General features: G+C 36.3%; 57 protein-coding genes and 1 riboswitch (1 of these 58 running past the window's edge). Of the genes, 16 read left to right on the top strand and 41 right to left on the bottom strand.

Features of this window, described 5'->3' with window-relative positions:
* The 7 genes from KXJ69_RS08540 to purL form a co-directional block, all read right to left on the bottom strand.
* Positions 1–370 carry the 5' end (the start) of an acetyl-CoA C-acyltransferase gene (locus KXJ69_RS08540; RefSeq protein ID WP_219052633.1) on the bottom strand. The gene continues 821 nt to the left of window position 1, outside the view, so only the first 370 of its 1191 coding nucleotides appear in the window; the start codon lies at positions 368–370; its stop codon lies off the left edge, out of view.
* Between the two features lie 152 nt (positions 371–522).
* The gene (locus tag KXJ69_RS08535) at positions 523–768 is read right to left on the bottom strand and encodes a four helix bundle protein (RefSeq protein ID WP_255571291.1); all 246 of its coding nucleotides are present in this window, start codon (positions 766–768) and stop codon (positions 523–525) included.
* Positions 769–809: 41 nt separating this feature from the next.
* A complete protein-coding gene (locus KXJ69_RS08530; RefSeq protein WP_219052631.1) occupies positions 810–3218 on the bottom strand; it encodes a 3-hydroxyacyl-CoA dehydrogenase/enoyl-CoA hydratase family protein in 2409 nt (802 codons plus the stop codon).
* Between the two features lie 2 nt (positions 3219–3220).
* Positions 3221–3670 (bottom strand): MarR family winged helix-turn-helix transcriptional regulator, encoded by a 450-nt coding sequence (locus KXJ69_RS08525; protein WP_219052629.1) that lies wholly within the window; start codon positions 3668–3670, stop codon positions 3221–3223.
* Positions 3671–3781: 111 nt separating this feature from the next.
* Positions 3782–5563 carry an AMP-dependent synthetase/ligase gene (locus KXJ69_RS08520; RefSeq protein ID WP_219052627.1) on the bottom strand — a complete coding sequence of 594 codons (1782 nt, stop codon included), beginning with the start codon at positions 5561–5563 and terminating at the stop codon, positions 3782–3784.
* 107 nt (positions 5564–5670) lie between these two features.
* Positions 5671–6000, bottom strand: a complete 330-nt coding sequence (locus KXJ69_RS08515) for a T9SS type A sorting domain-containing protein (RefSeq protein WP_219052626.1) — start codon at positions 5998–6000, stop codon at positions 5671–5673.
* A 123-nt stretch (positions 6001–6123) separates the two neighbouring features.
* On the bottom strand, positions 6124–9798 hold the full coding sequence (gene purL, locus KXJ69_RS08510) for a phosphoribosylformylglycinamidine synthase (protein WP_219052624.1): 3675 nt from the start codon (positions 9796–9798) through the stop codon (positions 6124–6126).
* A gap of 229 nt (positions 9799–10027) precedes the next feature.
* Here purL and KXJ69_RS08505 point away from each other — a divergent pair, with 229 nt between their 5' ends.
* On the top strand, positions 10028–12955 hold the full coding sequence (locus KXJ69_RS08505) for a GEVED domain-containing protein (RefSeq protein WP_219052622.1): 2928 nt from the start codon (positions 10028–10030) through the stop codon (positions 12953–12955).
* Positions 12956–13006: 51 nt separating this feature from the next.
* Here KXJ69_RS08505 and KXJ69_RS08500 read toward each other — a convergent pair whose 3' ends face one another.
* Together KXJ69_RS08500 and KXJ69_RS08495 are read right to left on the bottom strand one after the other, a co-directional pair.
* Positions 13007–14050 carry an endonuclease gene (locus KXJ69_RS08500; RefSeq protein WP_219052620.1) on the bottom strand — a complete coding sequence of 348 codons (1044 nt, stop codon included), beginning with the start codon at positions 14048–14050 and terminating at the stop codon, positions 13007–13009.
* A gap of 14 nt (positions 14051–14064) precedes the next feature.
* Positions 14065–15276: an RsmB/NOP family class I SAM-dependent RNA methyltransferase gene (locus KXJ69_RS08495; RefSeq protein WP_219052618.1), complete on the bottom strand. Its 1212-nt coding sequence runs from the start codon at positions 15274–15276 to the stop codon at positions 14065–14067.
* 68 nt (positions 15277–15344) lie between these two features.
* Here KXJ69_RS08495 and KXJ69_RS08490 point away from each other — a divergent pair, with 68 nt between their 5' ends.
* The gene (locus KXJ69_RS08490) at positions 15345–16382 is read left to right on the top strand and encodes a WD40/YVTN/BNR-like repeat-containing protein (RefSeq protein ID WP_219052616.1); all 1038 of its coding nucleotides are present in this window, start codon (positions 15345–15347) and stop codon (positions 16380–16382) included.
* Between the two features lie 3 nt (positions 16383–16385).
* Here the strand turns inward: KXJ69_RS08490 and KXJ69_RS08485 are convergent, their stop codons facing one another.
* The 7 genes from KXJ69_RS08485 to KXJ69_RS08455 all read right to left on the bottom strand — a co-directional run bounded on the left by KXJ69_RS08485 (position 16386) and on the right by KXJ69_RS08455 (position 23439).
* A complete protein-coding gene (locus KXJ69_RS08485; protein WP_219052614.1) occupies positions 16386–16817 on the bottom strand; it encodes a sensor of ECF-type sigma factor in 432 nt (143 codons plus the stop codon).
* A gap of 1 nt (position 16818) precedes the next feature.
* Positions 16819–17313, bottom strand: a complete 495-nt coding sequence (locus tag KXJ69_RS08480) for a hypothetical protein (RefSeq protein ID WP_219052612.1) — start codon at positions 17311–17313, stop codon at positions 16819–16821.
* A 22-nt stretch (positions 17314–17335) separates the two neighbouring features.
* Positions 17336–17887, bottom strand: a complete 552-nt coding sequence (locus tag KXJ69_RS08475; protein WP_219052610.1) for an RNA polymerase sigma factor — start codon at positions 17885–17887, stop codon at positions 17336–17338.
* 479 nt (positions 17888–18366) lie between these two features.
* Positions 18367–20190 (bottom strand): ABC transporter ATP-binding protein, encoded by a 1824-nt coding sequence (locus KXJ69_RS08470; protein WP_219052608.1) that lies wholly within the window; start codon positions 20188–20190, stop codon positions 18367–18369.
* Positions 20190–21893 (bottom strand): phospho-sugar mutase, encoded by a 1704-nt coding sequence (locus KXJ69_RS08465; RefSeq protein WP_219052607.1) that lies wholly within the window; start codon positions 21891–21893, stop codon positions 20190–20192. Before KXJ69_RS08465 ends, KXJ69_RS08470 begins: the two co-directional genes overlap by 1 nt.
* Positions 21894–21942: 49 nt before the next feature.
* The gene (locus tag KXJ69_RS08460; protein ID WP_219052605.1) at positions 21943–22896 is read right to left on the bottom strand and encodes a glycosyltransferase family 2 protein; all 954 of its coding nucleotides are present in this window, start codon (positions 22894–22896) and stop codon (positions 21943–21945) included.
* A gap of 12 nt (positions 22897–22908) precedes the next feature.
* A complete protein-coding gene (locus tag KXJ69_RS08455) occupies positions 22909–23439 on the bottom strand; it encodes a DUF4199 domain-containing protein (protein WP_219052603.1) in 531 nt (176 codons plus the stop codon).
* Positions 23440–23646: 207 nt separating this feature from the next.
* Here KXJ69_RS08455 and KXJ69_RS08450 point away from each other — a divergent pair, with 207 nt between their 5' ends.
* Both KXJ69_RS08450 and KXJ69_RS08445 read left to right on the top strand, forming a co-directional pair.
* Positions 23647–23928 carry a type B 50S ribosomal protein L31 gene (locus KXJ69_RS08450; RefSeq protein ID WP_219052601.1) on the top strand — a complete coding sequence of 94 codons (282 nt, stop codon included), beginning with the start codon at positions 23647–23649 and terminating at the stop codon, positions 23926–23928.
* 102 nt (positions 23929–24030) lie between these two features.
* Positions 24031–25206: a GlmU family protein gene (locus KXJ69_RS08445; RefSeq protein WP_219052599.1), complete on the top strand. Its 1176-nt coding sequence runs from the start codon at positions 24031–24033 to the stop codon at positions 25204–25206.
* Here KXJ69_RS08445 and KXJ69_RS08440 read toward each other — a convergent pair.
* The 3 genes from KXJ69_RS08440 to KXJ69_RS08430 all read right to left on the bottom strand — a co-directional run bounded on the left by KXJ69_RS08440 (position 25203) and on the right by KXJ69_RS08430 (position 27859).
* Positions 25203–25709: an ankyrin repeat domain-containing protein gene (locus tag KXJ69_RS08440; protein WP_219052598.1), complete on the bottom strand. Its 507-nt coding sequence runs from the start codon at positions 25707–25709 to the stop codon at positions 25203–25205. The genes KXJ69_RS08445 and KXJ69_RS08440 overlap by 4 nt on opposite strands.
* Positions 25710–25808: 99 nt before the next feature.
* Entirely contained in the window at positions 25809–26114 is a 306-nt protein-coding gene (locus KXJ69_RS08435) for a hypothetical protein (RefSeq protein ID WP_219052596.1), read from the bottom strand.
* Between the two features lie 125 nt (positions 26115–26239).
* Positions 26240–27859, bottom strand: coding sequence for an ABC transporter substrate-binding protein (locus KXJ69_RS08430; protein ID WP_219052594.1), 1620 nt, complete (start codon positions 27857–27859; stop codon positions 26240–26242).
* Positions 27860–27919: 60 nt separating this feature from the next.
* Between KXJ69_RS08430 and mtaB the strand changes: the two genes are divergently transcribed.
* The gene (mtaB, locus tag KXJ69_RS08425) at positions 27920–29260 is read left to right on the top strand and encodes a tRNA (N(6)-L-threonylcarbamoyladenosine(37)-C(2))-methylthiotransferase MtaB (RefSeq protein WP_219052592.1); all 1341 of its coding nucleotides are present in this window, start codon (positions 27920–27922) and stop codon (positions 29258–29260) included.
* Here mtaB and KXJ69_RS08420 read toward each other — a convergent pair.
* Positions 29257–29556: a GNAT family N-acetyltransferase gene (locus KXJ69_RS08420; RefSeq protein ID WP_219052590.1), complete on the bottom strand. Its 300-nt coding sequence runs from the start codon at positions 29554–29556 to the stop codon at positions 29257–29259. The two genes, mtaB and KXJ69_RS08420, sit on opposite strands and share 4 nt — an antisense overlap.
* A gap of 15 nt (positions 29557–29571) precedes the next feature.
* Positions 29572–30288 (bottom strand): pirin family protein, encoded by a 717-nt coding sequence (locus KXJ69_RS08415; RefSeq protein WP_219052588.1) that lies wholly within the window; start codon positions 30286–30288, stop codon positions 29572–29574.
* Positions 30289–30376: 88 nt separating this feature from the next.
* Here KXJ69_RS08415 and KXJ69_RS08410 point away from each other — a divergent pair, with 88 nt between their 5' ends.
* Genes KXJ69_RS08410 through KXJ69_RS08400 form a run of 3 tightly spaced genes read left to right on the top strand, consistent with a single transcriptional unit; the run spans position 30377 to position 32394 of the window.
* Positions 30377–31036, top strand: coding sequence for an alpha/beta hydrolase (locus KXJ69_RS08410; RefSeq protein ID WP_219052587.1), 660 nt, complete (start codon positions 30377–30379; stop codon positions 31034–31036).
* 43 nt (positions 31037–31079) lie between these two features.
* Positions 31080–32021: a lytic transglycosylase domain-containing protein gene (locus tag KXJ69_RS08405; protein ID WP_219052585.1), complete on the top strand. Its 942-nt coding sequence runs from the start codon at positions 31080–31082 to the stop codon at positions 32019–32021.
* 1 nt (position 32022) lies between these two features.
* Positions 32023–32394: a sulfite exporter TauE/SafE family protein gene (locus KXJ69_RS08400; protein WP_219052584.1), complete on the top strand. Its 372-nt coding sequence runs from the start codon at positions 32023–32025 to the stop codon at positions 32392–32394.
* Positions 32395–32400: 6 nt separating this feature from the next.
* On the opposite strand, the gene KXJ69_RS08395 is transcribed toward KXJ69_RS08400, so the two are convergent.
* Both KXJ69_RS08395 and KXJ69_RS08390 read right to left on the bottom strand, forming a co-directional pair.
* Complete coding sequence (locus KXJ69_RS08395) at positions 32401–33066, bottom strand: TlpA family protein disulfide reductase (RefSeq protein WP_219052582.1); 666 nt, start codon at positions 33064–33066, stop codon at positions 32401–32403.
* A 114-nt stretch (positions 33067–33180) separates the two neighbouring features.
* Entirely contained in the window at positions 33181–33747 is a 567-nt protein-coding gene (locus tag KXJ69_RS08390) for a DUF2892 domain-containing protein (RefSeq protein ID WP_219052580.1), read from the bottom strand.
* A gap of 158 nt (positions 33748–33905) precedes the next feature.
* On the opposite strand from KXJ69_RS08390, the gene rpmH reads away from it, so the two are divergent.
* Together rpmH and carB are read left to right on the top strand one after the other, a co-directional pair.
* A complete protein-coding gene (gene rpmH / locus KXJ69_RS08385; RefSeq protein ID WP_008615344.1) occupies positions 33906–34067 on the top strand; it encodes a 50S ribosomal protein L34 in 162 nt (53 codons plus the stop codon).
* A gap of 100 nt (positions 34068–34167) precedes the next feature.
* Positions 34168–37020 carry a carbamoyl-phosphate synthase large subunit gene (gene carB, locus KXJ69_RS08380; protein ID WP_219052578.1) on the top strand — a complete coding sequence of 951 codons (2853 nt, stop codon included), beginning with the start codon at positions 34168–34170 and terminating at the stop codon, positions 37018–37020.
* Between the two features lie 8 nt (positions 37021–37028).
* Here the strand turns inward: carB and KXJ69_RS08375 are convergent, their stop codons facing one another.
* Together KXJ69_RS08375 and KXJ69_RS08370 are read right to left on the bottom strand one after the other, a co-directional pair.
* Positions 37029–37625: a hypothetical protein gene (locus KXJ69_RS08375; RefSeq protein WP_219052577.1), complete on the bottom strand. Its 597-nt coding sequence runs from the start codon at positions 37623–37625 to the stop codon at positions 37029–37031.
* A gap of 224 nt (positions 37626–37849) precedes the next feature.
* On the bottom strand, positions 37850–38443 hold the full coding sequence (locus tag KXJ69_RS08370) for a hypothetical protein (protein ID WP_219052575.1): 594 nt from the start codon (positions 38441–38443) through the stop codon (positions 37850–37852).
* Between the two features lie 315 nt (positions 38444–38758).
* Between KXJ69_RS08370 and KXJ69_RS08365 the strand changes: the two genes are divergently transcribed.
* The 5 genes from KXJ69_RS08365 to KXJ69_RS08345 all read left to right on the top strand — a co-directional run bounded on the left by KXJ69_RS08365 (position 38759) and on the right by KXJ69_RS08345 (position 41596).
* Positions 38759–39124: a hypothetical protein gene (locus KXJ69_RS08365; protein ID WP_219052574.1), complete on the top strand. Its 366-nt coding sequence runs from the start codon at positions 38759–38761 to the stop codon at positions 39122–39124.
* A 10-nt stretch (positions 39125–39134) separates the two neighbouring features.
* Complete coding sequence (locus tag KXJ69_RS08360) at positions 39135–39677, top strand: YceI family protein (RefSeq protein WP_255571289.1); 543 nt, start codon at positions 39135–39137, stop codon at positions 39675–39677.
* Positions 39678–39682: 5 nt separating this feature from the next.
* The gene (locus tag KXJ69_RS08355) at positions 39683–40066 is read left to right on the top strand and encodes an OB-fold protein (RefSeq protein WP_219052571.1); all 384 of its coding nucleotides are present in this window, start codon (positions 39683–39685) and stop codon (positions 40064–40066) included.
* Entirely contained in the window at positions 40063–40947 is an 885-nt protein-coding gene (locus KXJ69_RS08350; protein ID WP_219052570.1) for a DUF5777 family beta-barrel protein, read from the top strand. Before KXJ69_RS08355 ends, KXJ69_RS08350 begins: the two co-directional genes overlap by 4 nt.
* A gap of 73 nt (positions 40948–41020) precedes the next feature.
* Positions 41021–41596, top strand: coding sequence for a T9SS type A sorting domain-containing protein (locus KXJ69_RS08345; RefSeq protein WP_219052568.1), 576 nt, complete (start codon positions 41021–41023; stop codon positions 41594–41596).
* 56 nt (positions 41597–41652) lie between these two features.
* Here KXJ69_RS08345 and KXJ69_RS08340 read toward each other — a convergent pair whose 3' ends face one another.
* The 4 genes from KXJ69_RS08340 to KXJ69_RS08325 are packed head-to-tail and all read right to left on the bottom strand — an operon-like array spanning position 41653 to position 45965.
* Entirely contained in the window at positions 41653–42978 is a 1326-nt protein-coding gene (locus KXJ69_RS08340) for a DNA recombination protein RmuC (protein ID WP_219052567.1), read from the bottom strand.
* A 28-nt stretch (positions 42979–43006) separates the two neighbouring features.
* Complete coding sequence (locus tag KXJ69_RS08335) at positions 43007–43801, bottom strand: ABC transporter ATP-binding protein (protein WP_219052566.1); 795 nt, start codon at positions 43799–43801, stop codon at positions 43007–43009.
* Positions 43801–44832 (bottom strand): FecCD family ABC transporter permease, encoded by a 1032-nt coding sequence (locus KXJ69_RS08330; protein ID WP_219052564.1) that lies wholly within the window; start codon positions 44830–44832, stop codon positions 43801–43803. Before KXJ69_RS08330 ends, KXJ69_RS08335 begins: the two co-directional genes overlap by 1 nt.
* Positions 44832–45965 (bottom strand): ABC transporter substrate-binding protein, encoded by a 1134-nt coding sequence (locus KXJ69_RS08325; protein WP_219052562.1) that lies wholly within the window; start codon positions 45963–45965, stop codon positions 44832–44834. The genes KXJ69_RS08330 and KXJ69_RS08325 overlap by 1 nt, the downstream gene beginning before the upstream one ends.
* A 48-nt stretch (positions 45966–46013) precedes the next feature.
* A riboswitch (cobalamin riboswitch) is annotated at positions 46014–46219 on the top strand.
* 108 nt (positions 46220–46327) lie between these two features.
* On the opposite strand from KXJ69_RS08325, the gene KXJ69_RS08320 reads away from it, so the two are divergent.
* Positions 46328–48265 carry a TonB-dependent receptor plug domain-containing protein gene (locus tag KXJ69_RS08320; protein ID WP_219052561.1) on the top strand — a complete coding sequence of 646 codons (1938 nt, stop codon included), beginning with the start codon at positions 46328–46330 and terminating at the stop codon, positions 48263–48265.
* A 111-nt stretch (positions 48266–48376) separates the two neighbouring features.
* On the opposite strand, the gene KXJ69_RS08315 is transcribed toward KXJ69_RS08320, so the two are convergent.
* The 12 genes from KXJ69_RS08315 to KXJ69_RS08260 form a co-directional block, all read right to left on the bottom strand.
* Positions 48377–49171: a coiled-coil domain-containing protein gene (locus KXJ69_RS08315; protein ID WP_219052559.1), complete on the bottom strand. Its 795-nt coding sequence runs from the start codon at positions 49169–49171 to the stop codon at positions 48377–48379.
* Positions 49172–49241: 70 nt separating this feature from the next.
* Positions 49242–49589 carry a nucleotide pyrophosphohydrolase gene (locus KXJ69_RS08310; protein WP_219052557.1) on the bottom strand — a complete coding sequence of 116 codons (348 nt, stop codon included), beginning with the start codon at positions 49587–49589 and terminating at the stop codon, positions 49242–49244.
* Positions 49582–50484, bottom strand: coding sequence for an HNH endonuclease (locus tag KXJ69_RS08305; protein WP_219052555.1), 903 nt, complete (start codon positions 50482–50484; stop codon positions 49582–49584). The genes KXJ69_RS08310 and KXJ69_RS08305 overlap by 8 nt, the downstream gene beginning before the upstream one ends.
* A gap of 127 nt (positions 50485–50611) precedes the next feature.
* Complete coding sequence (locus tag KXJ69_RS08300) at positions 50612–50971, bottom strand: hypothetical protein (protein WP_219052554.1); 360 nt, start codon at positions 50969–50971, stop codon at positions 50612–50614.
* Positions 50972–51584: 613 nt separating this feature from the next.
* The gene (locus tag KXJ69_RS08295) at positions 51585–52592 is read right to left on the bottom strand and encodes an amidohydrolase family protein (RefSeq protein WP_219052552.1); all 1008 of its coding nucleotides are present in this window, start codon (positions 52590–52592) and stop codon (positions 51585–51587) included.
* A 353-nt stretch (positions 52593–52945) separates the two neighbouring features.
* Positions 52946–53209: a hypothetical protein gene (locus KXJ69_RS08290; protein ID WP_219052550.1), complete on the bottom strand. Its 264-nt coding sequence runs from the start codon at positions 53207–53209 to the stop codon at positions 52946–52948.
* A gap of 64 nt (positions 53210–53273) precedes the next feature.
* Positions 53274–53669, bottom strand: coding sequence for a VOC family protein (locus KXJ69_RS08285; RefSeq protein ID WP_219052548.1), 396 nt, complete (start codon positions 53667–53669; stop codon positions 53274–53276).
* A gap of 166 nt (positions 53670–53835) precedes the next feature.
* Entirely contained in the window at positions 53836–54408 is a 573-nt protein-coding gene (locus KXJ69_RS08280) for a VanZ family protein (RefSeq protein ID WP_219052547.1), read from the bottom strand.
* A gap of 219 nt (positions 54409–54627) precedes the next feature.
* Positions 54628–55395, bottom strand: a complete 768-nt coding sequence (locus KXJ69_RS08275; RefSeq protein WP_219052546.1) for a DUF6090 family protein — start codon at positions 55393–55395, stop codon at positions 54628–54630.
* Positions 55396–55546: 151 nt separating this feature from the next.
* A complete protein-coding gene (locus KXJ69_RS08270; protein ID WP_219052545.1) occupies positions 55547–55951 on the bottom strand; it encodes an OsmC family protein in 405 nt (134 codons plus the stop codon).
* 14 nt (positions 55952–55965) lie between these two features.
* Entirely contained in the window at positions 55966–57033 is a 1068-nt protein-coding gene (gene arsB / locus KXJ69_RS08265) for an ACR3 family arsenite efflux transporter (RefSeq protein ID WP_219052543.1), read from the bottom strand.
* Positions 57033–57665, bottom strand: coding sequence for a low molecular weight phosphatase family protein (locus KXJ69_RS08260; RefSeq protein WP_219052542.1), 633 nt, complete (start codon positions 57663–57665; stop codon positions 57033–57035). The genes arsB and KXJ69_RS08260 overlap by 1 nt, the downstream gene beginning before the upstream one ends.
* Positions 57666–57671 lie beyond the last annotated feature (6 nt).

The following is a 57671-nucleotide window of genomic DNA, read 5'->3' as shown; positions in this document are numbered from 1 at the left end:
CCGCGCTCATACTTTCGGCACCTCCTGCAATAATACAATTGGCCATTCCCGACTGAATTTTAGCAGTCGCCATGGCAATGGTTTCTACACCCGAGGCACAAAAACGGTTGACAGTAACACCAGGTACATCCACAGAATCTAGTCCGATTAAGGAGATAAATCGTGCCATATTTAAACCTTGCGAACCTTCTGGCATGGCATTTCCTACGATTACGTCGTCAATACGTGTTTTATCTAGGTTGGGCAGTTCCTTCATCATATACTGAATGGTTTCTGCGGCCATTTCATCGGTTCTTTTAAATCGGAATACCCCTTTAGGTGCTTTCCCTACGGCGGTTCTGTATGCTTTAACTATATATGCTGTTTTCATATTGTATGACTTATGATTGTATGACTTACGACATAGGACTACTTTAAATTGTCTATGAATTTGGCAATCATACTTTGTAGTTTATGTATTTGTTTTTCTAATTCTTTAAATTGCTCTTTTGAAATATATTCTATTTCTAAAGCTATTATTAACTAACTTTCAATTTCGTAAGCTGAACCTAATGCTGCTTCCAAAAATTGAATAAAATGTTTGTCTGTTCCCCGTGCAGTTCCTTCTGAAATATTAGAAGGAATTGAAACAACAGCTCTTTGTAATTGATTTGTTAGACCATAGGTTTCAGATTTTGGAAATGTGGCTGTAATGGTATAAATATCTTTAGATAATGAAATTCCCAACTTCCAAATTCCCAATTTTCTAAAATTATGTCTAGATGCCATTTTCTTATGTCCTAAGTCTTTTAGTCTTATGTCAAATAACTTTAGTTTCTTAACGGTTTCCCTTTTTGAATCATATGCTGTAATCTCTCTAAGGTCTTGCGTTCTCCGCAAAGACTTAAGAAAGCTTCTCGTTCTAAATCCAATAAATATTGCTCGGTGACAAGGGTAGGTTCACTTAAATCTCCTCCCGCCATCACATAGGCAAGTTTGTTGGCTATCTTTTGATCGTGTTCGCTAATGTATTTACTAGCTTCCATAGAATCTGTTCCTACTAAGAACATTCCAAGAGCCTGTTTTCCGAGGACTTTTACATCTTTTCGCTTCACAGGCTTCGTATAGCCTTGATCTGCCATTTGTCGTGCCACAGCCTTTGCCGTAGCGATTTGTCGGTCTTTGTTTACGACCACGATATCTTTTCCTTTCTTCAGAATGTCCAAATCATAGGCTTCATAGGCTGAAGTAGATACTTTTGCCATTCCAATGGTTAAGAAATATTCCTGAAGACGGTTTAGCTCTACATCATCTTTCATAAAACTGTCGGATGCTCGTAACGCCATTTCCTTGCTTCCTCCACCACCTGGGATAACACCTACACCAAATTCCACCAAACCGATATAGCTTTCGGCTGCCGCTACTACGCGATCTGCGTGAAGCGTCATTTCGCAACCACCTCCTAAGGTCATTCCGTGTGGAGCAACCACCGTTGGAATGGAAGAGTAGCGCAATCGCATCACCGTATCTTGGAAGAATTTAATCGCAGCGTTTAACTCATCATATTCCTGCTCTACGGCCATCATAAAAATCATTCCAATGTTAGCACCCACTGAGAAATTTGCTCCTTGGTTTCCAACTACCAATCCGTCGAAATCTTTTTCGGCAAGATCGATGGCTTTATTTAAACCAGCAAGCACATCGCCGCCAATACTGTTCATTTTACTTTGGAATTCGCAGTTTAGGATTCCATCGCCTAAATCTTCTACCACAACGCCCGAATTTTTAAAGACTTCGTTGCTTTTTCGGATGTTATCTAAAATGATAAAGGCATCTTGACCAGGAACTTTTAGGTGTTTTTTCTGCGGAATGTCATAATAATAGGTAGCTCCGTCTTTTACTGTGTAAAATGACGTTGCACCAGCATCTTTCATTTCTTGAATCCAAGCGGCCGGATTTTTACCCGCAGCTTCCATAAGCTCTAAGCCTTTATCCAATCCAATAGCATCCCAAATTTCGAAGGGACCGTGTTCCCAACCGAATCCGGCTTTCATCGCATCATCGATTTTATACAATTCGTCTGATATTTCAGGAATACGATTTGTCACATAGGCAAACATGCCTGCAAAATTTTGTCTGTAAAAATCACCTGCTTTGTCCTTTCCATTGATAAGGATAGGAAACCGATCGATGACTTTATCCACACTTTTGGTGAGTTCCAGCGTTGCAAAAGAGGCTCTTTTGGAAGAACGATACTCCATGGTGTCTAAATCCAAGGTAAGGATTTCGCTACTGCCATCGTCTTTGCGTACTTTTTTATAAAAGCCTTGTCCACTTTTGCTTCCCAACCATTTGTTGTCCACTAAGGTTTGAACAAAATTGGGTAGTTTAAAAAGGTCATGGGCTTCATCTTTCGGGCAATTTTCATAGATTCCATTCGCGACATGAACCAACGTGTCTAACCCAACCACATCTACTGTACGGAAGGTAGCCGATTTTGGTCGCCCAATCACAGGCCCTGTAAGTTTATCTACTTCTTCCACAGTAAGTCCCATATCTTTTACCAAGTGGAATAGACTTTGAATTCCAAAGATTCCAATACGGTTCCCAATAAAAGCAGGGGTATCTTTAGCTACCACAGTTGTTTTACCGAGGAATTTTTCTCCGTACCCATTTAGAAACTCAAGAATTTCAGGATCGGTTTTTGGCCCCGGAATGATTTCGAATAATTTTAGATAACGCGGAGGGTTAAAGAAGTGCGTTCCGCAGAAATGCTTCTGAAAGTCTTCACCACGACCTTCACTCATAAACTTGATAGGAATTCCGGAAGTATTCGTAGTAATAATAGTTCCGGGAGTTCTATGCTTTTCAAGATTTTCAAAAACTTGCTTTTTAATATCCAATCGCTCAACGACCACTTCAATAATCCAATCAACATCTTTTACCTTGGCAATATCATCTTCTAAGTTTCCAGTATTGATTCTATTGGCAAAACTTTTATGGTAAAGCGGGGCAGGATTCGATTTAATGGCTTTTTGAAGATCGCCATTAACAATTCTATTTCGCACTACTTTATCTTCTAGAGTAAGTCCTTTCGCTTTTTCGGCATCAGTTAGTTCTCTGGGCACGATATCGAGTAGGAGTACTTCCACACCTATATTGGCGAAGTGACAAGCAATCCCACTTCCCATAATTCCGGAACCAATGACGGCCACTTTATTAATTCTTCTTTTTGACATGCTTATGATATTTTATCGGTCGTAAAATTATTTTTTGTTTGCACCATTTCCATGATGGTATTGGCAACTTTTTTAAATGTTTTTAGGTCGTCCTCAGAGACGTTTTGTTTAACGGCTTCATCAAAGCGAAGCACCACACCTTTTGAAAATTCTCTCATTTCTTTTCCGAACGGGGTGAGGTGAATAAGGACACTACGTCCATCTGCAGGATTGGGCTTTCTTTCAATAAGCCCTCGTTCCTCCATATTTTTTAAAGTGCGCGATAAGCTTGTAGCTTCCATGCCCATTTTGGGTCCTAAAGAGGTTGAAGGGGTATCCTCATCTGGATCGATGCTTATTAAAGCAAACCCTGTGGCCATGGTGCTATCCATTTTACTGGCCTCTTCGTTATACATTTTTGAGACCGCCATCCAAGTGGCCCTTAGAATATAATCTATGGTTTTTTCTTTCATTTAAAAAATTGAGATACCAAAGATAATTAAAAATACTATGCACGCATAGTAAATCGATGTTAATTTTTATTGAAGTAGAGATTTTATTGAAGTGGGGGTAAGATAAACTTGTTATACTTGGTGTTCGTAAATCTTATTATAGAGGTCTAAGTACTTTTCCTTAACCACCTTACGTTTCATTTTCATAGTAGGAGTAAGGTGACCCGATTCGATACTCCAAATATCTGGCGTGAGTTCAAACTTTTTAATTTTTTCCCATTTTCCAAATCGTTCGTTATAATAATCCACTTCTTCTTGAATACGGTCTATTAATTTTTGGTTTGAAACTAGTTCTGAAGGATTATTAGGTAGATTTAAATTCTTTCTTTTATTCCAGTCGGCGATAAATTCCCAATTGGGTTGTATTAAAGCGGCAGGCATTTTTTCACCTTCTCCAATGACCATAACTTGCTCAATAAATCGAGATTGCTTTAACGCATTTTCAAGCAATTGCGGAGCAATGTATTTTCCACCACTGGTTTTAAACATTTCTTTTTTGCGGTCGGTGATTTTTAAAAACCCTTCGTCATCTACTTCACCAATATCACCTGTATGAAAATAGCCGTCTTTTAAAACTTCGGCGGTTTGATCTGGGTCCTTGTAATAGCCCATCATTACTTGAGGTCCTTTAATAAGAATTTCCCCATCTTCGGCTATTTTTACTTCTGTTTCGGCGATGGGCTTTCCTACAGTCCCAATTTTAAATCCACCATTTCTCATATCGTTTACCGATACCACAGGAGATGTTTCGGTGAGGCCGTAACCCTCCATAACTGGGACACCAGCCGCATTAAAAACCCTTGCCAAACGAGGCTGTAAAGCGGCGCTCCCAGAGGCTATTGCTTTTAAGTTCCCACCCAAGGCTTCTTGCCATTTACTAAAAATAATTTTGCGTGCTATCTTTAATTTAAACTCGTACCACCATCCGTTTTGACCATAAGGTTCATATTCAAGTCCTAAATCTACTGCCCAAAAGAAAAGATTCTTTTTAATTCCTGTTAAATCGGTTCCTTTTGCATAGATTTTATCATATACCTTTTCAAGAAGACGCGGTACAGCAGACATCACTTCTGGCTGTATTTCTTTTAAATTATCACTAATCGTTTCTAAAGATTCAGCAAAATGAATTTGTACACCACAATACTGATACATATATAATAACATGCGCTCGTAAATATGGCAAACAGGAAGGAAGCTTAAGGCTTTAGAATGCCCCAAATCTATAGGTAATCTGTCGGCACTATATATGGCATTGCTAGCAATGTTTTTATGTGTAAGCATCACCCCTTTTGGACGCCCTGTAGTTCCCGAAGTGTAAATTAAGGTAGCTAAATCATTTTCATTTACTGAATCTTTTAACTTTTCAACTTCTTCTTGATTACTTTCGTCTTCACCTAACTTAAGAACTTCCGTCCAATTTGGACAACCTTCAATTTCATCAAAAGAATAGATCGCTCTTAAAGTAGGAACGTTATCTTTTATTTTGTTTATTTTTTCCAATACTTCTTTGCACGAAACAAAGCAAACAACACTTTCACTGTGATTAAGTACGTATTGGTAGTCTTCTTCAGAAATGGTTGGGTAAATAGGTACATCCTGTGCTCCTAATTGTAAAATACCGATGTCACAAATGTTCCATTCGGTGCGATTGGTCATCGAAATAATGGCGACTTTATCATTTTTCTTAACCCCTAATTGCAATAACCCTCTACTTATAGCATTGGCTTTATTAATATATTCTTGGGTAGAAGTTGCAACCCATTCACCATTATATTTAGTTACAAGTGCTTTGTCTAAATTATATATGTTGAGCTGGTGATAGGGAAAGTCAAATAATCGTTTAATGTCGCTCATAGCCTAATTTTCTGTCTTGCAAATTAGGAAAAATTATTCAGTTTTCTTTTGAAAAAAAATGAAGCCTTTAGAAAGGCTTCATTTTAAATAAGATATGTAGTTGTATTTTATAATCGAACTATTTTAAAACTTTGTGATATATCACCAGAAGATAATTTCAAAATATACAAACCACTCACGATATTACTATAATCAAGAGTTTGAAACCCATTGTTATTTTTTTGAAATCTTACTGTTTGACCTAAAGAATTTATGATTTCAATAGAATAATCATTAAGATTTGTTTTAATACTTAAACGATCTTCAACGGGGTTAGGAAACACAGAAAAATGTGTAGTTAAGGTCTCTGTGATAGCAACAGGGCTATTCTCGCTCTTGTTTTGCGAAAATGAGTTTAATCCACTAAACACTATTAGAATTAATAATAATTTTTTCATACGTAGGTTTTTGAATTGTTTAAAAGATTTGGGGGCTATTAAACAAGATTAATACGGCTAAGATATTCTATGTTAATTAAATAAACAACATTTTATCGATTATTTATATCTTTTAGACGGATATTATTTTTTTTCCAACCATGTTCGAGCATTTACAAAGGCTTCCAGCCATGGTGAAACCTCATCTTTTCTACCGTTCGGGTAATTTGCCCAATTCCATTGAAACATGGATCGCTCAATATGTGGCATGGTAACCAAATGTCTTCCGGTTTTATCACACAACATGGCGGTGTTGTAATCGCTTCCATTTGGATTTGAAGGATAGCCTTCATATCCGTACTTGGCTACAATATTATAATCTTTTTCTTCCATAGGAAGGTTAAATTTTCCTTCCCCATGACTAATCCAAACACCTAAAGTGGCTCCTTCTAAAGAGGAAAGCATGACACTATTGTTTTTTTGAACGTTCACGCTTGTAAAGCTACTCTCGTGTTTATGAGAATCATTATGGTGCATTTTGGACAGGTTCTCATGTTCTGGGTTAATGAGGTCTAGTTCTAAAAACAATTGACATCCATTACAAATTCCCACACTCAACGTGTCTTCTCGCTCAAAGAATTTTTTTAGCGCCGTATTTGCCTTTTCATTGTATAAGAATGCCCCAGCCCAGCCTTTTGCAGAGCCTAAAACATCGCTATTAGAAAATCCTCCCACAGCACCAATAAACTGAATGTCTTCCAATGTTTCTCGACCACTAATTAAGTCGGTCATGTGTACATCTTTTACATCAAAACCAGCTAGGTACATGGCGTGCGCCATTTCGCGCTCACTATTGCTTCCTTTTTCTCTTATAATCGCAGCTTTTAACCTTCGTTCATTCTTGTTCCAAGTAGCTGAAGCAGGTAGTTTTCCGTTAAAATGACTTGGGAATTGATAGGTTAAAGGTTGTTGCTTATAATTTTCATATCGTGCTTCAGCAAGATAGTTTGCCGTTTGTTTTCGATCTAATAGGTATGATGTTTTGTACCAAGTATCTCTAGTTTCAGAAATCGTAAAACGGAAGGTGTCATTACCATTTTTAAGTTGAAGCGAATCAGCTTCAGTCACCCTTCCAATTTTATGGAAAGCAATATTTTTTTCTGATAGTAACGCTTCTAAATTATTATCATTTGAAGCTTGAAAGACAACCCCGCAATTTTCAGAAAATAAAAGCTTTACAGAATCCTTTTCAGCTAAAGAAGTTAGATCGATTTCTGCTCCTAAATTCACATCGGCAAAACACATTTCTAATAATGTGGTGATTAATCCACCTGAAGCCACATCGTGTCCTGCAACAATTTTTCCTACTTTAATTAATTGTTGAAGTGTGTTAAAAACAGTTTTAACATATGCAGCATTTTTTACTGTGGGTACTTCATTTCCAATCGTATTTAAAATTTGAGAAAAGGAAGACCCTCCTAATTTAAAATTATCTTCAGAAATATTGATGTAATAGATGCTTCCACCCTTTTTTTGAAGCACTGGCTCCACCACTTTATTGATGTTATTGCAATGTCCCGCTGCCGAAATAATCACCGTTCCCGGTGCAATTACCTCTTCATTTTTATATTTCTGCTTCATCGAAAGGGAATCTTTTCCGGTAGGAACATTGATCCCTAAATCTATAGCAAAATCGCTAACTCCTTTTACCGCTTTGTAAAGTCGAGCATCTTCACCTTCATTGTTACACGGCCACATCCAGTTTGCCGATAGAGACACACTTTGTAAACCATTTTCTAAAGGTGCCCAAACAATGTTTGTTAAGGCTTCGGTAATTGAATTTCTGGAACCAGCTACGGGATCTACCAATGCACCTATAGGGGAATGCCCAATAGAAGTGGCAATCCCTTCTTTGCCTTGATAGTCCAGCGCCATGACACCACAATTGTTTAAAGGCAATTGCAAAGGCCCAGTACATTGCTGTTTTGCCACAAGTCCACCCACACAACGATCTACTTTATTGGTCAACCAATCTTTACATGCCACAGCTTCTAATTGTAACACTTGTGCTAAATAGTCTTTTATTTTAGAAGTTTCATATTGCGCAGGGGTATAATTTCGCGCTATTGAAACATCATTCATGATGGTTTTTGGAGAGCTTCCAAACATATCTTCCAAAGCAAAATCCATAGGTTTTGCTCCAGTGGTTTTACTTTCAAAAACAAATTTGTGATCTCCAGTTACATCCCCCACGGTATACATAGGAGAACGCTCTCGCTCTGCGATACGTTGTAAGGTTTCGATATGTTTTTCAGAAATAACCAATCCCATTCGCTCCTGTGATTCGTTTCCAATAATTTCTTTTGCCGAAAGGGTAGGGTCACCGACGGGAAGTTTATCGAGATCAATTTTTCCTCCTGTTTCTTCTACCAATTCACTTAAACAATTTAAGTGTCCACCGGCACCGTGATCGTGAATAGAAACAATGGGGTTTTCATCACTTTCCACCATCCCTCGAATAGCGTTTGCAGCTCGCTTTTGCATTTCTGGGTTGGAACGTTGTACAGCGTTTAATTCTATTCCACTAGAAAATTCACCTGTGTCTGCACTGGAGACGGCGGCACCCCCCATACCAATTCGGTAGTTTTCACCTCCCAGAATCACTACTTTGTCTCCCTTTTTTGGAGTGTCTTTTATAGCTTGGTTTTCCTTTCCATACCCTATTCCTCCAGCGAGCATAATGACTTTATCAAACCCTAGTTTACGGGCCTCTTCTTCGTGCTCAAAAGTTAAGACGGAACCTGCTATAAGAGGTTGCCCAAATTTATTTCCAAAATCGGAGGCACCATTACTGGCTTTAATTAGAATATCGAGCGGTGTCTGGTATAACCAGTCTCTTTCTTTCATTGCTTTTTCCCATGGACGATTTTCTTCCAATCGCGAATAGGAGGTCATATATACCGCCGTTCCTGCCAGAGGCAAGGAGCCTTTTCCACCTGCCAAGCGATCTCTAATTTCGCCACCACTTCCCGTAGCAGCACCATTAAAAGGTTCTACTGTGGTTGGGAAGTTGTGGGTTTCGGCTTTTAGTGAAATAACACTTTGGAAATCTTTCTTTTCGTAAAAATCGGGTTCGTCTGCTGTTTTAGGAGAAAATTGAGTAGCCTTTGGTCCTTTTATAAATGCGACGTTGTCTTTATATGCAGAAACAATTCCGTTAGGATTTTCTGACGAAGTCTTTTTTATCAATTTGAATAGAGAAGAAGGCATTTCTTCACCATCGATGATAAAGGTTCCGTTGAAGATTTTATGGCGACAGTGTTCGCTATTTACCTGACTAAAACCAAAGACTTCACTATCTGTTAATTTTCTATTTAATTTTTTCGAAAGAGTTGAAAGATATTCAATCTCTTCAATATTTAATGCTAATCCTTCAGCTTCGTTATAGGCTGCAATATCTTCAATTTCCTGAATGGATTCTGGCTGAATATTGATGGTGTAAATATCTTGATTTAATTCAGAATATTTTTGGGAAAGCATGGGGTCATAATCATTGGAACTTTCAGATACATTTTTAAATTCTTCAATTCGAAGAATTCCATCAATCCCCATATTTTGTGTAATCTCCACTGCATTGGTACTCCAAGGAGTAATCATAGCAGCTCTTGGACCAATAAAAAAATCCGCTATTGCGGACTGTTCTATTTTAGGTTGGTTGCCAAACAACCACACAAGTTTTTCTATAGTTTCTTTGGAAAATGTTCCTGAGGTTTGGACAGCAAAAACAATGTTTTTTACGTCTCCAAAAAAGTGAATCATGAATACCAGATTTTGAATGCACAAAGATACTTAATTAATTACCATTTTTAGGAATTAAATATTCGAGTTTTTTAACAAATACCTGTTTAAAAATCTACTTTTGTTCAAATTATTTCCCTAGTTCTATTCAAAAAGAGAATCTATTTTCATATTTCGTTTAAATAGTTGGTATAAACTACTATTTTTTTTACGAATAATCAATATATTGTGCATTCAAAAAATAAAACCAATGAAAAAACATCTTTTACTATTATTAATGCTATTATTTGTGGGCTTCGGTTCCTATTCTCAGGAAAAATACCCACCAAGTGAAATTATCACAGGAACTTATATTGGAAAAACAGGTCGTATGGACGAATTTCCAAAATATAAGCGGAACATGGATTCTGAAGTTCCTACCATGGTAGTTGATCAACGTGTATCCACTACTCCTAATAAGGTGAAAAAGGCACCTAGTGTAATACCAAACCTCCAAACCGAACCTGGAGGAATAAGAAGTTTACCTATACTTCAAAATTTTATTGGTGCATCTCAAAATGAATCTGGATTTTTACCACCCGATCCTACTGGAGCTGCTGGTCCAAATCATTATGTTCATTCTGTAAATTCCTTAGTTAAGATTTTTGATAAATCTGGAAATTTACAAGTTGGACCTGTAAACCTTTCAACATTTTTAGGGATTGGTTCAAACAATGGAGACCCAATAGTACTTTATGATCAATTAGCAGATCGTTGGGTTGTAAGTGAGTTTGGAAATTTAGGTTCTAACTTAGGGTTGGCTATAGGTGTTTCAGAAACCAATGATCCTGCAGGAGCCTATAATGTTTGGCAATATGCTTTTTCCGGTCTACCAGATTACCCAAAATATGGTGTTTGGCATGATGGATATTATGGTACTGTTAACTTGGCTGGATCTATAACACAGGGATTTGTTATGGAGAGAGAAGAAATGTTAAATGGTGGAACTTCGCCACAAATTATTATATTTAATTTTCCAGATATTGTAAACAATCCTAATACTGTTAAAAGTGCTGAACCAGCTAATCTTTTAGGAACTGAAATAAATCCTAATACACCTGGTTATTTTACTTACTTACAAGATGATGATTGGACACCCGCTATTGCTTTTGACCATTTAAAAGTTTGGGAGGTTATTCCAGATTGGGATAACACAGCCAATTCGACTATTTCTGCTCCTTTAGAAATTCCAACCGATCCTTTTGATGCAGGTGAAGTTTTTGGAAACGGTAATGGTGCTATTCGCCAACCAGGAACAAGTCAACGACTTGCTGGACATGGAGGAATTATATCTTTCGGAGCTAATTTTAGATCTTTCCCTACACACAATTCTTGGCTAATCACATTTAATACTTATATAGATGCCAATGAAACGGGTGGAATTAGATGGATTGAATTACGAAACGATACACAAAACCCTTGGAGTATTTATCAAGAAGGGACTTATTCTATTGCAGACGGTCATAGTAGGCTAATGAGTACATCTGCGATTGATGTTGAAGGAAATATTGCGTTGGCCTATACAACGGCAAGTACTACGTTACCAGTGTCATTAAGATATACAGGACGCTTTAACGGTGATCCGCTAGGGCAAATGACAGTTGCGGAAACTGTAATTTTTGATGGACCAGGTGTAAGAACAAACACATATAGATATGGAGATTATGCTCATATGACCATGGATCCAGATGGGTTTACTTTTTGGACAACGGCAGATTATTTTTCCTCAAACAACTTTTGGAGATCTCGGGTAGCTGCTATTAGAATCTTAGGTCCTTTTACAAATGATGTTGGAGTTAGTGCTATAAATGACCCATCTAATGGTATTTTAACTAATGCAGAGACCGTAGAAGTAAGTATTAGAAACTATAGCTTAAGTTCTGTAACTAATGTTCCAGTAGAATTAAGAGTTGATGGAAATTTGGTAGCTTCTGAAACTTATGTGGGAACAATAAACTCTAATGAGGCTGTTACATACCAATTTACACAAACTGTTGATTTATCCAACCCTGGACAAACTTATAATATTGAAGCTAGAACTACTTTAGGTGGTGATGGATATGTTCCAAATAATGAGTTTACTAAGGAAGTAAAACATTTATTAGCAAATGATGTGGGAGTAATTGCTATTGTAGCTCCAACGAGCGGAAATAGCCTTGGAGATGAAACGATTACAGTGAGAGTAAAAAACTACGGAGCGGCGATTCAGTCAGGTTTTGATTTAGAGTATAATGTTAATGGTGGAACTCCAATAGTTGAGTCGTTCCCAGGAACTATTGTTTCTGAAGAAGAACTTAACTTTAGTTTCGCACAGACATCAGATTTCACAACGGTTGGAACTTATACTATTACGTCAAGTACATCTTTATCTGGAGATCAAGATGCTTCAAATGATGAAACTTCTGTGATGGTAGAAAATCAATTATGCCTTCCGGTTTCTAATTGTAACGCAGGTCATGGGTTTAGACTTTTTGAAGTTGGTGGAATAAACAATCCTTCAGGATGTGAAGGCTATGGTGATTTTACAAACTTAGTCGCAAATTTAGATGATGGAAGCACTACATCTCTTACAGTTTCGGCAGAATATGGAAGTCAATTTATAAGTGTATGGATAGATTTCAATGATGATTTAACTTTTACATCAAATGAACTTGTTGTTGATAATTATGAGTTTGCTCCAGGCCAAAATGGTGGTAATTTTACAGAAACTATGGATTTAGTAGTTCCTGGAAATGTTCCTTTAGGAGAACATTTAATGAGAGCTAGAGCTAGTGGAGTTGGTCCAATTCCTGCAAATGCTTGTGATGAAATTTTATTTGGTGAAACTGAGGATTATAAAGCAAATATCGCAAACTTAGGAGTTGATGATTATGCAATAAATGATTCTAATCTTGTTGTTGTATCCAATGATAATAACCAATTTGAAGTGATTTTTGAAACTGCCTACGACGAAGGTGTGTTTTTAGCAGTTTACAATGTGCTAGGTCAAGAAATTGGGTTTAATAAGAGCGTACCAAAAATTGATGGTGCGTATAGACTAAACCTAGATATGTCAAATGTATCTAGTGGTGTCTACATTGTGAGAATCGGTGGTCAAGCTACAACCACATTTAAAACGGCTAGAATTATTGTTAAATAATTTGAGATACGCAGAATAAACAATAAAAAAAGCGGGCATTGCCCGCTTTTTTTATTCAATTATAATTTTTTTGATAACTCGACTTTCTTTCTTTCTAAATTCTATTAAATAAATACCTTTTTGTAAGGAGGAAAGGTTAATAGATTTACTTTGTTGAGGCACTTTATTAGTTTCAATTTCCTTTCCAAAGAAGTCATAAACGCTATACGTATCTATAGTTGTTGAAGTTTCAAAATTAAGCACTTCCTGAGCTGGATTTGGATATATGGTTATAGAGGCTGTACTAAAATCATTTATTGAAAATAAATCCCATCTGTCTTCCGCAGGCACTCCTCCCCAAATAATTGTGGCTAAATAAGGATTGTCAATAAAAGGGTTGCGATTACCGTATAAGGTTTCAAAATAATCGTTTCGTTGGTCTTCAAAAGGTGTCACAGGATCCTCGGCATTCCATTGTAAGAATAATTGTAACATATTTGTGCTTCCTTGTAAACTCCCAACACCAGTAAGTGAAGGCAAACAACGGTCTCCGTATCGTGTGTACATATACATGATCATCCTAGCCACATCACCTCTCCATTCATCTCCCGGATACCAATTGCCACTTCCCACATTACCAGCATTTCCACTTCCTGAAGCAAATTTTTTATTTGCTTTGTTGTTATTCATTTGTTGGTCACTTGGGCGAATGTTATGTGGATCGGCACCTATTCCAGTTGTATTATTATCTACATTTCCCATGGGTGGACTTGCATTTGACCGCGCAAAAACGTGCTCTCTATTCCATTGGCAGGTAGAACCTCCAAAATCACCTTTATCTCTACTTCTATCGGTAGTACAATTTCCGTCGGTGTCATTATATCCGTAGACTAATAACACATTGTTTCCGTTTGAAGTATCTTCATCACTTATTAAAACGGCATCTCGCACATCGCCATATGTAAAGCTACTACTAGCCTGATCTATTTTGTCTTGTAGCTCAAAATATAAATCCTGTCCTTTTAAATTGAGATTTACGTCATTATAATAGGACTGTTGGGCGAAAGTGTTAGAAATTAATAAAAAGGTAAGCAGGGGTAAAAAAATAAATTTCATTAAAGTAGTATTAGTTATTTCTTTTTGAGAAGTGCCATATAAAAACCATCATATCCAGATTCACTAGGGAAGATGGTTTCTTCTTTGACTAAAATAAATGATTTTCCATTTTCGGAAGTTAAAAACTCTTTTACTTGAAGATTGTTCTCGGATGGTAGAATTGAGCAGGTGGCATACACCAACTCTCCTTCTTCTTTTACCATTTTTGAATAGGATTGAAGAATTTCTTGCTGGGTTTTCTTTATTTCTTCAAGAAATTCTGGTTGTAATTTCCATTTGGTATCCGGATTTCTTTTTAAAACTCCCAAACCTGTACAAGGAGCATCAATAAGAACCTTATCTGCTTTACCAATTAATTTTTTAATGGCTTTTGAAGAATCAATGACACGCGTTTCAAGATTGTGAATTCCATTTCGTCGGGCTCTTCTTTTTAGCTCATTTAGTTTGTTTTCATAAAGGTCCATTGCAATTATTTGACCTTTATTCTCCATAAGGCTGGCAATGTGTAAACTTTTTCCACCAGCTCCTGCACACGCATCAACAACACGCATCCCAGATTTAGGATCTAATAAATGTGCTACTTGTTGCGATGAAGCATCTTGCACTTCAAACCAACCTTCCTTAAATTGCTCTGTAGTGAAAACGTTGGCGCGTTCTTTTAAAACCAATGCATTCTCTAAACCTGAAATAGGTTCCGTATCAATCTCTTGATCCCTTAAGGCATTTTGAAGCTGTTGTACATTTGTTTTTAAGGTATTTACTCTTAAAACCACATCTGCTTGGCTATTAAGGTGTTTTAATTCCTTTTCCCAACGGTCTTTACCTAACTCTTTCAATCCTAAATCATCTAACCAATCTGGAATAGATTCTCTTAGTTTTCTCACTTTCGAAAGTTCATCAAAACGCCCTTTAATTTTTCGGGTTGGAGTTCCTTCAAACTGAGGCCAGTCCGGAAGTTTAATGCCACGGAGGGTAGCCCAAACTACAAACATTCTAAAAAGATTTTCCCTATCGAAAGGCTCTTTTACTTCAGCAATTTCGGCATACAATCGCTTCCATCGAACGATATCGTAGGTTGTTTCAGCAATAAAACTTCTGTCGCGAGAACCCCATCGCTTATCACGCTTTAGAGTGTTTTTCAACACCTTATCGGCCTGTTTTTTTTCATTAAAAATAATATGAAGGGAATCGATGGTTGCAAATACCAAATTTCGGTGCAGTCTCATAATCAATTTATAGGCTGCAAAGTTAGTATTCTTTCTCGCTTTAATTACTTTTGCTAAAATTTTTTTAAATGAAACTTATTTCCGTAGTATTAATTACCCTTTTATTAATTTCTTGTTCTAAAAAAAGCAAATCGTTTGACAGCGTTGAAATTGAAACTATTTTTACTGATAGTTTAAGTATACGGGCCATTGCTCCATTAAATGAAAATCGTGTTTGGTTTGCTGCAAATAAGGGAATGGTGGGGTTAATCGACAGAAATATACCAAAATTGGCTACCATTAAATATGAAGATTCTTTGCTTCACTTTAGAGCATTGGCCGCTACAAAAGAAAATGTATTTGTCTTAAGTATTGCTAACCCTGCGGTGTTGTACAAAATTGGATTTAATGGCAACGAAGCTACAAACATTGAAGAAGTATATGTAGAAATAGGAGAAAAGGTGTTTTACGATTCCTTGGCTTTTTGGAATAACAAAGAAGGCATCGCCATGGGTGATCCCACACAAGATTGCTTATCGATACTAATTACTAGAGATGGTGGTAATTCTTGGAGTAAAGTAGATTGTTCTCAATTACCAAAAACTGAAGAAGGTGAAGCAGGCTTTGCGGCAAGTAATACAAATATTGCCATTTACGGGAATCATGTTTGGATTGCTTCTGGAGGGAAACGTGCAAGGGTTTTTCATTCGGCGGATAAAGGAACTACTTGGAAAGTATACAATACTCCTATTTTACAAGGAAAGCCAATGACGGGGATATATTCAATTCGGTTTTATAATGAAGAAATAGGGGTTATTTTTGGAGGTGATTGGGAAAATAAATCTTTTAATGAAGGCAATAAAGCTATCACTAGAGATGGAGGTAAAACTTGGAAACTTATGGCGAATGGGCAGGGACCTGGATATCGGTCTTCGGTGGCTTTTGTGCCAAACTCCAATGGAAATGGGATGGTAGCTGTAGGTTCTCCAGGGATATCATATAGCCATGATGCTGGTAATTCTTGGAAAGAACTGTCAAAAGAAGGATTATATGCTATTGAGTTTGTAAATGATTCAATTGCCTTTGGGAGTGGGCAAAACCGAATAGTAAAACTTAAATTTCAATAGATATTAGGGCCTTTCACCGCGCCTGTTCTTCATTTTGTTTAAGAGGGTTCGTTTAAATTCTTCTTCGGCGCGTTTTAGCTTCAGAATTTTTTTAGCGGGTAAAATTCCTTTTAAATTTTGAACCAATTCTTTTTGATATAAAAATTCCTTTTCTTTTAAACTGATTGCTTTTTCAAGTAAGGCATTTGCTTCGGCGTCCGAGAGGGAATTAAAATCACCTTTTATGGTTTCAAAAATTTCTTTGCGTTCTTGCTTTCTAAGAGTTCTTAATTTCTCTTCATGAGCATTATAGATAGGCCAGAATTTTTCGGCTTCATCAGAAGTTAATTCCAATGACTCTGTTATAAAAGCAGTTTTATACGCTTTTATTTTATCGCCTCTTTGGGCTGAGGCTGTTGTTGCGATTAATAAAAAAAGGATAAGAATATGTTTCATTTTATTCGATTAAAAGTGAAGTGTCATCAAGACTGTCCAGTAAATAATTTTCGATTGTTTCTTCTGTTATTGAAAGTGATTCCCATTGAAGACTTTCGAGGTCTTCTTCATTTAATAGTTGTGCTACATCTTGAGCTTCAATATCAAGATTGTTATATATGTAAGTTTCAATTTCGGCTATTTCCCAGTTTGTAATATTTGTATTGGATTTGTTCCAATTAAAAAATAGAAGTATTAAAATACTTGCTGCAATACCGGTGGCATACCAAATATTCTTTTTTCTAAAAATGGAGAACACCTTAGATTCCTTTTCGTGAATAGTTTTTGAAAGAATCTTTTCTTCTAGAGTTACAAAATAATTTTCGGGAACATTAAAACCTGTATTCTCTGGAAATTTATCTTCAGAAACAATAGAAAAGAGTTTGTCGTCCAGTGCTTCAAAATAGGAGCTAGGGACTTTAAAACCAGAGGTGTATTTCTTTTTATCGTTTTCCATTTAAAATTTGACTTTCAATTTGTTAAAAGGTTTCATCATTCTCTAAAAAGGTAGTGATTTTTTTAACTGCAATATGATAACTGCTTTTTAATCCACCTACAGAGGTATCTAAAATTGTTGAAAGTTCTTCATACTTTATATCATCAAAATATTTCATATTAAAGACCAACTGTTGCTTTTGTGGAAGCGAAGCAATGGCTCTTTGTAATTTTAACTGAATTTCATTCCCTTCAAAATAGACATCTTCTTTTAAATTGGATAGTGCAGCTTGTTGCACTTCTTCCGAAGTTACTTGTAATTTTTTGGCCTTTTTGTTAATAAATGTAATGGATTCATTGGTGGCTATGCGATACATCCAAGTATAAAGTTTGCTTTCCCCTTGAAATTTATCAATATTTCTAAAAACTTTTATGAACGTATTTTGAAGTACGTCATCGGCATCATCATGATTTAGAACAATCTTTCTTATATGCCAATACAAACGTTCCTTATAGGTGGTTATTAACTCCCTAAAGGCTTTTTCTCTTTGATCTTGAGACTTTAATGCAGTTACTAAGGATTGTTCTTCTACCAATTAACGTGCTTTTATGTTGGACTTTTTAAGTGTATAATAGTTTAATTAAAGGTATTATATTTTTTTAATAAGGGAAATAAATCGACAAAATGTCTATTTTTTTAGATTAAATACATAAAATATTTTTTTGTAGGAAAATATTTACTAAATTTACACCATACTTCTTATGTATAGGTTCTTATATCAGCCCCAACTGTATCAAGAACTGCATTAAACGGGCCTAAGCGGGGGCTGGCCCGTTTTTTTTCAACTTATAATTTTTCAAGAAATACCATCTATAAGTAAGAAAAATATGTCAAAAAAAATCAAAAACATCGATGAAATACATATATGGTAGATAAAATGCAAAATAAAATTTGGATAAATAAAATTTACATGTATATTTGAAATCTATTTATGTTATGAATTTGATTCATCGCAAGCCCCAAATGCGATGGGTCTCAAAAAAAGAGAAGCAGTGCCCCAACTGCTTCTTTTTTTTATACCAACGATTGCATTTCTACGAGACTGTAATAAGTTCCCTTTTTCTGAAGAAGATCTATATGCTTTCCTTGCTCTACTATTTTTCCTTTCGAAAGTACTACGATAGTATCAGCATTTTGAATTGTAGATAGTCTGTGCGCAATTACGACGGAAGTTCTATTCTTCATCATGTTTTCTAATGCATCTTGTACGAGTCTCTCACTTTCTGTATCGAGCGCCGAAGTTGCTTCGTCCAAAATCATAATAGGTGGGTTCTTTAAAACTGCACGGGCAATGCTTAAACGTTGTTTTTGACCCCCACTTAATTTATTGCCACTATCGCCAATATTAGTATTGATGCCATCGGGTAAGGTTTCTACAAACTCCCAAGCATTCGCTACTTTTAATGCGTCTATAATTTCTTCATCCGTAGCTTCTTTATTAGCAACAAGAAGGTTTCCTTTAACCGTATCGTTAAATAGAATAGAGTCTTGAGTAACTAGTCCCATTAATCCGCGTAGTGATCTTAATGAAATATTTTTTATTCCCATTCCATCTACTTTTATTTCACCCATGTTTACATCATAAAAACGAGTCAACAGATTGGCTATAGTACTCTTACCACTTCCACTTTGACCTACAAGGGCAACCGTATGTCCTTTAGGTACTTTTAATGAAAAGTCTTTTAAAACCCATTCTTTTTCATATCTAAAAGATATATTTTCAATACTTATCTCATCTGTAAAACCTTCTTTTTCAATAGCACCAGGCTCATCCTTAATAGTAGATTCTGTTTCTAAAATCTCCAAAATTCTTTCGGCAGCAGCATTTCCTTTTTTAACACTATAACTCGCTTTGCTAATGGATTTTGCTGGATCCAAAATTTGATAGGCTAGAAGCATGTACACTAAAAATAATTCTGTATCAAGCGTTCCTTGTACAAGAACCATTCTACCACCATACCAAAGAATAATGGCTATCACAGATATTCCTAAAAACTCACTAACGGGTACAGCTAAGTTTTGACGATTTAATAAGGAATTCGAAAATTTGAATAACCTATCGGTAGTATGCTTAAATTTATCATTGAAAATAGGCTCAGCATTAAATCCTTTTATGATTTTAAGTCCGCCTAAGGTTTCTTCCAAAATAGAAAGAAAGACACCTTGTTCTTTTTGAACTCTATCCGATTTACTTTTTAAGCTTTTTCCCACCCTTGTAATTAGATATCCAGAAATGGGAATAAATATGAATACAAATAGCGTTAATTGTGGGCTAATGATAATCATCGTGACGAGCGCAAAAAGAATCGTTAGTGGCTCCTTTATAAACATTTCTAATATGGAAAGAAATGAACTTTGAATTTCATTAACATCACTTGTAATTCGCGACATGGTATCTCCTTTTTGTTTTTCAGAAAAGAAGGAAATGGGTAGTACGAGTGTCTTTTTGTACAAATCGTTTCGTATGTCCTTTATGATACCGTTTCTAAGAAACGTAATAAAATACATAGATAAATAACCAAAAATGTTTTTTATTAAAAAGGTGCTTATCACCAAAATAATCATAAAGAGTAGCGCGTCTCCAGCTCCTTCATTAGCTCTTTGAGTTACAAAGTAATTTAGATAGTCTTCCACAAACCTACCTATGTTTTTAAGCCCAGTAAATTCTGGTTCTACCGTAAGTTGTTCCGTTTTATTGAACAATACGCGTAGCATGGGAAACAACGAAAGCATCGCAAGTGTCCCAAACAAAGCATAAAAAATATTACAGATAATGTTTAGAATTCCATACTTTTTGTACGGAAGGGCATAACGGATAATTTTTTTGAAATAGTTCATTAATGGATGTTCAAATCTTGAATGATAGCGGCTATTTTTTCCTGAAGACCCTCTTCATTTTTGCCGTTAACGCTGATGTAAAATTTTATTTTTGGTTCGGTGCCACTGGGGCGTACTGCGATTTTGCTTCCATCCTCAGTGTAAAATATAAGGACATTCGATTTTGGAATTTGTATGGCAGAACTCGAACCGTTTAAAAGGTTTTTCGAAAGACTCGTTTTGTAGTCTTCAATACATATAACGCTACTTCCTGCAATTTCAGTGGGTGGATTGTTGCGGTAGGTTTTCAATATTTCCTGTATTTCCTCAGCGCCACTTTTTCCTTTCTTTACCATCGAAATTAATTTTTCCTGGTAATGCCCAAACTCCTTATAAATTTCTTGAAGATACATATAAATACTGCTTCCTTCGGCTTTCTTTTGGGCTGCAATTTCACAACTAAGTAGGGTAGCGGTCACGGCATCCTTATCCCGAACAAAATCTCCCACCATATACCCGAAACTTTCTTCACCCCCACCAATAAGAGTAAGTTCTGGAAAATCCTTAATCATTTTTGCAATCCATTTAAACCCTGTAAGGCCTTCCATATAGGTTACGCCAAAGGCTTCCACAATTTTTTGAATCATAGGAGTGGAGACGATGGTAGAACCTACAAATTGCTTTCCATTGAGTTTTCCAGCCTTTTTCCATTGTTCCAACAAAAAATGTGTTTTTATTATCATGGCTTGGTTGCCATTTAATAAAACCATTGTGCCTTGTGGATTTCGTACTGCAATTCCCAATCGGTCGCAATCTGGATCGGTACCAATTACGATATCTGCTTTTTCTTTTTCAGCTAATTCCAGAGCCATTTTTAATGCTTCGGGCTCTTCAGGGTTGGGTGAAACAACGGTTGGAAAATCGCCATTAGGTTCTGCTTGTGCTTCAACTATGGAAAGGTTTTTATATCCAGCTTTTTCAAGCACTCGAGGAATCATGGTAATGGAGGTACCATGAAGGGAGGTGAAAACTATTTTTAAGTTGTCTTTTGCCTCTTTTGAGGTATGAAAGCTTCCATTTTTTAAGGAAGCTTCAGAAAAGGGAGCATCTACCTCCTCATCTATAAATTGAATGAACTCTTCGTTAGCTTCAAATTTAATATCTGCATATTCCAATGCATTTATTTCGGCTATAATCGCTTCATCCTGTGGGGGAACAAGTTGTCCTCCATCTTGCCAATATACTTTATACCCATTGTACTCTGGCGGATTGTGGGAAGCCGTTAAAACAATCCCGCAATGACAATTTAGGTAGCGAACGGCAAAGGAAAGTTCTGGTGTAGGACGTAAGTCTGAAAAGAGAAATACCTTAATTCTATTTGCTGAAAAAACATCGGAAACCACTTTGGCCAATTCTTTACTATTGTGTCTACAATCGTATGCAATGGCAATTTTTAGGTCTTCAGAAGGAAAAGATTTTTTTAGATAATTTGAAAGTCCTTGGGTGTTTTTTCCGAGGGTGTATTTATTAATTCTATTGTCGCCAACTCCCATAATGCCGCGCATTCCACCCGTTCCAAACTCTAAATTTTTATAGAAACTGTCTTCAAGAGTTTCAGAATCGTAGGCTATAAGCTCTTTGATGGTATGCTGAGTCTCCGTGTCAAAAGTAGGAGTGAGCCATGTATTGGCTTTTTCTAAAATAATGGGATCGATGTATCTCATTCGTTGAATTATTCTCGATAAGAAAGTGCAAAAATAGCGATTATTACCGTTATTCTTTTAAGTTTAGCACTTCTTTAATATGGTAGTTTTTTGCCTGCTTTTTGTTTCGAAGGATTAATTCGCCTAAAAATCCTGCCACAAAAAACTGACTCCCAAGAATCATAGCAACTAGGGCGATATAAAATTGTGGGCGCTCGGTTAATAATCTACCCGAAGTATTAATAAATAGCTTGTCAATCCCTAGATACAATGCAAAGCAAAACCCAATGATAAGCATAAGGGCTCCCCAGGCGCCAAATAGATGCATGGGACGTTTACCAAACTTTGAAAGAAACCAAATGGTAATTAAATCTAGAAATCCCCTAATAAAGCGTTCCATTCCAAATTTGGTGCTACCGTATTTTCTAGCTTGATGTTGCACCACTTTTTCTCCAATATTGCCAAAGCCTTCATTTTTGGCTAATACAGGAATGTAACGGTGCATTTCGCCAGTAACTTCAACCGTTTTTACAACTTCACTTTTATATGCTTTTAAACCACAATTAAAGTCGTTGAGTTTAACTCCCGATGTTTTTCTAGCAGCAAAGTTGAATAGTTTTGAGGGTAGGTTTTTCCCAATCACAGAGTCGAATCGTTTCTTTTTCCATCCCGATACAAGATCGTATCCTTCCTCCATAATCATTTGGTATAATTCTGGAATTTCTTCAGGGTTGTCTTGTAAATCGGCATCCATGGTAATGACTACATCGCCTTGTGTACGAGCAAAACCAGCGTGAAGTGCTTGCGATTTTCCGAAGTTTTTTAAGAAACGAATTCCTTTTACATTTGAGTCTTTTTGTTGAAGTGCTTCAATGACTTCCCATGAACCATCGGTACTTCCGTCATCTATAAAAAGAATTTCATAAGAAAAACCATTGGACTGCATGACTTCTGCAATCCAATGGTGTAATTCGTAAAGAGATTCTGCTTCGTTTAAAAGCGGAATGACAATAGATAGATTCATGAATGGTAAATTCTAGTAGCCTTCTGGGCGATTTTGCTTCATGATTAATCCCGAAATTAGAGAGATAATAAAACCTAAGAATAGTGTAAAAATAATGGCCATGGCAGACATAATTCCTGGGCTCATAAACTTTTCGGTAATACTAAGACCCATCTCCATTTGTTCTTCGGTCATTGTTGGATTTTGCTCAATCATCTGTTCTCTGGTGATTTCCATCATTTGAGCCACAAAATCAGGTTCAATAACTGTAACAAAAACGTAATTATAAACGGCACCTAGAATTCCTGCAATTACCGAGATGGCAAGTCCAACTTTAATGGCCTCACCTAAAGAAAGAAAACCTTCATTATCTTGTTTAAAGGCTTTAAGTCCATAAACTATTAGAGCGGCCATGATAATAATACCAATTACCGATGCCCACCAAGGTCTTTCTAGGTGAACCCCCATGACATAAGTTATCACAGATAAGGCAATGGATGCAAGACCCAGCAATAATCCATAGTTAAGTGCAATTTTTTTTAAGGAAGCTTTTTGATTGTCCATAGTTGTAAAGTTTTTAGCCTACCCATTCGGCAGGCAGGTTTGCCAGTTAGTAAACAAATGTACTAAAATGTTACGGAATTCCTGTGAAGACTGGAATCTTAGCTTTGCTTAATATTTCAATAAAAAAATACGTAAACTATTGTTCATTTATAATTAATGATTAAATTTGCACTCTCAAAATTATAGAGTACTAAATACGTTAAAGCGATGAGAAAAGGAATTCACCCAGAAAATTACAGATTAGTAGCTTTTAAAGATATGTCTAATGAAGATGTGTTTTTAACCAAGTCTACTGCAGATACTAAGGAAACCATTGAGGTAGATGGCGTTGAGTACCCTTTAGTAAAATTGGAGATTTCAAGAACTTCTCACCCATTTTACACAGGGAAACATAAATTGGTTGATACCGCTGGTCGTATCGATAAATTTAAGAACAAGTACGACAAGTTCAAAAAGCCTGCAAAAAAGGAAACAAAAACGGAAGAATAAATTCTTACGAATTTATACAACATATAAAACCTTCGAGAAATCGGAGGTTTTTTTATTTTAGGTCATTCAAAAATAAGTACCTTTAGGTTTTACTTTCAAAAAATGAATTACATTCTTTTCGACGGCAGTGTTCGCAATCAATTATTGCCTTTTACTTTTACAAGACCTGTGGCAGATATTCGTGTGGGTATATTAACTATTCGTGAAAAATGGGAGTTGTTGTTAGGTTCAACCACTACCACAGTAACCGAAGATTACCTTTCTGAAAAGTGGCCCCTTGTGGAGTTGGAAAAAAACATCCTGATTAACGCCAGTTTTATACCTTCGGAAAATTTGGTCAATCTCATTAAAAATCTTTCTGAAAATCAGGCCATTTTTTATGACGACGAACCCATTGCTTTTTTTTCGGAAGAAGACCAAGAAGTAGATTTTGAAAGCTGCGAGGTCATTCAATACTCCTATAACGATGTGTTGCGAATCGAACATACTTGGGATATTTTCAGTAAAAACCACGAGGCTATTGCCCGTGATTTTAAACTCCTTACTGAAGGCAGAAAATCGCAACCCATTCCCGAAACCACTGTAGCTTTTTATCCAGAAAATATTTTTATTGAAGAAGGAGCGGTACTTCCGCTTTGTTCCTTAAATGCTAAAGATGGACCTATTTATATTGGTAAAAATGCCGAAATTATGGAAGGTGCTATGATTCGTGGTCCTTTTGCACTTTGTGAAAGCGCTACGGTTAAAATGGCTGCCAAAATATATACAGGCACCACCATTGGGCCTCATTGTAAAGTAGGAGGTGAGGTAAGTAATAGTGTGCTATTTGGCTATTCCAATAAAGGACACGATGGGTTTTTAGGAAATTCGGTGCTCGGTGAATGGTGTAATTTAGGTGCCGATACCAATACCTCCAACTTAAAAAATAACTACGATCAAGTGCGCCTTTGGGATTATGAAACGGAAAGCTTTGCTCGTACTGGGTTACAGTTTTGCGGGTTAATGATGGGCGATCATAGTAAATGTGGTATCAACACCATGTTTAATACAGGAACGGTAGTTGGAGTAAGTGTCAATATCTTTGGAAGTGGTTTCCCACGAAATTTTATCCCGAGCTTTAGTTGGGGAGGTGCAGCAGGAATGACCACCTACAAAACCAACAAAGCCTTCGAAACTGCGAAAATTGTGATGTCACGCAGAAATATGGAGTTTACGGAAGTAGATGCTAAAATTCTCCAACATGTTTATGATGAAAGCGCTAGTTGGAGGAAAGGTTAGTATAAAGGGACTTTCACTTCTTTAGCCCCCATATTTATCAAGTATTCCTTAACTTCTAAAGCGTCATCACCCCCTTTAATTGCATGATGTAATAAGGTAAACCCATGAGGTCCTTTGGCATTTAAACTAGAGGGAAATGCTTCTATTATGGGTTTTAAAATTTCCATCTTTCCAAAAAGTGTAGCGGTAAATATATTTACTTGTGCCCCTTTTTCTATAAGATAGGTAGCAATTTCTTTATTTCCAACGTGCGACGCAGCCCCTAGTGCTGTTTCAAAATCTCCAAATTTCCAATCATGGGCGGCATTTAATAAGGTTGGATATTCTTCTAACAATTCTTTCACAACGTCAAAGTTTCCATGACCTGCTCCTACAAACTTTTGAACGATTTCTTTATCTAATTGAGGATCATTCATTAGCGGATTTGCAAATGAGACCAGAGGAGTTGTAGCAATTAATATCCCAGTTTGCCCAACGGATTTTAAAAACGCATTTCTATTCATCTTTATAGTTTTCAGAAAATTAGAAATACTTTATTTAATAGTTGTTAAAACTATGATAATTAACTTAATAGGGAATAGTCCAAAATTATTGTTGGATTTTTAAAACTCCGAAGACTTTAATAGACTAAAATCAAACGTATTCCAGAAAATCAAAAACCCAATAATGATTAAAAGAGTGACAATGCAAGAAATCAAAAATACGATGCGACGTCTTTTTCTGTCTTTTTTCATTTGCTGAAACATGCGTTTTTGGAAAGCAGCAAATTCATGACCTTTCATTTTGGTGTGGTCAACAAAATTTTCAATAGTTGTATGGCTAAAGTGTTTTTTTACATCAAAATTTGTTTGCCTTGTTCTAATGAATATTTTATGGTTTAGCCGTGTGCCTGTTGTTGTATATTTCATAATAATAAAATATTTAGACCAAAAACTTGAATTCCAGAACCTTTAAAGATTAAAGGTGTATGAAGTTAAATGGAATCCTGTGGAAAGTTTCTTTATTAGTCTGTGAAGGACTGTGTTTGTTACAGTTACCGCTCCTTTTTCACCCGTTTCAAAAACAAAAAATTCTGTGGATTAATACCCAATCCGCTTACTTTTTTATTGACAAACCGAATGGCTTTATCATAAAATAAAGGTACTACAGGGGCATCGGCAATAATTAAAGAGTCCATTTTGGCATATAAAACCTTTCGCTCTTCAATATCATTAATTGAAAGGGATTTTTGGTATAAACTATCAAACACTTCGTTTTTATAATGCATATAATTAGGACCGTGGGGGACAAAATTAGGACTGTAAAAAAGGGAAAGGTAATTTTCGGCATCGGGATAATCGGCCACCCAACTGGCACGGAAAATATCCAGTTCACCACTACTTTTCATTTGTCTGAGCGTGGAGGGTGGCATCACATCTACGGTTACCGAAATGCCTATTTTCTCCAATTCTCGTTGTATGTATTCGCAAATATCAAGATACTGACTGTTAGTACCTATCACAATTTCAGGATTTTGGTCTCCTGTTTCTAGTTGGTATTGTGCTACTAATTGTCGAGCCTTTTCTGGCTGATAGTCATAACCGTCTATTTCAGTAAACCCGGGTAATCCTTTTGGGATAAACCCATGGACGGCAGGAATACCCATTCCGTTGCGTAAATAGGTGATCATTTTTGAACGGTCAAATCCGTAGTTAATGGCTTGTCGCAGTGCTTTCGATTGAATTTCTTCTGCTTCTGCATCCATAAAAAATCCAAGATATTCGGTGTTTAAATAAGGGCAGGAAATGAGATTTACCTCCTTTTCATATTTGGATTGAAGCTTCCCTGTGGTGGTTAAAATTTCGTCTTTATACGAATTATCTAAACCCGAAATAAAATCAATTTTGCCCTGTGCAAATTGAAGAAACTCACTCTGTTTATCGGGTAAAAAAGTTATGGCCACGGCTTCAAGATAGGGGAGTTGGACTCCGTTTTCATCCTTTTCGAAATAGTGAGGGTTTTTCCGAAGGACGAGTTTTACGTTTTCTTCCCAAAGTTTAAATTGAAAAGGACCTGTTCCCACGGGATTTCTTCGAAATTCATTCCCGTAAAACTCCACCGCTTCTTGTGGTACGACGGAAAAATAACGCATTCCCAACATTCCTAAAAAAGCAGGAAAAGGCTCTTTCAGCATAATTTTAAATAGCGAATCATTTTCGGCAACCGCCAAATCTACATAATTCATCACCCAGCTTCCAGGCGAAGCTACTTTAGGATCGATTAAACGGTTAAAACTATATTCAAAATCTTGAGGCGTCGCAATCCTTGTAGAATCCTTCCCAAAGACTTTATTTTTATGAAAAAACACATCCTGACGTAGCGTAAAATAAAATGTGCAAGTGCTATCTACAATCTCCCAACTTTTGGCAATATCTGGCTGAATGTTTAACGAATCGTCTAATTGTACTAAACCATTAAATAATTGATTGGTTGGCCAAATGTTTTGTGGATTTCTCGCAAAGGCAGGGTCGAGTGAAGAAATATTGCTGTGTTCATTATACCGAAAAACGAGGTGGTCTCTTTCATTTTCTATTTTTTCTCCACAAGAAATCAACATTATGGAAACACAAAGAATTGATAGAAAGAAACGTAATGAAAGTCGTTGTTTCGCCATAGGTTTTAAGGATACAATTATAGTTTGTATTTTTGCTCCCTCGTTTGCTAAAATACAAGAATGAACGGTACAAAAAAAGCAGCATTTTACACTTTAGGATGTAAACTTAACTTTAGTGAAACTTCGACCATTGCGAGAAGTTTTTCTGAAGAAGGTTTCCAGCGGGTGGATTTTTCTGAAAAGGCAGATGTTTACGTGATAAATACCTGTAGTGTTACTGAAAATGCCGATAAGCGTTTTAAAACCATTGTGAAGCAAGCACTAAAGGCAAACTCTGAAGCCTTTGTCGTAGCTGTTGGCTGTTATGCCCAACTAAAACCGCAAGAATTAGCAGTTGTGAATGGTGTGGATTTAGTATTGGGGGCTACCGAAAAATTTAAAGTTACTAGTTATATCAATGACTTGTTGGATAGTCCTAAAGCAGAAACCCAAGTTCACAGCTGTGAAATAGACGAAGCCGATTTTTACGTAGGCTCTTATTCTTTTGGAGATAGAACACGTGCTTTTTTAAAGGTTCAGGATGGTTGTGACTACAAGTGTACGTATTGTACCATTCCCTTGGCGCGTGGAATTTCACGAAGTGACACCCTTGATAATGTGTTAAAAAATGCTGCTGAAATTTCGGCAAAAGGCATTAAAGAAATTGTGCTTACGGGAGTCAATATTGGTGATTACGGAAAAGGGGAGTTTGGTAACAAAAAACATGAGCATACCTTTTTCGAATTATGCGAAGCACTAGATAAAGTTGAGGGTATTGAGCGCTTACGAATTTCTTCTATCGAACCTAATCTGTTGAAAAACGAAACCATCGATTTTGTGGCGAAATCCAAAACGTTTGTTCCGCATTTTCACATTCCATTACAAAGTGGTAGCAACGATATTTTGAAGCTTATGCGTCGTCGTTATCTCAAAGAATTATACGTTGATAGAGTTAACAAGATTAAACAAGTGATGCCCCATGCGTGTATTGGCGTGGACGTAATTGTAGGCTTTCCAGGAGAAACAGAAGAACACTTTTTAGAAACGTATCAATTTTTAAATGAATTGGATATTTCTTATTTACACGTTTTTACCTATTCTGAAAGAGATAATACACTAGCTGCAGAAATGGACAATGTTGTGCCTCAAAAGGTGAGAGCCAAAAGGAGTAAAATGTTACGCGGACTTTCGGCAAAAAAGCGAAGAGCTTTTTATGAAAGTCAAATGGAAACTACCAGAACTGTGCTATTTGAAGGCGAAAATAAGGAAGGATATATTCACGGATTCACCGAAAATTATATAAAAATAAAAACTCCGTGGAATCCGGAGTTAGTTAATACACTTCATAAAGTAAAACTCACCAAGATTGATGAGGATGGATTGGTGCGTTTTGATTTTGTTAAACAACCTATGTTTGCCTAGATATTAATTCCAACAGGAAGTAATTCTTTGTATTTTCTTCGGTTTTTTCTTAAAAACCCTACAATTTCTGGACATGTAGGCATGAGGCTAATCCCTCGTTTTTTAACTTCTTCAAAAACTGCTTTAATAAAAATATCCCGAAATCCTTGTTCTTCCATATCGTCGGGCATATCGTATTTAGTTAGGAAGATTTTTCGGTCTTGCAGTGCATATTCAATACGAGCCATATTGTCGCCTACTTCTAGTTCAAACTGTCTTAAAAATTCATTGTCTGTAATGTCAACATCTTCAATCATAATGGGGGAGTTTTGTTAATTCATGGGTACTTCTATCAACAATAGTCTGGTGCCTTTTTTTGCTGTAATACTTATTTCATTAGTATCCCAGATACCAATGGCATCTCTATTTTTTAATATTTCATCGTCAACAGAAACTTGGCCTTCAATTACCATGAGGTATATGCCGTGTCCTTGTTGATTTAAGGTATAGTTCGTGGAGCGATCCTCCGTAAATTCTCCAAGATTAAAATAGGCTTGTTGGTGAATCCAGAGCTCATTGTCTTTCGCTTCATTTTTTGGCTTCACAACAGTGCTTATTTTATTGGGTGTAAGTAATGTTGCTATTTTTTTTTGATCATATCGCGGTGAAACGTTTTGTTCTTCAGGAAATACCCAAATTTGAAATAATTTAAGTGCTTCTTTGGCGCTTGCATTTACTTCACTATGCTCCACACCACTTCCTGCGCTCATAACTTGTATATCCCCAGCAGCGACTATGCCTTCATTTCCCATGGAATCTTTATGCTTAACAGCTCCCGATTGTGGAATGGTAACAATCTCCATATTTTGGTGTGGGTGTTTTCCAAATCCCATAGCAGGGGCAACAATGTCATCATTTAACACTCGTAATAATCCAAATTGTAAACGATTAGGGTCGTAATAATTTGCAAAACTGAAAGAATATTTTGCTTCTAACCATCCATAATTGGCATTTCCGCGTGTGGACGATGGGTGAACAACCTTTTTCATTGTTTTTAGATAGTAATAGTATCTTTACACTGTAAAGTTACAAATTTTATAAGTTCCCTTTGCCAAAAGGACTGTTAAAGGATTCCATATGACTAAAATTCATTTGTATTTTGTGCCAGGGCTCGCTGCGAGTAAAGAAATATTTAAAAATATTGTCCTTCCCATAGATCAATATGAAGTGCATATTATCGAATGGCTAATTCCAGAAAAAAAAGAATCCCTTACATCTTACGCACAAAGGATGGCGGCTTTTGTTACTGAAGAAAATGCTGTTTTAGTGGGTGTTTCCTTTGGCGGAGTGGTGGTTCAGGAAATGTCAAAATTTCTTGAGTTACAAAAACTTATAATTATTTCGAGTGTAAAATCGAAACAAGAGTTACCCAAACGATTTACAGTCGCAAAAGTTACTATGGCCTATAAATTGTTGCCAACGAGTATTGTGTCATCTGTTGGTGATTTAACAAAATTTGCCATTGGACCCCGAAGTAAAAAAAGATTGCGATTGTATAACGAATATCTTTCTATAAAAGATAAAGACTATTTAGATTGGGCTATCGAAAAAATGGTAAACTGGAATAGAAATGAAGTAGATACAGAAGTTTATCATATTCATGGAGACTTTGATGCTGTCTTTCCAATAAAGAATATTAAGAACGCTAATATTTTGGAAGGTGGCACCCATATTATGATTTTAAATAAAGGAAGTAAAGTGAGTAAAATGCTACAAAATATTATAGAAAACCACTAGTTTGCCATTTGCTATTTTTTATCTTTAAGGAAAATTTACAGTTATGAATATTTTATCAAAAATTGGATTGGGAACCGTGTTAGTAGCCGTATTTGTTTTGTGTACAAATGCTGTCCAGGATCCTGCGAAAAGCACTCCAAAAGCTTCTGAAAATATGGAGAAAAAGCTTGTTAACGACTATAACATATATGCCTTAGAGCTTCCGGAAACTATGGATTTTGCAGGAGAACCTGTGCCGTTGAATGATCCGGATGTTCGGGAAAGAATGGATAGAGAATTATTGGTAAATACCTATTGGCAATCTAATGGTTTGCTTATTTTTAAAAGAGCTCATAAATACTTCCCTATCATAGAACCATTATTAGCAAAATACGGTATTCCAGATGATTTTAAATATTTGGCTGTTGCGGAAAGTGCTTTAGAAAATAATAGTTCTCCTGCAGGTGCAGCTGGCTTTTGGCATTTTATGAAAGGGACAGGACGTGAATATGGACTTGAAATAAACGATTATGTAGACGAACGTTATAATTTGGAATTAGCTACAAAAGTAGCAGCAGATTACTTAAAGGACTCAAAAAGAAAGTTTGGAACTTGGACGTTGGCTGCGGCGGCTTATAATGCAGGAAATGGTGGTATAAATAAGCAAATTGAACGTCAAAAAGTAAATGATTACTACGATTTGTTACTGAATTCTGAAACCAGTAGATATGTATTTAGAATATTAGCCTTTAAGGAGATTTTGAGTAATCCTGGAAAATATGGTTTCAATTTTAGAGAAAAGGACCTTTATAAAGAAATCCCATCCTATAAAGTAAAAGTAGATACAGCGGTAACTGACTTTGCTGATTTTGCTAAAAAATTCGATATTAATTATAAGATTTTGAAAATCCATAATCCGTGGCTTCGTGACACCTATCTTAAAAACAGTAGTGGTAAAGAATATTATATAGAAATTCCAGAAAAAGGCCATTACAAAACCAATTAATATGAATTTTGAAATTGCAATCTCATTAATAGTCATAGGTATTTTGGCTGGAATTTTAAGCGGTTTTATGGGGGTTGGTGGCGGTGTTGTCATGATTCCATTAATGATGTTATTATTAGGATATGATCAACACCAAGCACAAGGGATGAGCCTAGCTGTCTTAGCAGTTCCCGTTACCTTTATTGCAGCATACACTTATCATAAATCTGGATATCCCATCAACTGGAAATTTGCTGTCTTGATAGCTGTATTCTTTGTAGTAGGAGGGTTTTTAGGATCAAAATTGGCCGTGAAAATAGATCAAGTTATTCTGAAAAAAATATTTGCTGTAATTCTTTTAATAGCTGCGATTAAGCTATTTTTTTCGAAATAAATAAGTTTAATCTTTATTTAAAAGTAATGAAACTCCGCTTGTAAAGGTTTGGTAGTTGGCATTATAGGATTTAGTATATTCTTCGCTGTAATGATGTAAAAAATTTCTTCTCACATCTAGGACCTTTTTATCTGAAGAAATGAAGAATGACGCTGGAAACCCGAGTGTGTGTTTCATACAACGAATAACAAAATCATTTTTATTCTCCTTTTCGTCTACATAGAGAATTTTAATTTTGTTATTCATCTTATTTTTTAACTTTCTTACCTTTTTTTTTGGCCCCCAAAACAGCATAACAAAATCTATTTCATCACTATAGGCATCTACAACATCATTAAGTGCAGGTATTTCACCAATGCCAGGTGTACACCAAGTAGCATAAGTAATAAGGTATATGGGCTTTTCGAATTCGTGAAGTTCAATTTTTCGACCACTAAATTTTCGCACCTTAAAATTATCTATATAGGTGTTCTTTACAACATGGTTAATTAATGAGTCGAAAAGAAACTGAGCTCTTTCTAAGTCGTTTTTTATATATGCCCTTTTTGCATTAACCCTATATTTCCTAATGTTTTTTTCAATGGCATCAGAAAAATAAGTCTTGGGCTCGAAATCTTGAGCATAGGAAGCTAGTGAGGTAAAAATAAATAGGGCAAGTAGTATTTTACCCATAGGCACTAGATTTGGTTAGCAAGCAAATGTAATAATGCTTTGTGAGAAAATTAAAGAAAACACATAGTTTTTTAGTTATTAAAAATTAATAAACTATTAAAAACCAACAATTTATTATCTGTATCTCCCGCCTCTACCAGATCTCCCATATTGCTGTCTTGGGATATTTGCTTTCTTCATTTGCTGCTGCATCATTTTAATTTGATCCCCCAGCATATTGTGCTTATCTAGCTTTTTTGCTTCAGCTAAAAGGGTTTCTGCTTCTCTTTTTCGGTTTTTTGTCATGGCTACACCTGCAAGGTTGAGCTTTACCATAGCCATATCTGAACTCATGCTTAACCCAAGTTTTTCGGCTTTTTTGAAATACTTTTCAGCTTCATTCATATTGGTTTGAGAAACCATTAGCCCATTGAGGTAGTTGTAATACCCTTGTTGTTTTGTAACGAGAGCACCTTCTGGGTTTTTAATTCTATCCAACCATTTTTTTGCGCCAGGAAAATCTTGCTTCCTAAGTCTTAAAAATGCTAGTAAAATCATTTCATTTTTAAAATAAAGAAAAACAAAAACAAAGGATAGAAGTATATACATTATTCCATTTCCAATATTTCCTTCGATAAATTGCCAAATGGATAGCCCTATAATAAGAGCGGTTAGTACTAATTTTATATTTTTATTGAACATGTTTCGTTGTTTAATATAGGCTGGCAAAGGTACTAAAAACAATCATAAATATTTTCACATTTCGGTTTGTCTAAGTAAAAAATGATTGTATATTTGCACCCGACTTTAAGAAAAGGTCTTAGAGTAGGAAAATTTCAGAAGATTTAACCTAATTTACAATGAGCAAGAGAACATTTCAGCCATCAAAAAGGAAAAGAAGAAACAAGCACGGATTTAGAGAGCGCATGGCTTCTGTAAACGGACGTAAAGTATTGGCTTCGCGTAGAGCGAAAGGCAGAAAGAAATTATCTGTATCTTCTGAACCTCGTCACAAGAAATAATGTTGATAACTTATACATAAAAAGGTGTTGTTTTTAAACAACACCTTTTTTTTATACCCTAACGAATCGTAATTTTAAACGCCAAAAAAAAGAAGTAAAAATGCCCAAAAACAACGATTTAAAATCCATTTTAATTATTGGTTCAGGCCCTATTATTATTGGTCAAGCGTGTGAGTTTGATTACTCTGGATCACAAGCCCTGCGTTCTTTAAAAGAGGATGGAATTGAGACAGTTTTAATAAATTCCAATCCTGCTACTATTATGACAGACCCTGTGATGGCAGATCACATTTATTTGCTGCCATTAACGACTAAGTCAATTGTAAAAATATTAAAGGAACACCCACAAATTGATGCAGTATTACCCACAATGGGAGGACAAACTGCATTAAATCTTTGTATTGAAGCTGATGAAAAGGGAATTTGGGCCGATTTTAATGTAAAAATTATTGGTGTTGATATTAATGCCATCAATATCACTGAAGACAGGGAGCAATTTCGAAACCTAATGGAAAAAATAGGAATCCCAATGGCGCCTCAAGCAACTGCAAATTCCTATCTAAAAGGAAAAGAGATTGCGCAAGAGTTTGGTTTTCCTTTAGTTATTAGATCTTCTTTTACCCTTGGTGGAGCAGGGGCATCCATAGTGTATAAGGCTGAAGATTTTGATGAACACTTACGAAATGGATTGGAAGTATCACCCATTCACGAAGTGATGATTGATAAGGCCATGATGGGGTGGAAGGAATACGAATTAGAATTACTTAGGGACAATAATGATAACGTTGTCATTATCTGTACCATAGAAAATATGGATCCCATGGGAATTCATACGGGAGATTCTATTACAGTTGCTCCTGCAATGACTTTAAGTGATGTTACTTTCCAACGTATGCGTGATATGGCAATTCATATGATGCGTAGCATAGGAAATTTTGCTGGAGGGTGTAATGTGCAATTTGCCGTGAGTCCTGATGAAAAAGAAGATATAATTGCCATTGAAATTAATCCACGGGTGTCACGTTCTTCGGCATTGGCCTCAAAAGCTACGGGATATCCTATTGCCAAAATTGCAGCAAAACTTGCTATTGGCTATAACCTTGATGAATTAAATAATCAAATTACAAAATCAACTTCGGCATTATTCGAGCCTACACTCGATTATGTGATTGTAAAAATCCCTCGATGGAATTTCGACAAGTTTGAAGGGGCAGATCGTACCTTAGGACTTCAAATGAAAGCTGTTGGGGAGGTGATGGGTATAGGTAGATCTTTTCAAGAAGCTCTTCATAAAGCGACACAGTCATTAGAAATTAAAAGAAATGGTTTAGGGGCAGATGGAAAAAACTACACCAATTACGATCAAATTATAGATAAGCTTACCAATGCAAGTTGGGACCGAGTTTTCGTGATTTATGATGCTATCCAGATGGGGATTCCATTGAGTCGTATCCACGAAATTACCAAAATAGATATGTGGTATCTTCGTCAATACGAAGAGCTATACCTTCTTGAAAAAGAAATTTCAAGGTTCACACTAGATACTTTACCTCGAGAATTACTACTTGAAGCAAAACAAAAAGGCTACGGTGATAGACAAATTGCACATATGCTTAAATGCTTAGAAAGTCAAGTGTATAAAAAGCGTGAAGAATTTAATATTCAAAGAGTTTATAAGCTCGTTGATACTTGTGCTGCCGAATTTAAAGCCCATACACCTTATTATTATTCCACCTTCGAAAACGAAATGGAGACCACAAGTGGGAAGCCATATTCAGAAAACGATAGTATCGTAACCGATAAGAAGAAAATTATTGTACTTGGTTCGGGGCCTAACCGAATTGGACAAGGAATTGAGTTCGATTATTGTTGCGTTCATGGAGTGCTAGCAGCGGCTGAATGTGGATATGAAACGATTATGATTAATTGTAACCCAGAAACGGTTTCTACCGATTTTGATGTAGCAGATAAGTTATATTTTGAGCCTGTTTTTTGGGAACATATTTACGACATCATTCGTCACGAAAAACCTGAAGGAGTTATCGTTCAGCTAGGTGGACAAACTGCTTTAAAACTTGCTGAAAAGCTTGATCGTTACGGAATTAAAATTATGGGAACCACCTATCAATCTTTGGATTTGGCTGAAGATAGAGGTAGCTTCTCTACACTGTTAAAAGAGAATAACATTCCTTACCCAGAGTTTGGTACTGCCGAAACTACAGAGGAAGCATTGGCCCTTGCCGATGAATTAGACTTTCCCTTACTTATTAGACCTTCCTATGTATTGGGAGGACAAGGGATGAAGATTGTAATTAACAAGCGGGAATTGGAAGAACATGTCGTCGATTTACTTCGTAAAATCCCGAATAATAAATTATTACTAGATCATTACCTCGATGGTGCTATTGAAGCAGAAGCCGATGCCATTTGCGATGGAGAAAATGTTTATATAATTGGTATTATGGAGCATATAGAACCTTGTGGAGTGCACTCTGGAGATTCTAATGCGACATTACCACCATTCAATTTAGGGGATTTAATCATTCAGCAAATAAAAGATCACACCAAAAAGATTGCTCTAGCTTTAAATACAGTGGGTCTAATAAACATTCAATTTGCCATTAAAGACGATAATGTTTACATCATAGAAGCGAACCCAAGAGCGTCTAGGACCGTTCCTTTTATCGCAAAAGCTTATGGGGAACCTTATGTAAATTATGCTACAAAAGTGATGATTGGGCATAACAAGTTAAGTGATTTTAATTTTAACCCTCAGCTAAAAGGATATGCCATTAAGCAACCTGTTTTTAGCTTTAATAAGTTTCCTAATGTGGATAAAAAATTAGGGCCAGAAATGAAAAGTACAGGCGAAAGTATATTGTTTATCGACAGCTTAAAAGACGATGAATTTTATGAAATATATTCAAGACGAAGAATGTATTTAAATAGGTAACTTTTATATTAGTTTCTCACATTAAGAATAAGCCAGCGGTTTAAAACACCATCATACACTAGTTCAATGGCTCCTTGGCCAGATGTTGCTTCACTTGGGGTTCCTAAGGTATTGATTCTATTTGATGCGGTTGATTGTACATTTTCATGATCTAATGTCATATTACTTGAATTAATATTCAACAAGAGCACATGTCTACCATCTGTTCCGCCATCTATCCCAGTAATAGTGAAACTAGCATTGGCACCTGTTAATCTAAATACTGTTTTAAACGCATTAGCACCCCCTAAATCTAAATCTAGATCATGTATTTTGGTATTGGGAGTATTTGCAGTAATAGGAATATTTACAATTCCATATTGATTAGATCCATCTGCATAGAGGGTATTATTATTAATAGTGATATTATCGCCAACATCGATTGTTCCTACAGTTCCATTAGTATCACGACCCAGTATTTTTGAAGAATTAATGGTCCCTGTATTTTGAATTCTTAACGTTCCATTCACATCCAAAGTTTCATTAGGAGTAGTGGTATTGATACCAACTTGAGCGAAACTAAGGTGACAAGAAAAAAAGACCAAAAAAAATAGTTCTAGCTTCATAATCAACCCCAATTGATTAATAGTCAATTAAATATAGTCAATAGCAAAACATTTTAAATTATTTTACGACATAACACATAAATATTCGTTAAAGTGTTGATAATTAACTATATAATAGTGTATTTAGAAAAAATATTTTATTTTGAATTTGTAATATTTGAACTAAAAAAATGCCTTCTACAGAAGACATTTTTTTTAAAGTTTTAAAAGGAGAGTTTGAATTTTTAGTTTCTGAAATTTAAAATAATCCATCTTTGCGAGATTCCATCATACACAAGCTCTGCAGAACCTTGCCCTGATGTTGCTTCGAAACTTCCCGCAAGTGTTATTATTCTATTTATTGCTAAAGAATCTGAGCTCTCATCCGATAGCCTAAAATTATTAGCACTTACATTAAGTAATATAATGTGTTTTCCATCTGTCCCTCCTTGAATTCCTGTAACTTCAAAATTATGGGAAGAACCCGTTAACCTAAAAACTACAATATCCTTATTTACTCCATTAAGATCTAAGTTCAAGTTATTAAACTTGTGACCAGAGGAAAGAGTTACTGTAGGTACTAACCGAACCAAATATTTGTTTGAGCCAGAAGCATTTAGTACTCCGCTGTCTAAAGATAAATTTGAACCTACACCAACTTGTGTTACCGTTCCGTTACTATCCACCCCTATTACTTTGGCAGAGTTAGTACCTGTTGTATTAGTGACTCTTAAAGTACCATTAACATCTAAAGTTGCTTGGGGGGTTGTTGTGTTAATACCTACTTGACTAAAAGCCAAAAATGGAACAAAAAAAATGAATAGTAATAATGATTTCATAAGTGGTTTAATTTGGGGGTTTAACTTCTTATGAGGCAAAAATAAGGCGATGTAGGAAATATCTTATAATGAATTTTATATTTTCGTTATAAGTGCAAATTAAATCGATAAAGTGTAACTAATTGATATATAGCCATATAAACTGACAGCTCTTTATTATAAAATTTAACAGAATTATGCCCTACTACCATCTATTTTTTCATTTTTAGGTAGGGTAAACTTGGTCTTTATTGTTTTACTACTAATATGAGTAATATCATTCTTTAACAATTTTATAATGATTAAACTTGATTGGAACGTTATATACTAAAGACTATGAAATTAAAAGTTATTATTTTTTCGATTACGTTGCTAGGTATAAGCAGTTGTAGTACCAATACCTTAGACGATGTTATGGAGCCAGTGCAAGAAACTCCAGAACTTACTACGTTTCAAGATGTAAAATCAATATTTGAGAATAACTGTTTGCAATGTCATTCAAATCCTCCTCAAAATGGAGCGCCAATGCCTTTGGTAACCTTTGAGAATGTTAGAGATGCAGTAATCTCGAGAGGATTACTTGATAGAATTAGCCGTAATGAAGGCGAGTCCGGATTGATGCCGCTGGGGGGGCCAAGGCTACCACAAACTACTATAAATCTTATTGTTTCATGGGAAGAAGACGGTCTTCTAGAAAATTAATTATATGAAAATGAAGTATATCATAGTATGTTTAAGTTTTGTGTTTACAACTTTGGTAGTTGCACAAGAAAAATATAGTACTAAAAACGGTACCATTGTTTTTGAAGCTTCAGTACCTTCTTTTGAAGAAGTAAAAGCAAAAAATGAAAATGTAAGCGCCATTTTAAATGCTGAAACAGGTGACTTTGCTTCTTTGGTTTTGATAAATGGTTTTCGATTTAAAGTTGCACTAATGGAGGAGCACTTCAACGAAAATTATATGGAATCTTCAAAATTTCCAAAGGCAATAGTAAAAGGAAAACTAAAAGACTTTTCTGCTTCAAAACTCACCGAAGGAACTTTAAATTATACTTTGGAAGGAACAATTACAATTCACGGTGTTACAAAACCTTTTGAAACGTCAATATCCATTTCAAAAAAAGGCGATAGTTTACTTGTAGAATCACAATTTGTTTTAAATCCCACCGATTTTAACATTGAAATACCAAAAATTGTAAGCAATAAAATTGCTGAAGAAGTTCATGTCAGTGCAAAATATTCGCTATTAAGATAGTATCTATGAAAAAGAGAAATTACATATTAATAGCGTTTTTGGTGATTGTAGTAGGTGCTTATACAGGTTATAAGTACCTCTACAAAAACCATAGGAACATTGAAACTGAAGAAGCTTCCGTTAAAGTAGAAGCAAAAGAATTGGTAGGTATGTTTGCTTCAGATAATACGGAGCGTATTTTGAATAAAACGGTTGAAGTGACTGGTGTGATTACGGAAATGGATGCACAATCGGCAACCCTTGACGAAGCTATTCAGTGTACCTTTAACCAACTTCCTCAGGGATTAGAAATAAATAAAAAAGTAACCATTAAAGGTCGTTGTATTGGCTACGATGATCTATTTGAAATAGCAAAACTAGACCAATGTTCTCTAACTCACTACCCATGAAAAAGCTACTATTTATAATTTTATTACTACCCTTTTTTGTTTTAGCACAAGATGACCTTTTAAACGAATTAGAAGCAGGAGTAGAAGTAGATAACACGGTTTCTTCTGCCTTTAAAGGTTTAAAAATTGTCAATTTTGAGTCGACAAAACTCGCAGGAGGAAAAGACCTATTCTTTATTGTTTCGCACCGATTTGGAACCGTAAAAAATGGATTTGATGATTTTTTTGGGTTGGATAATGCGGTAACCCAACTAAAGTTTATTTACGGAATTACTGATGGGATTAATATTGGAGTCGCGCGAAGCTCGTTTCAAAAAAAATATGGAATTCACGCAAAATACCGATTGCTTCAGCAAGAAAAAGATGGATTTCCCTTTACCATTGTAGGGTATAACCTAGTAACCATAAATACAGCTCTAGATAAAGATTTACTGCCAAATCTTGAATTTAGCGATAGAGTTAATTATGTCAACCAAATTCTAATTTCTAGAAAATTTTCTGAAGACTTTTCGTTCCTTATTGCACCGACTCATGTTCATGAAAATCTAGCGACCCGAAGCTTTGTAGAAATAAGTGATACAGAATTTGAAAATTATGATGAAGAAAATAACCAATTTGCTATAGGCGTAGGAGGGCGTTACAAATTAACCAAGCGTTGGAGTTTGAATATGGATTATGGCATTCATCTCAACCGAAATAGTAATTCCATTTTTAAAAATCCGCTTTCCATTGGTGTTGATTTGGAAACAGGAGGTCATGTATTTCAAATGCATTTTACGAACGCTCAGGCCATGTTCGAAGATGGATTTATTGTCCAAGGGCAAGGCGATTGGGGTGATGGCGATTTTTTCTTTGGATTTAACTTAAGTAGAGTATTTTAAAATGAAATTATAAACACACGTTGCATATTAATAAATCAACATATTAAAAATTAACCTTTAAAAATTACTTAAAATGAAAAAAGTTACTTTATTATTCGTCGCACTTTTAACCACTATGTTTGCTAGTGCACAAACAGAACATTTTATTGATTGGGCCACAACCACAGGTACTGAAGGCACCATTACAATTGAAGTTGGTGATACCGTTACCTGGACTTGGGCAGACACAGTACCTCACTCCGTAACAAGTGATTCTGGATCTACAGAAGTTTTTGACAGCGGAGTTGAAACCGGACTAGGATTTACCTTTTCTCACACATTTACCATGCCGGGAGTAAATCCTTACGGTTGTGATGTGCATTCTGCCATGGAAGGCGTTATTACGGTTGAACAAATTGCAGGAGTGGAAGATAACTTTGCATTAAGCGTAAACCATTTTCCTAATCCAGTAATTAATAAACTGACTGTTACCTCTGAATTTTCTTTAACAGCGTACCAAGTTTACGACATTTTAGGAAAAAAAGTAGACGTACAAGCCGTTGAAGGAACTTCCATTGCCATTGACATGGCACAACTTAACTCTGGAATTTATTTTGTGACCGTGATGTCTAACGATTTACAAAAGACTTTTAAAGTAGTTAAAAAGTAGTCTTTACTTTTTCCTTTCCTTTTAAAAAGGGGCTGAATCATTTTCAGCCTCTTTTTTTATTCATCTTCGTCTTCTTCTGCTCTTTTTAAAAGCTTTTGGTCAATATTTTTACTGGCCTTGGCTCCAAGTTTCTTTAATCGTTCTACTCTAGTGATGAGGTTCCCTCGTCCCGTTAATTTTTTCATAGCGGTTTCATAAGTGCCTTGGACTGTTCCTATTTGCTTCCCCACTTTAATTAATTCATCGGTCAAACTGGTAAAGCTATCGTACAAAGCCCCTGCTTGGGTGGCTATTTCCAATGCATTTTGTTGTTGCTTTTCATTATTCCACATGCTATCAATCGTACGTAATGTAGCTAGAAGGGTAGTAGGTGTTACAATCACAATATTTTTCTCAAACGCCCAATTATACAAAGCGTTATCTTGATTTATTGCTACTGCAAAGGCCGGTTCAATTGGGACAAAAAGCAATACAAAGTCGGGACTTTCAATTTTGTAAATATCCTGGTAATTTTTAGCACTTAATTGCTCAATATGCTTTTTCAAAGAATTGATATGTTCTTTTAAAAATTGCGCTTTTACATCATCTTCCTCTTCATTTACAAAACGCTCATAGGCCACTAAGGAGACCTTAGAATCGATAATCATTTTTTTATTATCGGGTAGGTGAAGCACTACATCGGGAAGCACTCTTTTTCCGTCTTCGTTAGTAAAACTGGTTTGTACAAAATATTCTCGGTCTTTTTCTAAACCACTTTTTTCGAGCACTCTTTCTAAAACCAATTCCCCCCAATTCCCCTGTAATTTGCTATCTCCTTTTAGTGCTTTGGTAAGATTAGTAGCTTCTTTACTCATTTGCTCGTTAAGCTCTTTTAAGCCAATAATCTGTTGACGAAGCATCGCATGACGATCAATACTTTCTTTGTGGGTATCTTCTACACGTTTTTCGAACGTTGCTATTTTTTCCTGAAGCGGTTTTAATATTAAATCTAGGTTTTCTTTATTCTGCTTGGTAAATTTTTCAGACTTTGTGTCTAAAATTTTATTGGCAAGATTTTCAAACTCAGCAGTAAATTTTTCTTGTAATTTTTCTAATTCATCTTTTTGCTCATTCAATTTTCTTTCTAGATTTTCATTTTGAGCATTTCTCTTAACCAATTCGGTATTTAAAAAGTCTTTTTCTTTACGAATGGTTTCTCGTTCATCAATAGTATGTTGAAGACGCTCCTGAAGTTTTTCCTCTTGTTCTTTTAACTGATTAATACGCTCTTCCAACTTTCCCGTTTGGGTTTTGTTTCGTAATTGTGCGATTAAATTGCCAAGATATGCACCTGCAAGGGCTGAAAGAGATCCAATAAGAAAGACGATAAAAGTTTCGCTCATTTTATGTAGAAAATTTTAGTAAAGATACTTAATCCTTTATAGTAAATCGACCTGTTTTGGCATCAAAAAGGATGGTGTCTTCGGGGAAAAGAGTATTAAATTTTCCTCCTTCAATGAGTTTGCAAGGTTGGTCGAAATAAAATGCGTCTGTAGTTAACACCCCTATTTTATCACTTAATTGTATTGCCAAATCTATTTCGTGGGTCGAAAAAAGGATAATTTTTTCAGTCTCTTTGGTCAATTTTTTCAACAATTTCAATACATACGCCCTATGATATAAATCTAAGTGTGTGGTTGGTTCATCGAGAACAATTATAGGGGTGTCTTGCGCTAAAGCTCTAGCAATAGCAACACGTTGTAACTGCCCGTCACTTAACTCAAAACACTTTCGTTGGGACAGTTTTTGAGTATCGGTGATCTCCAACGCCCAGTCAATTTTTTTTGTATCGGTAGGAGTGAGTGTTCCCATCCAATTGGTATAGGGCTGTCTCCCAAGGGAAACAAATTCTAACACCGATAAATTTTTTGAGGCTGGCGCTTCAGTAAATACCACACTTAATAAAGAAGCCAATTCCAGGGAGTGATACTCCTCAAGTTTTTTTCCTAATATTGAAATCGTTCCTGCAAGTGGTTTCTGCATTCCAGTGAGTGTCCGGAGTAGGGTCGATTTTCCAATGCCGTTGGCACCCACCATTCCAATGAGTTCGCCCTTATTTAATTCGAAAGAAAGATTTTGAGCCACCACAGTATCCTTCTTATTATGGGAATATCCTATAGAAAGATTCGTCACTTTTAATACGCTATGTTGGTTTTCCGAAGCCATTAAAACAATAATTTTTTCTTTCTCACCAATAACCAAATCACGACAGGCGCACCCACCAAAGACGTAATGGCATTAATAGGTAGTGTGTATTCGCTAAACGGTATTTGCGCAATACTATCACATATAAGCATAACAATAGCTCCTAAAAGCAATACAGCAGGCAACAACACTCTATGATTGGAAGTGGTTACCCATTGTCGGGTGATATGCGGCACTGCCAAGCCAATAAAGGCGATGGGTCCTGCAAATGCGGTGATGGCTCCTGCGAGAATGCTTGTAGAAAAGATAATGAGTAGGGTCGTGCGTTTTAATTGAACCCCTAAACTTTTCGCATAGTTTTCTCCTAAGAGTAAGGCGTTTAATGATTTTACCGAAAAGAATGCAATGAATAGCCCAACAAGTACACAAATAGTAAGAATGAGTACACCATTCCAAGATTGGTTTCCCAAGCTTCCAAAAGACCAAAAAACATATTGTTGCAGTTTTTCGGCATTGGTGAAATAAGATAATACCGCCACCACCGCCGAAGTCACACTCCCAAACATCAATCCAATAATTAGAATCGCCATGGTATCTTTTACTCTAAAGGTAACTGCTAACACCGCCAGAAGGACCAAAAAACTTCCAAAAGCCGAAGCCAACACCAAACTCCATTCACTTACCAAAGCATTGCTTAAAAAGCCTCCAAACGCTCCGGCACCCAAAATTAAGAAAGCCACACCCAAACTGGCACCGCTACTCAATCCTAGGACAAATGGACCTGCCAATGGATTTCTGAAAAGTGTTTGCATGAGCAGCCCAGCAGCCCCTAATCCACTGCCGACTAAAATAGCGGTGATGGCTTTGGGTACGCGGTATTGCGTAATAATGTATTCCCAAGAGGATTTTGAAACTTCGCCGCCAAAAAAGCTGGCAAAAATATCTTTTAATGGAATGGCCACCGACCCTAAGCTGATATTCACAAAGAAGAAGGCTATTAGTAAAACGAATAATAGCAGGAATACTTTTTTATACGATTTTTGGGTTTCCATTATTGCAAAGGTGCAAAAAAGAATAATTCATAGTCCGGTAAAAGCTCGGGATGTAAAATTTTAATGATGTCTTTCAATACTAAATCGGGGCGATTTGGGGCTAATTCATAATAAATAACACCTCCTGTAGCGCCTTTTTTAGTAGTAAAGCTGAATACTTTCTTTTCCTGATAGGCCCTAAATTCTGAATAAACCGAATGTGCTTCCTCCATTTGAACATAACTGGAAAACTGACTGGGACCAATCCAGAAATCGGCATTCTTGCCTTTTTCCAAAACTGTTTCTAAGTTCAGAGATAAACTCCCAGTGCCTTCAGAGTCACCCCAGAGATAGTCGCCGTTGGCATCAGCAATAAACTGTGCCGCCCAACTATCGCCCTGAGGGAGGTACCACACATCTTTGAACATCGCACCGCTTAACACGGTGGGTTTTGAATTGGAGGTGGAAGCCAGTTGCTTTGCTTCGTTGTAGTTTCTTTCAATGTCTGAAAAGATACTATCGGCTTCTTTTTCCTTTCCGAAGAGCACTCCAAAAAACTTAATCCATTCGGCTTTACCTAGTGGGTGTGTTTCAGTCCAATCGGCATTATACAATACCGGAATCCCTGTTTTTTCAATAGTTGATACCGTTTTATTTTGTCCTGCCACCGCAAATGTCACCACGGCATCGGGGCTTAGATCAATAAGCACTTCGGTATTGATGTCTTCATTTTTGCCAAGTTCTTTTATGGCCCCCAAGTCAATAAGGGCACGTGTTTTTTCGGAAGAGATATAATCGAGATTCGGGAATCCAATTAGTTTGTTTTCCACTTCCAGCATTTCTAAGGAAGGAATGTGCGTGGTGGAGGTCACCACAATATTTTTTAACGGAACTTCCACCACTGTCGTTACCTCAAGTGTTTCTGGAACTGTCGCTCCTTTTTGGACTAAGGCATAGGTATAGGTTTCGGTAGCACCAGGCCAAGGGTTTTTAAGGGTGACTATTTTATAGGTTTCGAAGTCTTCAATTTCAAATCCTTGGGCGTATTGCACCACAATCGATGGGGTAGTAGGTGTTATTGTTTTTTTCTCTTCCGCATGTTTGCAGGAGAAAACGAAGGGGAGAATGAGTAGTGGAAATAGTTTTTTAAGCATCTTCAAAAATAATGGAATTTATCTTGTAGGGGCAATCTATAAAAATGTATTTTTGACCCGAAATTTGGTTTTTCTTTTTTGGTAAAGGAAAATTAAAAGGGAATTCGGTTAGAATCCGAAGCTGTTCCCGCAACTGTAAGCCGTCAAGACGATGTTTGTCTTGATAGCACTATTCTTCAAACCACTGTTCCTTAGGAATGGGAAGGTAAGTGCGACAGGCAAGCCAGGAGACCTGCCAATTTTCAACATTTTGTCAAACTTTCGGGATAAAGGTTTGGGTCCTTCGACACAGCTCAGGAACCTTAATTTTGGGCTTTCGTAAGATTCATCAATTACTTTTTCCGTTTTAAAACTATTTTAAAATGAGAACTATTTTATTTTTTTCCATGAGTTTCCTTTTGGGGACTTCCTTTCTTTTTTCACAACAAACAACCGTCTTAGATTCGGTGCAAAAGCTAGATTCGGTGTATATCGATACTAAGGTGTCTATAGACCGTAAACAAAGCGGAAAGACGGTTACCGTCATTTCGCAGGAAACCATCCAGCAGAACGCTGGGAAATCGGTAGCACAGGTAATCAATGAGGTGGCAGGCTTCGAAATCAACGGAAGCAATAGCAACAACGGTCAAAACCTAGGATATTTTGTACGCGGAGGCCGCAACAGGCAAGTGCTTATTTTGGTGGATGGCGTGCCGTTAAATGATGCCTCACAAATTTCTAACGATTATGATTTACGCTTGGTATCCCTTGCAAACATTGAAAAAATTGAAGTGATGAAAGGCGCCTCCAGTGTGTTATACGGAAGCGGTGCCGCAACGGCGGTGATTAGCATTACCACAAAAGATCCTTCCAAAAAGCCGTTTGCCGTCTCAACTACCAGTATGTTTGGTACCGATAGAAGTGCCGAAGATGATACCTATCCCGTAGAAAGCATCACCAATAACGCAGTGATTTCTGGGAGTATGGGCAAGTTCTTTTACCAAGCCGAAGCCAATCATCGATACAGTAACGGACTTTCAGCCATTGCAGCACCCGAAGGAGAAGATGCTTTTGAAGCCGACCTTTTTAATAATTTTAATGCGAAAGTAAATGTAGGAGTAAACATCACCAAGGACATCACCATCAGTCAGTTTGTGGCGTTTGATAAGTTGACTTCGGGCTTTGATGATTTTAGCTATACCGATGCCAATTATACCAACGAGACCAAACAATTCCGTACGGGAGGGCATTTTGAATGGAAATTCAAGAAAGGGGAGTATGTGTTTAATGATAATTATAGTGTGGTGGAGCGTGAAATCACTTCTTCGTTTCCTGCACAATACGACGCCAAGGTGTACAATTTTGATAACTATTTGCAGTATAATTTTGGTAAGGAATTTAAAGCCATTGTTGGACTGGGCGGGAACTTGAGCAAGATGAATTCTTTTACCATTCCGTTTGGGGATACCCAATTTGCGCAGGATGTGGATGAGGATACTGCCCAATTTAATTTCTTCGATCCTTATGTAAATGTGTTGTACACCTCCGCTTTTGGACTGAATGTAAGCACGGGCGCCCGAATGAACATCCACAGTTTGTACGGAAACCACTTGGTGTATCAGGTAAATCCGTCTTATAATGTGGATATAAGCACTTTTAATCTAAAGCTTTTAGGCTCCTATAGCACTGCCTATATCACGCCGTCGCTGTTCCAGATATACGACCCTATTTACGGAAATGAGGCATTACAACCCGAAGAAAACACCACCCTAGAAGGGGGGTTTGAGATTTCCAACAAACGCTTTAGAGTAAGTGCGGTCTGTTTCCAACGGGAGGAAGAAAACTTTGTCGATTTTGTGGTGGTGGACCCCGATTTGTTTACCTACCAATACCAAAATACCGCCAAAACCTTTAAAGCCAGTGGGTTAGAAGTGGAAGTGTTTTATACCCCCATAGCGCAGGTGACCCTCACTGCCAATTATACCAATACCCAAGCCGATGAGCGTTTTGCCTTGCGTATTCCAGAGCATAAAGTGAATGCCAGTGTGCAGTATGCCCCTACTGCAAAAACGAATGTGGGCTTAAGCTTTATGAATGTCTCTGAACGTGACGACACCTTTTTTAATCCCGATACGTTTGAAAGTGAAACGGCGCTATTGGAAAGCTACTCGCTACTTAATTTTAACGTGAGCCACCAATTGACTAAAAACCTTAAATTAATGCTAGGGGTGGATAATATTTTAAATACCGACTTTGAAGAATTGTACCGCTACCAGACAAAAGGGAGAAATATACGACTAGGCTTTGGGTTGAGGTTTTAAGGATGCCTCCAATTAGTATTAGTCGGATTAATTAATAAGATTAAAAGTAGGAAAACAATTTCAATTATCCATCAAAACGTAGCCTAGGGCTAGCTGTTGTTATATGAAGTGTTACTCGTCAATAATATATTTCATATAGCTTCGTCCAAGTTGGGTTATTCCAAAATGAACAAATGGTTGAACTAGGTTTGTCCGAATCGCGAAATCAAAAAGCAATCCTTTAGCTATTAAGTCGTGCATTTCAGTAATGTAAAGTTCTCTACTAATGTTAAATGTGCTGTGAGTGTTCGGATTAACGTTGTTTTGAGTCAGAGCCATTTCACGCCTCTTTATTAGTTTTGGAATATCCTTGAGTCTTTTTTCAATTTTCTCTGATGTTTCTTTAGATCCGACATATTCATTTTTTAAATCTACTAATCGAGCATTCAATTGTCTAGCTTCATCCTTTAACTCTAGAATTTGAACCTTATATTTTAGGACTTTGTCACTTAATGAATGAAACGATTTAAGAATTTCAAATTGTCTATTGTTTATTTCATTAGTAATATTCACAAATCGTAAGGTATCGTCAGTATCAACTTCACTAGATTTTAACTGATTCAAAAGAATTTTCTTAAAAATTTCCTTTTTATGCTCTGCTGAAGTTTTTGATACTGATATAATTATCTCTTCTAGAATGTCACTTAATTGTTCATTATTGAGATTCAGTAACGAAAAATCTTCTTCTGTGTGCTCATCTATTAGCTCGCTAAATTTTATAATAAATTCATTCACCCTTTCTTGTTTGATTCGTGATCGAGCATCAAATAGAAGTTCATTGACTAAAGTACCCGCAAATGGAATTGCACCAATTACACCTTTTAATGTCGATATACTATATTCCTTATTTTGTAGTTTTTTTGACATCGCATATAACGGTCTTGTGTAGGAAACGTAGCGTAAAAAAAAACGCTAACTATTTGGATAATGCACGAGCCTAGCTTTTTAATTCATTGTATTTCTTGTTTGAACCTTTGCTTTTTTCAACTGGATATTTCTTCTTATTCAGTTCAATCTTCTTATTAATTGCAGTTTTGAGGTCAATGTCAAATTCGTCACATATATAAGTGAGAAAAATAAAAATATCCGCAATTTCATTTTCAATTTCAGCTTTCTTTATCTGTTGTATTTCGTTATCTGATTTCCACAAAAAGAGTTCTTGAAGTTCCGCCACTTCTATGTTTAGACCTAATAGTAAATCCTTAATCCTATGAAACTGTTTCCAATCTCTTTCTTCTCTGAATTGGATTATCAATTCCTTTATTTCTTCAAAACTCTTACTCATTTCTGAATTCAAATTGTTTATACATCAATGCTTCTTTTGAAGGACGAAGGTTTTCATCGTTGGGAAGATTTATTTCCTTGCCATTGTATCTTCTGTAAAATTCCGATTCTATGTGCGGACTTATATGAATTTTATAATTATCATCAATATACATCAAACCACTATCATAAATCTTATGAAAATCCACCCTTAATAGTAAACCGTTTTTAACGTGATTAGAGTTTTTGTCAATGTATGGTTGGATATGCGCAGCTTCTAGTAGTTCGGGCGTATCTTCACCTGTTATACAGCATTTGTTATTATAAGCCAAAGTCAGTTTAGCTCTAAAAATACCTTGACCTTTTCGTTCAGTTACCAACCTGGCTTTTTTCAATTTCTCCGCATCGGTTTGAAGAAGTTCAAAAGTTGAAGGAAGTTCCATTGCTTGTTCTTGAATCTGCAACGGGTCTTCTGAATTGTAGTATTTAATTTTGACTATATACCGTGAAAAATCTATTTCATAATTGTCTAAATCCAAAAAAGCATCTTCATCGAAGAATACGGCGTTAGTTAAAACTATACATCCAATTTCTGAATCTGAGACACTAGTTTCATCTGTACTTCTTTCGGATTTATACTTGTCAAGTCTTTCTGTAAATTCCTTTTTACTTGCACACCCGTTTTTAAGACCGAATTCGTTCCATGCTTGATTTACAGTCGTGTTCTTGTAATCCAAAAATTGTCCATAACCTCCAATTTTTCTAATTGGTGATTTTAACATAAAGTATAGTCTATCCCCAGAAGCAAGTCTTGAAACATTCCAAGGTGTAGGTGTCCAAAAGTTCACCTCGTTATTAAGACCTTCATTTTTGAGGAATTTAAACCAATTAATATCTGTGGGTGAAATCGCAAACATTTATTCTTTTTTAATTAGGCCCAACTTGTTATATCGTTACATGTATAACTGATATACCGTAACTAGGTCAGGATATCGACTGTTTTTTGTTGTCGATATACCAATCGGCTTTCCCAAATATACAAATTTACCCCTTCCGCATCACCTCTTTTAGCGTTTCTACTTGGGTGGTAAGACGTAGGTTTTCCTCCCGCAATTGTGCAAGCTCCTCTTGTAGGGCTAGGGTAGGGTCTGGGGCGTTGGTGGTAAAGTCTGCAGGCAGTTGTGCCGCGAGGTCTAACAGAAAATTGTGCCGCATCGCCACACATAACTCCCAAAGTGTTTGCAACTGCAGGCTATGCCTTTGTAAAATGGAGTGCAACGCTTGGTGGCTGTGATTTACGTTACGTGATAGTGCAGCTTTTGATATTCTTCTTTTTTTTATATGGGTGCGTATTACCTTACCCACGTCTGGGCAAGTAGCTATAGGGGTTCTAGGGGTTTTCATAAGCGTAGATTAAAAATTTTGTTTAGTGTTTTAAACATATTTTTGATACTTTATCAATATTCTGTTTAGTTTTTAAACAGTTTTTTGATAGTCTATCAACATTTTATTGCTTTTACTAAAAATTTTGTTTACTTCTTTGTGTGCATTTGGCGCAAAAAGAGCCCCATAGCCGGGCTTCTTGTAGTTTGGTACAGCATTTAGATTCCGTCTTCTGGTTCGTCGGGTTTGTTATTCCTGCCTTGCCTGTGCTGAGCTGTCACACTGAGCCTGTCGAAGTGCTGTCGAAGTGCTGTCGAAGTAATTGGGTGTCCACTTAACCGAGCGTGTTGTTTTATAATGGATTCCGTGTCAAGCCTGCCTACCGTCAGGCAGGTAGAAAATCCGCGAGACACGAGCACGAAGTGCGAACTGTGCGCTAGCAAATTTTCGTAAGTAGGCTAGAACTAGCAATGAATTATACAAGGTGTTGCCAGTAGTTCTATTTTTCCAACTCTCTCATTTTTTTACTAAAAATGGACTTATATACGCTGTTTAAAATAATTAATGTATTATTCTAATATTCAATTTCAGATGCATTGAACTATAGATTAAAACTAAATTAATTGATAAAAATTTATTGCCCGTGATCTTTTGCAATTTCCTCCTCACTTAAGCGTAGAAACCGAGCAGCATTGTTGTAGAAAATATCACGTTTTTGCTCATCGGTTAGAAATGGTGCCTCATCTATTGATTTTATTGCTTCGCCAATTGCGTCTGGCCAATACATCTGGTCTGAACCAAACATAATGCGCTTTTCGAAACCTGCATCAATCATTTTCTTGAGCGCATCGTAGAATTGTGCTCGAGGAAAGCTCCAGTTGTTGCAGGATATGTCAACATAAAGGTTAGTATGTGTGAACATCATAGATATCATCTCGTCTACTAATGGTGAGCCGTAGTGCATAACGTAAATACGAAGCTTTGGATGCTTACGCAAAACGTCTTCAAGCAAGAAGGGGGATCCCATGCTGGCACGATATTCTTCGTATCCTGGGAAACGGGCGGCTGCTGGAGGTCCTTCGCCAAGGTGGATTCCGACTGGGATGTCAAGTTCTTCTGCCAGTGCAAAATACGCTTCGTAACGCGGATTGTCGGGACGATGACCACGATATTGAATGTAGACCTCTCCAAGCACAGCAAGTTGACCGTTAGCGTGTAATCGTTTCAGTTCTTCAATAGACTTTTCCTTTCTCTTACCAAAAGCGACTCCTGGCAGAATAACGTCGCCACCTTCAGCCTTGGACCAATCAGTAACTATTTCTACCGGACCTTCGGTCATTGCTCGACGTATATTGTATTTTTTTAGTGCCGCTAATGTTTTGTTGCGTAAATCTAAATCATCTTTGGCTGCAAAAATAGGATTACTACACTTAAAAGATTTGGAGAAATCAAGCTCCTCGGCAGGATCAAAGGTTGGAACCAGTATATTTTGGTCGCCTGGACAAGCAGGAGTACCTGATGGTATTTCGTCCATCGAAAAGGCATGCAAATGCATATCAATGATTGGTAGTCGATTTTGCGCCCCTGCGCAAAATGGAATCAACCAAAATACGCATATAATGAAATACATTTTTGATGTCATGATATTGTTTTGTTTTACATATTTGTTTAGTTTACCATTTTAAAAAACTTATTTTTCTAAATTTTTAGTTTATTACTCTTTTTTTATTTCTTACCTCTTATCTTAAAAAGAATAATTTTTTGTTTGATGGGTAGGAATTATTGCCAACTCGTTATATCAACTATTTCGTTGTTGATATACAGATCGACTTTCTCAAAGATAATAAATTAACCCTTCCGCAAGACCTCTTTTAGCGTTTCTACTTGGGTGCCCATACTATAAGCCTAAGTGATTACTTTGTAAGCTAAAGTGACTACTTTCTATTCCTTCTGGCTATAAAGTTTTTCCCGTGGTGGTGTGTCGTGGGTAGGTTTTTAAAACAGCGATAGAATGACTAAGATGATGATTGTAAAGACAGTCCCGTAAATAATTAATTCTTTTCGTTTTTCTGCTCTAATTTTTTGTCTAATATCGCTTTTTACCTTTTCTAGTGCTGCATCGGAAAGCTTTGGGAACCCATAGTCGGGTTTTGTATCATACACATTATAAGTACTGCTATCATTTTTTACGCGTTTTTTATCATCCCGTTCTTTTTTTCGGGCTAGCATTGCTTTAAATTGAGATAAACTTCCGTGCATGAAATATACGTTAAAAGGTATTTATGGGGTAAGATTATTTATGGAGATTGGTGCAATAGTGTTTTTATGGTGCTTCTACAAGTTGAATATTATTTCCGCAGGTATCGTTAAATACTGCATATTTCCAGGAACCCATGGTAGAAGGTTTCACGCTAAATTCTACTCCCAGTTTTTTTAGTCGCTCATATTCTGCATCAACACTTTTAACATCAAATTGAGTGTATGGCATTCCGGCTTCCATGAGTGCGTCTTGATAGACTTTGCAAGGTTCAAAATGATTGGGTCCTGGTTCCAATAATAATTCTGGCCCATCTTGCCATTCTTTTGAAACTAAGGTAAGCCATCTATTTCCACCACCTAAAGGTTGGTCCTTCTTTATGATAAAGCCCAATTTCTCTGTATAAAATTTTAAGGCTTTTTCTTGGTCTCGAACGGGAATACTAATGAGCGTTACTTTCATATTCTGTAATTTTTATATTACGGCCAACGCTTTTGTGATTGGCTGGTTGCATTGTGCCAGCAACTAAGTTATTAAATTATCACGAACAAGAGTAATATCCGTAGGATTTTTCAGAAGCGTTGTCCTGAACTTGTCGAAGGGTAGGCAGGCTTTCGTTGTTTTTTATTTATTCATTCCATTTTGAGAAAATGAGGTGCAACTTTTGTGCTCCAATGTTAAAAAGCACCCCTATGGCAGCTGCTATATAATTAAAACCGATATCCACCACATCAAAGACACGATAGGGAATAACATATTGGATAACCTCGTCTAATAACCCGACCGTTCCTGCGATCATAATGGATAGTACTATAGGATAAGGAACCTGTGCTCCATTGCGTTTCCTTTCTAATAAGGCTTCGTAAATTAATACCGCAAACAAGCCATATTCAAACATATGAGAGCGCTCGGCTGTGGAGAGATCCATCCGTAACAACGCCATTCCATATACCGCAATGACGCCAGCATAGATCCAGTACTCCATTCGTTTCTTTTTACTTTTAAGTCCGCTTAGGATAAAAGCAACAATCAAAACAAGAAATAGATAAAACGTACTTTGTTCTATGATGTGCCGTTCTACCATTAAATCTAAAAGTTGTCCTCCTAAAAATAGGGAAGCATAAATAGCCATAAGCACCACCACTGCCCAAAGCCATAATGTCTTTTCTTTTGGTGAAGTAAAAAATGTATTTTTTTTCATGAAGTACGTAAGGACACCAAGTAAGGTAGTTTTTCCACAACCTAAGTTACAGACTTAAAGGTACTTAATTTAATAATGAAGTATTAGGTTGTAAGGATTACTATTAGCGTCGGTGCGATCGCTTTTCTTTTTCAAAGTTATATAGAACCCTTTTCCCGAACATACAAATTTACCCCTTCCGCATTAAGCCTGCCGACAGGCAGGCACAGAATGACAAGATTATTTTTGAAACTCGCTGTCTATAAGTGCTATTATGCGTTCGTTTTTTTCTTTTATGTTTAAAAGCGCAGTATTCATTCCTTTAAAGTACATGGCAGCAAAGACAAATCCATTTTTTTGTTTTTGGTCTTTTAGCATTTCGCGAAAATCATCTTCACCTAAATTACCTAAAAAGCCATTTTTGCCATCAGATTTTTGATAGAAGTAATTGTTGGATAGCGAGTGGATGTCTGTCATGGCATAAGACGGTTCGTAGAGTGTTATTTCTGCATCGTATCTAAAATGGTCTTCTGTATATTTTAATTTTTTATAAAGCTTATCTACGGTAAGCAATTCATTTTTTATAGAATCATTAGAAATGATGGCAAAATTTCCAGAATTCATAAGTTCCTGAAAGGTATTATCTGTTTGATAAAACCGTTGCCAAGTATAGACATCTATGGTGTGCTTGTTAAATTCATTCCAATCGGTTATAGGTTTTCCATTATAATGTTCAACAACACTACTGGCGGCACTTGCACGTTGCGCTCTTGAAGCAACATATTGGTCTATTTCTGCATTGGTGACTTCAAGATCGTTCTTAATATTCTTTAAATAAGCCACTTCTTGAGCTCTGGTCTTTTTGGCTTCGTTAAGATTATTGATTTGTAATGCAATTAAAATTCCAATCACCACAAGGATAATCTCACCTATGGCATACAATAGATATTTATTGACCTTATTTTCAGAGAGTAGTTGTTGTCTAATTTTTCTAAAGAATTTAATCATGGGTTACAGCTAGTTAAAATGAAGCGCAATGGATTTGTACATGAATTGTACAGAATGTTACGATGAACAAGTCAAGTATTAAAAATAGAAATAAATCTTCTTGCAAACCAACTTGTGTAACCATAATCTTACACGGGATAGGGCACTAGTATTATTGAGAGATTAGTCTAACGTCTCCAATAATAGTACAGGATAGCTTTACGGTATTAAATATGGTCCCAAATTTTTCAATGTTCTTTTTAAGCAGACTTAGGTTCACATGATCGTCTTGGCTGTAAATATGTAACTCATAATAAATTTCGTCCATTCGTGGTGGTTTTTCTAGCCGTGTTGCTTTTACAGTGATTTCGGCATTAGAATATTCAAAATTCATTAATGCAGAATAACGTTCCACATTTTTTAGGATACAAGCGGAAAAGGATCCTAAAAATAATTCGGCTGGATTGGGTAAATCATCGGCTGTTTCAGGTGTGATTCCAAAATTAATTTCTGAAGTTTTTATGTTGATTGCCGCTTGATCTTTTGAAGATGAACTAGCCTTAACTGAATATTCCATAAAGTATAGTATTGTTATTTTGCTTGGTTTGTTTCGAGGTCCTTGGTTTTTCCGTAATATTTTTTCCGAAGCCAAAAGGACACACGAACCAATAATATTAAGGCAGGAACTTCTACCAAAGGACCAATGACTCCTGCAAATGCTTGCCCAGAATTCAGTCCAAAAACGGCAATGGCAACGGCAATGGCTAATTCAAAATTATTTCCTGCAGCCGTAAAAGCCACCGAGGCTGTTTTGTCATAGGTTGCACCGGAAGCTTTGGTAAAGAAAAAGCCAATAATAAACATCAAGGTAAAATAGATAAGTAGCGGAACAGCAATAATTAAAACGTCCATTGGGATTTCTACAATCAATTCTCCTTTTAGCGAGAACATGACAATGATGGTAAATAACAAGGCAATTAAGGTTATTGGTGAAATGGTGGGGATAAACTTTTTAGAATACCATGCTTCCCCTTTAAGTTTTACCAATAGGACTCTACTTAAAATTCCCATCACAAACGGAATTCCCAAATAAATGGCCACACTTTCTGCAATGGTACCTATGGAAATATCTACAATAGCCCCTTCAAAACCAAAATAGGGAGGAAGCACTGTGATAAAAATCCAAGCATAAAAACTGTAGGCGAAAACCTGAAAAATGCTATTTAAAGCCACCAAACCTGCACCATATTCGCTGCTACCTTCGGCAAGGTCGTTCCATACCAAAACCATGGCAATACAACGTGCTAACCCAATTAAAATGAGTCCGACCATATATTCTGGATAGTCACGTAAAAATGTAATGGCCAAAACAAACATTAAAACGGGACCAATTATCCAATTAAGAATAAGGGAAATGGAAAGGATTTTTGTGTTTCTAAAAACTTTTGGCAAGAGCGCATAATTAACTTTTGCCAATGGCGGATACATCATTAAAATTAATCCTATTGCAATAGGAATATTGGTAGTACCACTATTGAATGAATTTATGATTTCGGGAAATGTAGGAATGAAATAACCTAGTCCAACTCCTATTGCCATTGCGACGAAAATCCAAAGGGTTAGATTTCTATCGAGAAAACTTAGCTTTTTTGATGCCATTAGTTAGAATTAATTTGAGAGAAAACGTAAAAGAGTTCGGTTGCAATTTGCAGGCTTCTTTCGTTATATTTTTCTGCTTGTTGAGGTGTATTGTCAAATGCTTTTGGGTCTTCAAAAGTGATGGGAATGCGGGCTTCTGCACCTGGAACAAAAGGACACGCTTCATTAGCCGAATCGCAAGTCATGACGGCTGCAAATTTGGATTTTGGATTAAAGGAATCCTCCAACTTTTTTGAAAATCCAATGATAGGATGTTGATTTTCGGCATACTTAATACTATAGATAGGATTCGTGCCTTCAGAGAGTCTTTTAATTTCAAAGCCTGAATTTTGTAAGGTTTCGGCAACCATTGGGAAAAGTGTTGTTTCCTCTGTTCCTCCAGAATAACATACCACATTTTTAATTTGAAAGTAATTAGCCATAGTTTGTGCCCAAACCTGCGATAAATGACTTCTTCTAGAATTGTGGGTACAGATAAAGTTGATTCTAATTTCTTGAAGATTTGAAACCTTTAATTGTATAAAATCGATTAGGGGTTGCAGAACAGCTTTACGTTCGGCTGAAATGGATTGCGGATCTAGCTTGGTTATCAGCTTTTCTATATCCTGAAATAAATTTGTTTTGGTGCTCATGGTAGT

Origin of the sequence: Halomarinibacterium sedimenti, assembly GCF_019312585.1 — a bacterium.
GTDB lineage: Bacteria > Bacteroidota > Bacteroidia > Flavobacteriales > Flavobacteriaceae > Halomarinibacterium > Halomarinibacterium sedimenti.
Note: the sequence above shows the minus strand (reverse complement) of the source record. Positions and strands in the feature narration are given on the sequence as shown.

Bases quoted from the DNA above. Each gene is read 5' to 3' on its own strand.
- KXJ69_RS08535 (WP_255571291.1), bottom strand. From the start codon at position 768: ATGGCATCTAGACATAATTTTAGAAAATTGGGAATTTGGAAGTTGGGA.
- KXJ69_RS08530 (WP_219052631.1), bottom strand. From the start codon at position 3,218: ATGTCAAAAAGAAGAATTAATAAAGTGGCCGTCATTGGTTCCGGAATT.
- KXJ69_RS08525 (WP_219052629.1), bottom strand. From the start codon at position 3,670: ATGAAAGAAAAAACCATAGATTATATTCTAAGGGCCACTTGGATGGCG.
- KXJ69_RS08520 (WP_219052627.1), bottom strand. From the start codon at position 5,563: ATGAGCGACATTAAACGATTATTTGACTTTCCCTATCACCAGCTCAAC.
- KXJ69_RS08515 (WP_219052626.1), bottom strand. From the start codon at position 6,000: ATGAAAAAATTATTATTAATTCTAATAGTGTTTAGTGGATTAAACTCA.
- purL (WP_219052624.1), bottom strand. From the start codon at position 9,798: ATGATTCACTTTTTTGGAGACGTAAAAAACATTGTTTTTGCTGTCCAA.
- KXJ69_RS08505 (WP_219052622.1), top strand. From the start codon at position 10,028: ATGAAAAAACATCTTTTACTATTATTAATGCTATTATTTGTGGGCTTC.
- KXJ69_RS08500 (WP_219052620.1), bottom strand. From the start codon at position 14,050: ATGAAATTTATTTTTTTACCCCTGCTTACCTTTTTATTAATTTCTAAC.
- KXJ69_RS08495 (WP_219052618.1), bottom strand. From the start codon at position 15,276: ATGAGACTGCACCGAAATTTGGTATTTGCAACCATCGATTCCCTTCAT.
- KXJ69_RS08490 (WP_219052616.1), top strand. From the start codon at position 15,345: ATGAAACTTATTTCCGTAGTATTAATTACCCTTTTATTAATTTCTTGT.
- KXJ69_RS08485 (WP_219052614.1), bottom strand. From the start codon at position 16,817: ATGAAACATATTCTTATCCTTTTTTTATTAATCGCAACAACAGCCTCA.
- KXJ69_RS08480 (WP_219052612.1), bottom strand. From the start codon at position 17,313: ATGGAAAACGATAAAAAGAAATACACCTCTGGTTTTAAAGTCCCTAGC.
- KXJ69_RS08470 (WP_219052608.1), bottom strand. From the start codon at position 20,190: ATGAACTATTTCAAAAAAATTATCCGTTATGCCCTTCCGTACAAAAAG.
- KXJ69_RS08465 (WP_219052607.1), bottom strand. From the start codon at position 21,893: ATGAGATACATCGATCCCATTATTTTAGAAAAAGCCAATACATGGCTC.
- KXJ69_RS08460 (WP_219052605.1), bottom strand. From the start codon at position 22,896: ATGAATCTATCTATTGTCATTCCGCTTTTAAACGAAGCAGAATCTCTT.
- KXJ69_RS08455 (WP_219052603.1), bottom strand. From the start codon at position 23,439: ATGGACAATCAAAAAGCTTCCTTAAAAAAAATTGCACTTAACTATGGA.
- KXJ69_RS08450 (WP_219052601.1), top strand. From the start codon at position 23,647: ATGAGAAAAGGAATTCACCCAGAAAATTACAGATTAGTAGCTTTTAAA.
- KXJ69_RS08445 (WP_219052599.1), top strand. From the start codon at position 24,031: ATGAATTACATTCTTTTCGACGGCAGTGTTCGCAATCAATTATTGCCT.
- KXJ69_RS08440 (WP_219052598.1), bottom strand. From the start codon at position 25,709: ATGAATAGAAATGCGTTTTTAAAATCCGTTGGGCAAACTGGGATATTA.
- KXJ69_RS08435 (WP_219052596.1), bottom strand. From the start codon at position 26,114: ATGAAATATACAACAACAGGCACACGGCTAAACCATAAAATATTCATT.
- KXJ69_RS08430 (WP_219052594.1), bottom strand. From the start codon at position 27,859: ATGGCGAAACAACGACTTTCATTACGTTTCTTTCTATCAATTCTTTGT.
- mtaB (WP_219052592.1), top strand. From the start codon at position 27,920: ATGAACGGTACAAAAAAAGCAGCATTTTACACTTTAGGATGTAAACTT.
- KXJ69_RS08420 (WP_219052590.1), bottom strand. From the start codon at position 29,556: ATGATTGAAGATGTTGACATTACAGACAATGAATTTTTAAGACAGTTT.
- KXJ69_RS08415 (WP_219052588.1), bottom strand. From the start codon at position 30,288: ATGAAAAAGGTTGTTCACCCATCGTCCACACGCGGAAATGCCAATTAT.
- KXJ69_RS08410 (WP_219052587.1), top strand. From the start codon at position 30,377: ATGACTAAAATTCATTTGTATTTTGTGCCAGGGCTCGCTGCGAGTAAA.
- KXJ69_RS08405 (WP_219052585.1), top strand. From the start codon at position 31,080: ATGAATATTTTATCAAAAATTGGATTGGGAACCGTGTTAGTAGCCGTA.
- KXJ69_RS08400 (WP_219052584.1), top strand. From the start codon at position 32,023: ATGAATTTTGAAATTGCAATCTCATTAATAGTCATAGGTATTTTGGCT.
- KXJ69_RS08395 (WP_219052582.1), bottom strand. From the start codon at position 33,066: ATGGGTAAAATACTACTTGCCCTATTTATTTTTACCTCACTAGCTTCC.
- KXJ69_RS08390 (WP_219052580.1), bottom strand. From the start codon at position 33,747: ATGTTCAATAAAAATATAAAATTAGTACTAACCGCTCTTATTATAGGG.
- rpmH (WP_008615344.1), top strand. From the start codon at position 33,906: ATGAGCAAGAGAACATTTCAGCCATCAAAAAGGAAAAGAAGAAACAAG.
- carB (WP_219052578.1), top strand. From the start codon at position 34,168: ATGCCCAAAAACAACGATTTAAAATCCATTTTAATTATTGGTTCAGGC.
- KXJ69_RS08375 (WP_219052577.1), bottom strand. From the start codon at position 37,625: ATGAAGCTAGAACTATTTTTTTTGGTCTTTTTTTCTTGTCACCTTAGT.
- KXJ69_RS08370 (WP_219052575.1), bottom strand. From the start codon at position 38,443: ATGAAATCATTATTACTATTCATTTTTTTTGTTCCATTTTTGGCTTTT.
- KXJ69_RS08365 (WP_219052574.1), top strand. From the start codon at position 38,759: ATGAAATTAAAAGTTATTATTTTTTCGATTACGTTGCTAGGTATAAGC.
- KXJ69_RS08360 (WP_255571289.1), top strand. From the start codon at position 39,135: ATGAAGTATATCATAGTATGTTTAAGTTTTGTGTTTACAACTTTGGTA.
- KXJ69_RS08355 (WP_219052571.1), top strand. From the start codon at position 39,683: ATGAAAAAGAGAAATTACATATTAATAGCGTTTTTGGTGATTGTAGTA.
- KXJ69_RS08350 (WP_219052570.1), top strand. From the start codon at position 40,063: ATGAAAAAGCTACTATTTATAATTTTATTACTACCCTTTTTTGTTTTA.
- KXJ69_RS08345 (WP_219052568.1), top strand. From the start codon at position 41,021: ATGAAAAAAGTTACTTTATTATTCGTCGCACTTTTAACCACTATGTTT.
- KXJ69_RS08340 (WP_219052567.1), bottom strand. From the start codon at position 42,978: ATGAGCGAAACTTTTATCGTCTTTCTTATTGGATCTCTTTCAGCCCTT.
- KXJ69_RS08335 (WP_219052566.1), bottom strand. From the start codon at position 43,801: ATGGCTTCGGAAAACCAACATAGCGTATTAAAAGTGACGAATCTTTCT.
- KXJ69_RS08330 (WP_219052564.1), bottom strand. From the start codon at position 44,832: ATGGAAACCCAAAAATCGTATAAAAAAGTATTCCTGCTATTATTCGTT.
- KXJ69_RS08325 (WP_219052562.1), bottom strand. From the start codon at position 45,965: ATGCTTAAAAAACTATTTCCACTACTCATTCTCCCCTTCGTTTTCTCC.
- KXJ69_RS08320 (WP_219052561.1), top strand. From the start codon at position 46,328: ATGAGAACTATTTTATTTTTTTCCATGAGTTTCCTTTTGGGGACTTCC.
- KXJ69_RS08315 (WP_219052559.1), bottom strand. From the start codon at position 49,171: ATGTCAAAAAAACTACAAAATAAGGAATATAGTATATCGACATTAAAA.
- KXJ69_RS08310 (WP_219052557.1), bottom strand. From the start codon at position 49,589: ATGAGTAAGAGTTTTGAAGAAATAAAGGAATTGATAATCCAATTCAGA.
- KXJ69_RS08305 (WP_219052555.1), bottom strand. From the start codon at position 50,484: ATGTTTGCGATTTCACCCACAGATATTAATTGGTTTAAATTCCTCAAA.
- KXJ69_RS08300 (WP_219052554.1), bottom strand. From the start codon at position 50,971: ATGAAAACCCCTAGAACCCCTATAGCTACTTGCCCAGACGTGGGTAAG.
- KXJ69_RS08295 (WP_219052552.1), bottom strand. From the start codon at position 52,592: ATGACATCAAAAATGTATTTCATTATATGCGTATTTTGGTTGATTCCA.
- KXJ69_RS08290 (WP_219052550.1), bottom strand. From the start codon at position 53,209: ATGCACGGAAGTTTATCTCAATTTAAAGCAATGCTAGCCCGAAAAAAA.
- KXJ69_RS08285 (WP_219052548.1), bottom strand. From the start codon at position 53,669: ATGAAAGTAACGCTCATTAGTATTCCCGTTCGAGACCAAGAAAAAGCC.
- KXJ69_RS08280 (WP_219052547.1), bottom strand. From the start codon at position 54,408: ATGAAAAAAAATACATTTTTTACTTCACCAAAAGAAAAGACATTATGG.
- KXJ69_RS08275 (WP_219052546.1), bottom strand. From the start codon at position 55,395: ATGATTAAATTCTTTAGAAAAATTAGACAACAACTACTCTCTGAAAAT.
- KXJ69_RS08270 (WP_219052545.1), bottom strand. From the start codon at position 55,951: ATGGAATATTCAGTTAAGGCTAGTTCATCTTCAAAAGATCAAGCGGCA.
- arsB (WP_219052543.1), bottom strand. From the start codon at position 57,033: ATGGCATCAAAAAAGCTAAGTTTTCTCGATAGAAATCTAACCCTTTGG.
- KXJ69_RS08260 (WP_219052542.1), bottom strand. From the start codon at position 57,665: ATGAGCACCAAAACAAATTTATTTCAGGATATAGAAAAGCTGATAACC.